This is a genomic window from Pseudomonas extremorientalis, from assembly GCF_001870465.1.
Lineage (GTDB): Bacteria > Pseudomonadota > Gammaproteobacteria > Pseudomonadales > Pseudomonadaceae > Aquipseudomonas > Aquipseudomonas extremorientalis.
Map to the genome: position 1 here is coordinate 282,044 of NZ_MDGK01000015.1, position 57,671 is coordinate 339,714.

General features: G+C 61.1%; 52 protein-coding genes and 1 pseudogene (2 of these 53 running past the window's edge). 32 read left to right on the top strand and 21 right to left on the bottom strand.

From position 1 onward, the window contains the following. The 4 genes and pseudogenes from BFN10_RS05045 to rimO form a co-directional block, all read right to left on the bottom strand. Positions 1-168 carry the beginning of a YehS family protein gene (locus tag BFN10_RS05045; RefSeq protein WP_010212675.1) on the bottom strand. It extends 294 nt beyond the left edge of the window, so 168 of the gene's 462 nt are visible here — the first part of the coding sequence; the start codon lies at positions 166-168; the stop codon falls past the left edge of the window. Positions 169-235: 67 nt separating this feature from the next. Further along, positions 236-946: an rRNA pseudouridine synthase gene (locus BFN10_RS05050; RefSeq protein ID WP_071488749.1), complete on the bottom strand. Its 711-nt coding sequence runs from the start codon at positions 944-946 to the stop codon at positions 236-238. Positions 947-1,168: 222 nt separating this feature from the next. After that, positions 1,169-1,609, bottom strand: a pseudogene (locus BFN10_RS05055) (GNAT family N-acetyltransferase); the annotation flags it as partial. 105 nt (positions 1,610-1,714) lie between these two features. Beyond that, on the bottom strand, positions 1,715-3,055 hold the full coding sequence (rimO, locus tag BFN10_RS05060; RefSeq protein ID WP_003231334.1) for a 30S ribosomal protein S12 methylthiotransferase RimO: 1,341 nt from the start codon (positions 3,053-3,055) through the stop codon (positions 1,715-1,717). 289 nt (positions 3,056-3,344) lie between these two features. Between rimO and BFN10_RS05065 the strand changes: the two genes are divergently transcribed. The 3 genes from BFN10_RS05065 (at position 3,345) to BFN10_RS05075 (ending at position 6,936) form a co-directional block, all read left to right on the top strand. Continuing rightward, positions 3,345-5,246 (top strand): potassium transporter Kup, encoded by a 1,902-nt coding sequence (locus tag BFN10_RS05065; RefSeq protein WP_071488750.1) that lies wholly within the window; start codon positions 3,345-3,347, stop codon positions 5,244-5,246. A gap of 127 nt (positions 5,247-5,373) precedes the next feature. Next, the gene (locus BFN10_RS05070) at positions 5,374-6,480 is read left to right on the top strand and encodes an NADH:flavin oxidoreductase/NADH oxidase (RefSeq protein ID WP_071488751.1); all 1,107 of its coding nucleotides are present in this window, start codon (positions 5,374-5,376) and stop codon (positions 6,478-6,480) included. A gap of 270 nt (positions 6,481-6,750) precedes the next feature. Next, a complete protein-coding gene (locus tag BFN10_RS05075; protein WP_058423750.1) occupies positions 6,751-6,936 on the top strand; it encodes a hypothetical protein in 186 nt (61 codons plus the stop codon). A gap of 44 nt (positions 6,937-6,980) precedes the next feature. Here the strand turns inward: BFN10_RS05075 and BFN10_RS05080 are convergent, their stop codons facing one another. The 9 genes from BFN10_RS05080 to BFN10_RS05120 form a co-directional block, all read right to left on the bottom strand. Beyond that, positions 6,981-8,606, bottom strand: coding sequence for a glucan biosynthesis protein D (locus BFN10_RS05080; protein WP_071488752.1), 1,626 nt, complete (start codon positions 8,604-8,606; stop codon positions 6,981-6,983). 338 nt (positions 8,607-8,944) lie between these two features. After that, positions 8,945-10,807 (bottom strand): NAD(P)-binding protein, encoded by a 1,863-nt coding sequence (locus BFN10_RS05085; RefSeq protein WP_071488753.1) that lies wholly within the window; start codon positions 10,805-10,807, stop codon positions 8,945-8,947. Positions 10,808-10,870: 63 nt separating this feature from the next. Continuing rightward, a complete protein-coding gene (locus tag BFN10_RS05090; protein WP_071488754.1) occupies positions 10,871-12,295 on the bottom strand; it encodes a gamma-aminobutyraldehyde dehydrogenase in 1,425 nt (474 codons plus the stop codon). 21 nt (positions 12,296-12,316) lie between these two features. Continuing rightward, positions 12,317-13,126, bottom strand: a complete 810-nt coding sequence (locus tag BFN10_RS05095) for an ABC transporter permease (protein ID WP_025856826.1) — start codon at positions 13,124-13,126, stop codon at positions 12,317-12,319. After that, positions 13,116-14,045: an ABC transporter permease gene (locus BFN10_RS05100; protein ID WP_071488755.1), complete on the bottom strand. Its 930-nt coding sequence runs from the start codon at positions 14,043-14,045 to the stop codon at positions 13,116-13,118. Before BFN10_RS05100 ends, BFN10_RS05095 begins: the two co-directional genes overlap by 11 nt. A gap of 1 nt (position 14,046) precedes the next feature. Next, positions 14,047-15,081, bottom strand: a complete 1,035-nt coding sequence (locus tag BFN10_RS05105) for an ABC transporter ATP-binding protein (protein ID WP_071488756.1) — start codon at positions 15,079-15,081, stop codon at positions 14,047-14,049. Positions 15,082-15,270: 189 nt separating this feature from the next. Continuing rightward, entirely contained in the window at positions 15,271-16,422 is a 1,152-nt protein-coding gene (ydcS, locus tag BFN10_RS05110) for a putative ABC transporter substrate-binding protein YdcS (protein WP_071488757.1), read from the bottom strand. Between the two features lie 72 nt (positions 16,423-16,494). After that, positions 16,495-17,952 carry a gamma-aminobutyraldehyde dehydrogenase gene (locus tag BFN10_RS05115; protein ID WP_173668601.1) on the bottom strand — a complete coding sequence of 486 codons (1,458 nt, stop codon included), beginning with the start codon at positions 17,950-17,952 and terminating at the stop codon, positions 16,495-16,497. Between the two features lie 133 nt (positions 17,953-18,085). After that, entirely contained in the window at positions 18,086-18,997 is a 912-nt protein-coding gene (locus tag BFN10_RS05120; RefSeq protein ID WP_071488759.1) for a LysR family transcriptional regulator, read from the bottom strand. Positions 18,998-19,165: 168 nt separating this feature from the next. Between BFN10_RS05120 and BFN10_RS05125 the strand changes: the two genes are divergently transcribed. From BFN10_RS05125 to BFN10_RS05210, 17 genes are all read left to right on the top strand, one after another. Further along, positions 19,166-19,873, top strand: coding sequence for a tellurite resistance TerB family protein (locus BFN10_RS05125; RefSeq protein WP_071488760.1), 708 nt, complete (start codon positions 19,166-19,168; stop codon positions 19,871-19,873). Between the two features lie 211 nt (positions 19,874-20,084). Further along, positions 20,085-21,707, top strand: coding sequence for a methyl-accepting chemotaxis protein (locus tag BFN10_RS05130; protein ID WP_071488761.1), 1,623 nt, complete (start codon positions 20,085-20,087; stop codon positions 21,705-21,707). Continuing rightward, positions 21,707-22,219: a chemotaxis protein CheW gene (locus BFN10_RS05135; RefSeq protein WP_071488762.1), complete on the top strand. Its 513-nt coding sequence runs from the start codon at positions 21,707-21,709 to the stop codon at positions 22,217-22,219. Before BFN10_RS05130 ends, BFN10_RS05135 begins: the two co-directional genes overlap by 1 nt. Continuing rightward, entirely contained in the window at positions 22,216-23,475 is a 1,260-nt protein-coding gene (locus BFN10_RS05140) for a CheR family methyltransferase (RefSeq protein ID WP_071488763.1), read from the top strand. The genes BFN10_RS05135 and BFN10_RS05140 overlap by 4 nt, the downstream gene beginning before the upstream one ends. Further along, entirely contained in the window at positions 23,472-24,173 is a 702-nt protein-coding gene (locus tag BFN10_RS05145) for a chemotaxis protein CheW (protein WP_071488764.1), read from the top strand. Before BFN10_RS05140 ends, BFN10_RS05145 begins: the two co-directional genes overlap by 4 nt. Further along, positions 24,170-26,434 (top strand): hybrid sensor histidine kinase/response regulator, encoded by a 2,265-nt coding sequence (locus BFN10_RS05150; protein ID WP_071488765.1) that lies wholly within the window; start codon positions 24,170-24,172, stop codon positions 26,432-26,434. Before BFN10_RS05145 ends, BFN10_RS05150 begins: the two co-directional genes overlap by 4 nt. After that, complete coding sequence (cheB, locus tag BFN10_RS05155) at positions 26,431-27,441, top strand: chemotaxis response regulator protein-glutamate methylesterase (protein WP_071488766.1); 1,011 nt, start codon at positions 26,431-26,433, stop codon at positions 27,439-27,441. The genes BFN10_RS05150 and cheB overlap by 4 nt, the downstream gene beginning before the upstream one ends. A 51-nt stretch (positions 27,442-27,492) precedes the next feature. Continuing rightward, positions 27,493-28,494: a diguanylate cyclase gene (locus tag BFN10_RS05160; RefSeq protein WP_012722554.1), complete on the top strand. Its 1,002-nt coding sequence runs from the start codon at positions 27,493-27,495 to the stop codon at positions 28,492-28,494. 175 nt (positions 28,495-28,669) lie between these two features. Then, a protein-coding gene (gene prfB, locus BFN10_RS05170) for a peptide chain release factor 2 (RefSeq protein WP_102591687.1) occupies positions 28,670-29,765 on the top strand; the annotation gives its coding sequence in 2 pieces (ribosomal slippage) (positions 28,670-28,741 and positions 28,743-29,765; 1,095 coding nt in all). Positions 29,766-29,846: 81 nt separating this feature from the next. Further along, positions 29,847-31,349, top strand: a complete 1,503-nt coding sequence (gene lysS, locus BFN10_RS05175) for a lysine--tRNA ligase (RefSeq protein WP_058425327.1) — start codon at positions 29,847-29,849, stop codon at positions 31,347-31,349. 106 nt (positions 31,350-31,455) lie between these two features. Then, on the top strand, positions 31,456-32,172 hold the full coding sequence (locus tag BFN10_RS05180) for a TetR/AcrR family transcriptional regulator (RefSeq protein ID WP_058425326.1): 717 nt from the start codon (positions 31,456-31,458) through the stop codon (positions 32,170-32,172). A 16-nt stretch (positions 32,173-32,188) separates the two neighbouring features. Continuing rightward, complete coding sequence (locus BFN10_RS05185) at positions 32,189-32,737, top strand: hypothetical protein (RefSeq protein ID WP_071488767.1); 549 nt, start codon at positions 32,189-32,191, stop codon at positions 32,735-32,737. Positions 32,738-32,758: 21 nt separating this feature from the next. Continuing rightward, positions 32,759-34,036, top strand: coding sequence for a flavohemoglobin expression-modulating QEGLA motif protein (locus tag BFN10_RS05190; protein WP_071488768.1), 1,278 nt, complete (start codon positions 32,759-32,761; stop codon positions 34,034-34,036). A gap of 27 nt (positions 34,037-34,063) precedes the next feature. Then, the gene (locus tag BFN10_RS05195) at positions 34,064-34,969 is read left to right on the top strand and encodes an alpha/beta hydrolase (protein WP_071488769.1); all 906 of its coding nucleotides are present in this window, start codon (positions 34,064-34,066) and stop codon (positions 34,967-34,969) included. Beyond that, on the top strand, positions 34,966-35,292 hold the full coding sequence (locus BFN10_RS05200) for a PA3694 family proteiin (RefSeq protein WP_064054946.1): 327 nt from the start codon (positions 34,966-34,968) through the stop codon (positions 35,290-35,292). The genes BFN10_RS05195 and BFN10_RS05200 overlap by 4 nt, the downstream gene beginning before the upstream one ends. A 724-nt stretch (positions 35,293-36,016) precedes the next feature. Further along, positions 36,017-36,283: a hypothetical protein gene (locus BFN10_RS29165; protein ID WP_130898094.1), complete on the top strand. Its 267-nt coding sequence runs from the start codon at positions 36,017-36,019 to the stop codon at positions 36,281-36,283. Between the two features lie 182 nt (positions 36,284-36,465). Next, positions 36,466-36,822 carry a hypothetical protein gene (locus tag BFN10_RS05210; RefSeq protein WP_130898095.1) on the top strand — a complete coding sequence of 119 codons (357 nt, stop codon included), beginning with the start codon at positions 36,466-36,468 and terminating at the stop codon, positions 36,820-36,822. A gap of 80 nt (positions 36,823-36,902) precedes the next feature. Here BFN10_RS05210 and lptF read toward each other — a convergent pair whose 3' ends face one another. From lptF to BFN10_RS05225, 3 genes are all read right to left on the bottom strand, one after another. Then, a complete protein-coding gene (gene lptF / locus BFN10_RS05215) occupies positions 36,903-37,688 on the bottom strand; it encodes a lipotoxin F family OmpA-related lipoprotein LptF (RefSeq protein ID WP_071488772.1) in 786 nt (261 codons plus the stop codon). 53 nt (positions 37,689-37,741) lie between these two features. Further along, positions 37,742-38,167, bottom strand: a complete 426-nt coding sequence (locus tag BFN10_RS05220; RefSeq protein WP_071488773.1) for a DUF4398 domain-containing protein — start codon at positions 38,165-38,167, stop codon at positions 37,742-37,744. Between the two features lie 271 nt (positions 38,168-38,438). Then, a complete protein-coding gene (locus BFN10_RS05225; protein ID WP_071488774.1) occupies positions 38,439-38,783 on the bottom strand; it encodes a pilin assembly protein in 345 nt (114 codons plus the stop codon). A 184-nt stretch (positions 38,784-38,967) separates the two neighbouring features. Here BFN10_RS05225 and ppc point away from each other — a divergent pair, with 184 nt between their 5' ends. The 7 genes from ppc to BFN10_RS05260 all read left to right on the top strand — a co-directional run bounded on the left by ppc (position 38,968) and on the right by BFN10_RS05260 (position 46,211). Further along, positions 38,968-41,595, top strand: coding sequence for a phosphoenolpyruvate carboxylase (gene ppc / locus BFN10_RS05230; RefSeq protein WP_071488775.1), 2,628 nt, complete (start codon positions 38,968-38,970; stop codon positions 41,593-41,595). 278 nt (positions 41,596-41,873) lie between these two features. Beyond that, on the top strand, positions 41,874-42,521 hold the full coding sequence (gene adk, locus BFN10_RS05235; protein ID WP_010212617.1) for an adenylate kinase: 648 nt from the start codon (positions 41,874-41,876) through the stop codon (positions 42,519-42,521). Between the two features lie 90 nt (positions 42,522-42,611). Then, positions 42,612-43,295, top strand: a complete 684-nt coding sequence (tsaB, locus tag BFN10_RS05240) for a tRNA (adenosine(37)-N6)-threonylcarbamoyltransferase complex dimerization subunit type 1 TsaB (protein ID WP_071488776.1) — start codon at positions 42,612-42,614, stop codon at positions 43,293-43,295. A 208-nt stretch (positions 43,296-43,503) separates the two neighbouring features. Then, a complete protein-coding gene (locus tag BFN10_RS05245) occupies positions 43,504-43,794 on the top strand; it encodes a hypothetical protein (protein WP_071488777.1) in 291 nt (96 codons plus the stop codon). Then, positions 43,794-44,654, top strand: a complete 861-nt coding sequence (locus tag BFN10_RS05250) for a DUF72 domain-containing protein (protein WP_071488778.1) — start codon at positions 43,794-43,796, stop codon at positions 44,652-44,654. Before BFN10_RS05245 ends, BFN10_RS05250 begins: the two co-directional genes overlap by 1 nt. 27 nt (positions 44,655-44,681) lie before the next feature. Beyond that, positions 44,682-45,509 carry an isocitrate lyase/PEP mutase family protein gene (locus tag BFN10_RS05255; protein WP_071488779.1) on the top strand — a complete coding sequence of 276 codons (828 nt, stop codon included), beginning with the start codon at positions 44,682-44,684 and terminating at the stop codon, positions 45,507-45,509. Positions 45,510-45,512: 3 nt separating this feature from the next. After that, positions 45,513-46,211 carry an extensin-like domain-containing protein gene (locus tag BFN10_RS05260; protein WP_071488780.1) on the top strand — a complete coding sequence of 233 codons (699 nt, stop codon included), beginning with the start codon at positions 45,513-45,515 and terminating at the stop codon, positions 46,209-46,211. A gap of 3 nt (positions 46,212-46,214) precedes the next feature. Here the strand turns inward: BFN10_RS05260 and BFN10_RS05265 are convergent, their stop codons facing one another. Beyond that, positions 46,215-46,835 (bottom strand): energy transducer TonB, encoded by a 621-nt coding sequence (locus BFN10_RS05265; protein WP_071488781.1) that lies wholly within the window; start codon positions 46,833-46,835, stop codon positions 46,215-46,217. 96 nt (positions 46,836-46,931) lie between these two features. On the opposite strand from BFN10_RS05265, the gene BFN10_RS05270 reads away from it, so the two are divergent. Continuing rightward, the gene (locus BFN10_RS05270; RefSeq protein WP_071488782.1) at positions 46,932-47,714 is read left to right on the top strand and encodes a class I SAM-dependent methyltransferase; all 783 of its coding nucleotides are present in this window, start codon (positions 46,932-46,934) and stop codon (positions 47,712-47,714) included. 44 nt (positions 47,715-47,758) lie between these two features. Here BFN10_RS05270 and BFN10_RS05275 read toward each other — a convergent pair whose 3' ends face one another. Further along, positions 47,759-48,412 (bottom strand): TetR/AcrR family transcriptional regulator, encoded by a 654-nt coding sequence (locus tag BFN10_RS05275; RefSeq protein ID WP_071488783.1) that lies wholly within the window; start codon positions 48,410-48,412, stop codon positions 47,759-47,761. A 93-nt stretch (positions 48,413-48,505) separates the two neighbouring features. Between BFN10_RS05275 and BFN10_RS05280 the strand changes: the two genes are divergently transcribed. The 4 genes from BFN10_RS05280 (at position 48,506) to BFN10_RS05295 (ending at position 54,732) form a co-directional block, all read left to right on the top strand. Next, on the top strand, positions 48,506-49,606 hold the full coding sequence (locus BFN10_RS05280) for an efflux RND transporter periplasmic adaptor subunit (RefSeq protein ID WP_071488784.1): 1,101 nt from the start codon (positions 48,506-48,508) through the stop codon (positions 49,604-49,606). Between the two features lie 6 nt (positions 49,607-49,612). Further along, positions 49,613-52,678 (top strand): efflux RND transporter permease subunit, encoded by a 3,066-nt coding sequence (locus BFN10_RS05285; RefSeq protein ID WP_071488785.1) that lies wholly within the window; start codon positions 49,613-49,615, stop codon positions 52,676-52,678. Positions 52,679-52,680: 2 nt separating this feature from the next. Then, positions 52,681-53,274: a LysE family translocator gene (locus BFN10_RS05290; RefSeq protein ID WP_071488786.1), complete on the top strand. Its 594-nt coding sequence runs from the start codon at positions 52,681-52,683 to the stop codon at positions 53,272-53,274. Positions 53,275-53,367: 93 nt separating this feature from the next. Next, positions 53,368-54,732: a Fic family protein gene (locus tag BFN10_RS05295; RefSeq protein WP_071489099.1), complete on the top strand. Its 1,365-nt coding sequence runs from the start codon at positions 53,368-53,370 to the stop codon at positions 54,730-54,732. A gap of 45 nt (positions 54,733-54,777) precedes the next feature. On the opposite strand, the gene BFN10_RS05300 is transcribed toward BFN10_RS05295, so the two are convergent. The 3 genes in view from BFN10_RS05300 to plsB are tightly spaced (at most 51 nt apart) and all read right to left on the bottom strand, a layout consistent with a single transcriptional unit that may run on beyond the window. After that, positions 54,778-55,467: a DUF4197 domain-containing protein gene (locus BFN10_RS05300; RefSeq protein WP_071488787.1), complete on the bottom strand. Its 690-nt coding sequence runs from the start codon at positions 55,465-55,467 to the stop codon at positions 54,778-54,780. A 22-nt stretch (positions 55,468-55,489) separates the two neighbouring features. After that, on the bottom strand, positions 55,490-55,891 hold the full coding sequence (locus tag BFN10_RS05305) for a YbaY family lipoprotein (protein WP_071488788.1): 402 nt from the start codon (positions 55,889-55,891) through the stop codon (positions 55,490-55,492). Between the two features lie 51 nt (positions 55,892-55,942). Continuing rightward, positions 55,943-57,671, bottom strand: partial view of a glycerol-3-phosphate 1-O-acyltransferase PlsB gene (gene plsB / locus BFN10_RS05310; protein WP_071488789.1) — the 3' portion only. Its footprint extends 776 nt past the window's final position; 1,729 of the gene's 2,505 nt are visible here — the last part of the coding sequence; its start codon lies off the right edge, out of view; its stop codon occupies positions 55,943-55,945.

A 57,671-nucleotide genomic window follows, 5' to 3' on the forward strand; every position in this document is an offset into this window, starting at 1 on the left:
GACTTCGTCCGGGCAGAACACGAAGCCTTCTTCCTCGTCCTTCTTGAGGTAGGTGAGCAGGTCGTCCTTGGTCACGTCCATGCCGCCGAGCTTGATGATCTCGACCATCTTGTTGTCGCTGATGTCGAGCATGTAGCGCACGCTGCGCAGTACGTCGTTGTGAATCATGGTGGGCAATCCTGGTATTCAACTGAGGACGCCGCCAGTCAGGCGGTGTCGGAAAAAGTGCGGCGGCTTAGAAGTTCTCTTTGCCGGACAAGTAACGCCATTGGCCGACTGGCACCTTGCCGATGGACACGCCACCGATGCGGATACGGCGAATGGCGATGACTTTCAGGCCAACCGCTTCGCAGAACAGTGCGATCACTCCCGGTTGCGGGTTTTTCATCGCAAAGCGCAGGCGGTTTTCGTTCTGCCAGCTGGCTTTGACGGCCGGCAGTTCCTTGCCTTTATAGGTCAGGCCGTGGTTCAGGCGGTTGAGGCCGTGGGCAACCATGTCGCCTTCAACCTCCACCACGTATTCCTGCTCGATCTTGGCGGCATCGGCGGTCAACTTGCGCAGGATCTTCCAGTCCTGGGTGAACACCAGCAGGCCGCTGGCCTTGGTCTGCAGGTCGGCACTGGCGGTCAGGCGCAGGAAGTGGCCCTTGAGCGGGCGCTTGCCGAAGCGGTGTTCTTCCGAGAGCGTTTCGGCGCTGATCGACGCCATGGCCGTTTCGGCATCCACGCCGACCGGGGCGTGCAGCAGGATGGTCACCGGCTCGGGCGCGGTGGCCTTGGCCTCGGGGTCGAGTTCGACCTTCTGGGTGGTGACCTTGAACTGCGGTTCGTCGATCACTTCACCGTCCACCGAGACCCAGCCGCCTTCGATGAACAGCTCAGCCTCCCGACGGGAGCAACCGACCAGCTCGATAAGGCGTTTGGAGAGGCGTATGGGGTCAGTCATGACAAGGGCCGTAACAAAAAGGGGTGGCTATTGTACCTGCCTGGCGCCGGTTAATCCCGGCTCCATTTCAGGGCGCGCGGTCTTATTTGGCTCAACCCGGTCTGAATGTAGGAGGGGGCTTGCCCCCGATGGCGGTGTATCAGCAAAGAATCCAGTGGCTGGTAATCGGCTATCGGGGGCAAGCCCCCTCCCACAGTTGTTCAGTGTCGTTTCAGGCGTTGCCAGACGCATATGCAGTAACGGATAAGGCTGGCCCAGGCCGTCATGCTCCGTGCGTCCGATCACCTCGAAGCCTTGTTTGAAGTAGAACCCCAGCGCCTGGGGATTCTGCTCGTTGACATCCAGTTCGTCGGCATTCAGGTGTTCGATGGCATAGCGCAGTAACTGCCGCCCGAGGCCCTGGCCCCGGTGCTGCGGGTCGATGAAGAGCATCTCCACCTTGCCGCTCGCGACCCCGGCAAACCCGGTGATGCGCTGACGGGCGTCCTTGGTGCAGATCAGCATCACGGCATCCAGATAGCGGGTCAGCACCAGGTTTTTCAGCAACTCGATGTAACTGTCCGGCAGGAAGTCATGGGTGGCGCGTACCGAGGCCTCCCAGATCCGCGCCAACTCGGTGTAGTCGCTGGTTTTAGGTGTGTGGATAACCGAATGCTGACGCATGCCCGCTGCCCCTTGCCGATGATCGGCGTTGATGGGCAAAACGATAGACCTAAAAAAGCCCCGCATCTTGTCCAGAAGCAGGGCTTTTTCAAATTTTTACACCGATCAGTCGCGCTTTTCAGCCCACAGGTCGTATTCATCGGCATCGGTCACGGTGCACCAGACCTTGTCGCCCGGCTTCAGGCCGCTGGCATCGTCGATAAACACGTTACCGTCGATCTCCGGCGCGTCGAAGAAGCAGCGGCCAACGGCGCCTTGCTCGTCGACTTCGTCGATCAGCACTTCGATTTCCTTGCCGATGCGCAGTTGCAGGCGCGCCGAGCTGATGGCCTGCTGGTGCGCCATGAAACGCTCCCAACGGTCCTGCTTGACGTCGTCCGGCACCACGGCCAGGTCCAGCAGGTTGGCCGGGGCGCCTTCCACCGGCGAATACTGGAAGCAGCCGACGCGGTCCAGTTGGGCTTCGGTCAGCCAGTCCAGCAGGTACTGGAAGTCTTCTTCGGTTTCGCCGGGGAAACCGACGATGAAGGTCGAACGGATGATCAATTCCGGGCAGATCTCGCGCCAGTTCTTGATGCGCGCCAGGGTCTTGTCTTCGAAGGCCGGGCGTTTCATGGCTTTGAGCACTTTCGGGCTGGCGTGCTGGAACGGGATGTCCAGGTACGGCAGGATCTTGCCGGCGGCCATCAGCGGGATCAGCTCGTCCACGTGCGGGTACGGGTAGACGTAGTGCAGGCGCACCCACACACCCAGGCTGCTCAAGGCTTCGCACAGTTCGGTCATGCGGGTTTTCACCGGCGCGCCGTTCCAGAAACCGGTGCGGTATTTCACGTCGACGCCGTAGGCGCTGGTGTCCTGGGAGATCACCAGCAGCTCTTTGACACCGGATTTGACCAGGCGCTGGGCCTCGTCGAGTACGTCACCGACCGGACGGCTGACCAGCTTGCCGCGCATCGACGGGATGATGCAGAAGCTGCAGCTATGGTTGCAGCCTTCGGAAATCTTCAGGTAAGCGTAGTGACGCGGCGTCAGCTTGATGCCTTGCGGCGGTACCAGGTCGATCAGCGGGTTGTGGTCCTGGCGCGGTGGCACCACCTCGTGCACGGCGTTGACTACTTGTTCGTACTGCTGCGGGCCGGTCACGGCCAGCACGCTCGGGTGCACGTTGCGGATATTGCCTTCTTCCACGCCCATGCAGCCGGTCACGATGACCTTGCCGTTTTCCTTGATGGCCTCGCCAATCACTTCCAGCGACTCTGCCTTGGCCGAGTCGATGAAGCCGCAGGTGTTGACCACCACCACGTCAGCGTCCTGGTAGGTGGACACAACGTCGTAGCCTTCCATACGCAGTTGCGTGAGGATGCGCTCGGAGTCGACCAGGGCCTTCGGGCAACCCAGGGAAACAAAGCCAACCTTGGGGTTGGCTTTTGCGATGGTGGTGGACATGTCTAACCTCGGTATTGAATGACGCCGCCCGTCGGGCACGACAGGGCTGCGGACGGGCGCTTGGCGCGCCTCTGATCAAAAAGTGCGCAATTCTAGCGACGGGCAGCGCACTTGACCAGCTTTATGCAGGGAAATGCGACGAGTGCTGCGCTATGCTTCGCGCCGTTGTGCGTAGGTAAAACCCTAAGGTCAACAAAACGTCTGTTACGAGAAGTAAAACGGCGCATGCTAGGGTCAGCTTAGACGCGTTGTTAATAAAAGACCGCAGGTCAAAGGGCAGGAGTGGTTGATGGGTCACGCGAGTAGTCAGGCAGCAGGTGCCGAGCAGTCAAACGCCAAGCCGATTGGCATGCTGGTGGCAGCAGTCGGGGTGGTTTACGGCGATATCGGGACCAGCCCGCTGTACACCCTCAAAGAGGTGTTCAACGGCGGTTATGGGGTTCAGGTCAACCATGATGGCGTGCTGGGGATCCTGGCGCTGATCTTCTGGTCGCTGATCTGGGTGGTCTCGATCAAGTACATGCTGTTCGTGCTGCGCGCCGACAACCAGGGCGAGGGCGGCATCATGGCCCTTACGGCTCTGGCACGGCGGGCGGCGGGGGAGCGCAAGAAGCTGCGCAGCTTCCTGGTGGTGTGCGGCCTGTGTGGCGCGGCGCTGTTCTATGGCGACAGCATGATTACCCCAGCCATTTCCGTATTGTCCGCCGTTGAAGGCCTGGAACTGGCGTTCGACGGCCTGGAGAAATGGGTCGTGCCCATCGCCCTGGTGGTGCTGGTGGCGCTGTTCCTGATCCAGAAGCACGGCACCGATCACATCGGCAAGTTGTTCGGGCCGGTGATGGTGACCTGGTTCCTGGTGCTGGGTGGCCTCGGTGTGTATGGCATCACCCTGCACCCTGAAGTGCTCAGTGCGCTGAACCCGATATGGGCCGTGCGCTTCTTCGAGGCTCACCCCGGCATTGGCGTGGCCATCCTTGGCGCGGTGGTGCTGGCACTGACCGGCGCCGAGGCGCTGTATGCCGACATGGGCCACTTCGGGCGCAAACCCATCGCCCGGGCCTGGTTCATGCTGGTGCTGCCGGCGCTGGTGCTCAATTACTTCGGCCAGGGTGCGATGCTGCTGGGCGATCCGGAAGCCGCGCGCAACCCGTTCTACCTGCTGGCCCCGAGCTGGGCACTGATCCCGCTGGTGGTGTTGTCCACCCTGGCCACGGTGATCGCGTCCCAGGCGGTGATTTCCGGTGCGTTCTCGTTGACGCGCCAGGCGATCCAGTTGGGTTACATCCCGCGTATGCATATCCAGCACACCTCCAGCGCCGAACAGGGCCAGATCTACATCGGCGCGGTGAACTGGTCGTTGATGGTCGGCGTGATCCTGCTGGTGCTCGGCTTCGAATCTTCCAACGCACTGGCATCGGCCTACGGCGTGGCGGTGACCGGCACCATGCTGATGACCACCATCCTGGTGTCGGCGGTGATGCTGCTGCTGTGGAAATGGCCACCGATCCTGGCCGTGCCGGTGTTGGTGTGCTGCCTGCTGGTCGACGGGCTGTACTTTGCCGCCAACGTGCCGAAGATCATCCAGGGCGGTGCCTTCCCGGTGCTGGCGGGGATTGTGCTGTTCGTGCTGATGACCACCTGGAAGCGCGGCAAGCAATTGCTGGTGGAGCGCCTAGACGAAGGCGGCCTGCCGCTGCCGATCTTTATCGGCAGTATCCGCGTGCAACCACCCCATCGCGTGCAGGGTACCGCCGTGTTCCTCACGGCGCGTCCGGACGCCGTGCCCCACGCGCTGTTGCACAACCTGCTGCATAACCAGGTGTTGCATGAGCAAGTGGTGCTGCTGACGGTGGTCTACGAGGATATTCCCCGCGTACCGGCCACACGGCGTTTCGAGGTGGATTCCTATGGCGAAGGCTTCTTCCGCGTGATCCTGCACTTTGGTTTCACCGATGAGCCGGACGTGCCCGAAGCGCTGAAGTTGTGTCACCTGGATGGCCTGGACTTCAGCCCGATGCGCACCACCTACTTCCTCAGCCGCGAAACGGTGATCGCTTCGCGAATCAAGGGCATGGCCCGCTGGCGCGAAGCGTTGTTCGCTTTTATGTTGAAGAACGCCAACGGCAACCTGCGCTTCTTCAAACTGCCGGTAAACCGCGTGATCGAGCTGGGCACCCAGGTCGAAATGTAAGCGGCAGCCAACCGGGGGCCGGCAATCGGCTCCCGCTTTTCCTTCTGAACCCTGTGCAATCCAGCGTTGTCGACTAGGCTCTAAGCACCGTTTGAATAGTGCCCACAGAACCCAGAAGAGGTGCGCCATGAGTCAGCTGCTCGAACCCTATACCCTCCGTCAATTGACCCTGCTCAACCGCATCGCGGTCTCACCGATGTGCCAATACTCAAGCGATGACGGCCTGGCCAATGACTGGCACCTGGTGCACCTTGGCAGCCGCGCCGTCGGTGGCGCCGGGCTGATTTTCACCGAAGCCACCGCCGTGACCGCCGATGGCCGCATCACCGCCCAGGACCTGGGTCTCTGGAACGATGCCCAGATCGAACCGCTGCAACGCATCACGCGCTTCATTGCCGCCCAGGGCGCGGTGGCCGGCATTCAACTGGCTCACGCCGGGCGCAAGGCCAGCACCCATCGGCCGTGGATCGGCAAGCATGGCAGCGTCAAGCCGGAGGACGGCGGCTGGGTGCCGGTGGGGCCGTCACCGATTGCCTTCGACCCTCAGCACACCCAACCCAGGCAGTTGGACGAAGGGCAGATCCAGCAAGTGATCGCCGATTTCGTCGCCGCTGCCAAACGCGCGCTGACCGCCGGTTTTGAAGTGGTGGAAATCCACGCCGCCCATGGTTACCTGCTGCATCAATTCCTGTCACCGATCAGCAACCAACGTCAGGACCAGTACGGTGGCTCGTTCGAAAACCGCATCCGCCTGGTGCTGCAAGTGACCAGGGCCGTGCGTGAGATCTGGCCCCAGGAGCTGCCGCTGTTTGTGCGGGTGTCGGCCACCGACTGGGTGGAAGACGGCTGGAACCCGGATGAAACCGTGGAACTGGCGCGTCGCCTGAAAGAGCTGGGCGTGGACCTGATCGACGTTTCGTCAGGCGGTACCGCCGCCAACGCCGAGATCCCCACTGGCCCTGGCTACCAGACCCGCTTCGCCGAACGCGTGCGCAAGGAGTCGGGCATCGCCACCGGCACCGTGGGCATGATCACCGAGCCGGCCCAGGCCGAGCACATTCTGCGCACCTGTCAGGCCGATATTATCTTCCTTGCCCGTGAGCTGTTGCGCGACCCGTACTGGCCGTTGCACGCCGATGATGACCTGGGTGGGCGCAAGGCGATCTGGCCGGCGCAGTACCAGCGTGCTACCCATCGTGACCAACCCATCCACGAGTCGGATTTGAGAGATTGAGCCCTGACACGCTCCGCCGAAACCCACCCTGACCCGGTGGGTTTTTTTACGGTCATAGCGTGGGATAGCGCTGTAGGTATTCGTTACCGATGTAATTATTTAAGTGATTACTCTAAAAAAATCGCACGCTTGGCGAGATCGTTTCTACGCTTAGGGTAAGCCTGATTTCTGGCCCAGGGAGTCAGTCGGTTTTCCCACGCAGGCATTGCGCTTCACGGGAAGGGGTTATGGGCACCAGGAGTATTTGTTGGATAACAGGAGAAGCAGTCCATGGCCAAGTCCTATGGTGTGGCGGGTGCGGTAGCGTCTTTTCTGACCCGCAGGGTGTCATTGCGGGGGCGAAGGTTGAGCTCGGATGAAATGGAGTTGCTGGCGCAGTATCGAGCGCTGACCGAGAACGATCAGGTGGCGATGCGCTATTTGATTGGGGCAATGAAGAGTGTGTCGCGGTTCTGAACCGAAGAGGGGGCGTTCCCACGCAAGCGTGGGAACGCGGTGCATCAGGTGTACTTGCGCTGGTCCGGCGCCGGCGGGAAGTACTGGTACAGCCAGGTTTCGCTCAAAGTGCGGTCCTGGGTGCGAATGAACAGGCGCAGCTCAACTGGCTCCACGCTGTCGCTGGTCGGGTACCAGTCGAACAGGATGCGGTAGCCCTTGATGTTATCCAGCACCAGCACGCTGAAGTCCTTCACCTGGCCATGGGAACAGGTCACCACCGGCTCGATCCCGGTGCCTGGCGGCAGGCGATCCAGGCCGCCGCCCTTGAAGTCCACGGCAAAACGACGCGCCCAGACTTGCGGGTAGTGCTCACCCGGTGCCCAGCCTTCGGTGAAGCCACCCATGCCCGAACGGGTTGCATCGACTTGCGCCAACGGTGTGCTCACCGGCGGCAGCGCGCTCCAGTACAGCTTGTAGCCGTAGTTGAGCGAGTCGCCGGCGGCCACGGGTGTTTTCGGCGTCCAGAAGGCCACGATGTTATCGAGGGTCTCGCCGGTGGTCGGGATTTCCAGCAGGTCGATCGAGCCTTCACCCCAGGCGGTGGTCGGTTCGACCCATAGGCTCGGGCGCTTGCTGTACCAGTCCACGGTGTCCTGGTAACTGGCGAACTCATGGTCGGTCTGCACCAGGCCGAACCCCTTCGGGTCTTTGTCGGCAAATGCGTTGAATTGCAGCTTGGCCGGGTTGTTCAGCGGTCGGCAGATCCACTCGCCGTTGCCGCGCCACATCGCCAGGCGGTCCGAATCGTGGATCTGCGGGTGGATGGTGTCGCACATGCGGCGTTCGTGGGTGCCGCAACTGAACATGCTGGTCATCGGCGCGATGCCCAATTGTTCGATGGTGGTACGCGCATTGATATGGGCGTCGATGGCCATCACCACCTGGTTGGCCTGGCAGTCGATGTCGAAGCGGTACGCGCCGGTGGCGCTCGGCGAGTCGAGCAGTGCGTAGACTACGAAGCGGGTGGCGTTCTTGTCCGGGGTTTCGAACCAGAACTGCGTGAAGTCGGGGAATTCCTCGCGTTTTTTCGCGTAGGTGTCGATGGCCAGGCCACGGGCAGAAAGGCCGTACTGGCCGGTGGAATCCACTGCGCGGAAGTAGCTGGCACCGAGAAACGACAGCACGTCATGGCGATCCAGTTCCGGCGCCTTGAACAGCTTGAAGCCGGAGAAGCCCAGGTCGCCGGTCAGTTGCTTAGTGTCGACCGTGGTTTTTTCATAGTTGAACAGGGAGGGGCGGAAATGCACCTCACGGGCTTCACGGGTCTTGGGGTCGACGCTGTGCATGCGCACCGGCGTCTTGAAGCCCATGCCAACGTGGAAGAATTGCACGTCCAGTTGGCCGTTCAATTCCTTCCACAGCGAATGGTTGCCGTCGTAGCCGATGGCATTGAAATTCTGCGGGGTCATGGTCGCCAGCGTGGGCGGCAGCACCTGTTTGGTGTCCTTGTAAGCGGTCTCGGCGAGTTGTTTGGCCTGGGCCTTGAGCGTGTCGAAGTCGAACGCCACGGCCTTGCCATCGGCAGCACGGTTCCCGGCCCAGGCCTGGGCGGCGAGCAGGCCGCTGGCCGACAAGCCGGTGTAAGCCGCAATGGCCATGGACGCTTTGAGCAAATTCCTGCGGTGCATAGAGACAACCTGTCGTGAGCAAATCCCGCGCCGTTCCTGGCACGTAGCGGATCAGAAATTACGGTTCGGACATGCCTTCGACCAAACGCAACGGACATTAAACAGACGCCGGATAGCTTAAGCGGTTCGATGACGTAGGAAAATTGATTGATAGCGTGGTGATGGCGTTGCAAATGCGACAAGACATTTCCGACTCTGTGGTCGAACACATTACTTAAGAAATATGAAGATCCAAATGTGGGAGGGGGCTTGCCCCCGATAGCGGTGTGCCAGTCACTGAATACTGCGCAGGTCCAAGTCAATCGGGGGCAAGCCCCCTCCCACATTCAGACTGCATTTCAGGTGACTTCACCCACCGCCCGGTAAGCCTCATCAATCGCCGCATGGGCATACGCACTCCACGCCGCATCCGAGTTGGCGATGCTCACATGCCCCACCGGCTTTTTCGCCAGCTGCATCCACGCTTCGGTTTCATCGGCTTGATCGAACAAGCTGTTGGAGAAGCTCGCATAACCGTGTGACCAGCGGTTGACAGTGATCGCCAGAATATCGGTCTCATGATTGAAACCGCCGGGCCCGAGCATGCGTTGCAACTGGTCACGCAACTGCGCTTCCAGTTGTTCGAACGTCTGCCCATACAACTTGCCACGCCCGGCGCGGGCCTGGTCGCGGGCGTTCATGCCGCTGTTGGGGCTGGTGGGCACGTAGACCATGTGCAAGCCGATCGGCTGCGTCGGGTCGCGCGGGTGGTCATAGCCGCCCATGCTCACCGGGTAGTCCAGTTTGATCCGGCTGTAGGGCTGGGTTGCCGCGTAAATCTCGTGAACGCCGAGCTTCTGGAAGGACTGCCAATTGCGGATAACCACCTTGGTGTACACCAGCGGGTACTTCACGTTCTGGCTCAAGGCGTGAGCCTGCGGTGCCGGCAAATCCTTCAACAAATACGGAATCATCATGTTGTAGCAGGCCAGGATGCAGCGTTTTCCACGCACCTGTGTGAGTTGGCCGCCACGGCTGTAGTCGATATGCACACCGTCGCCGACGTTACGCACACTGACCGCCGTACTGTTCAAGCGCAGCCGCACCGCCGCCTTGGGTTGGTCGAGCCTGGCGTAGTCGAATGCCGCCAGCACGATATCGTCCATGGTATGTCCCGGCGCCACGCCCGGGATCAGGCTGCGTACCAGCAACCGTGCCACCGACGCATTGCCGTCCGGGAAGTGATAGATGTAGGGCTCTTCCATTTCGGCTGCCGCTTCTTCGCTGATTGGCGCCAGGTTCATCCCTGCAAAACCTGGGAAACCCACGCTGTAGGCATCGGCCGACGCCACGGCATCAATGCTCAGCGCCATGAAGTCGTTGGTGCGGCTCTGGAAGTACTTCACCGCGCCTTCCGACAAACCGACGTTCTTGAGCAGGAAATCGCGGTAGCTGGTGGCTGCCAGGTAGTCGGCCTTTTCTTTGGCGGTCTTGCCCGGCAGGTAGTCCTTGGGTGCGGTGTGCAGCTCGATCAGGGCCTGACGGTCTGCCGCCGGCAACGGGAAGTCATTGATGAAATCGCGGATGGCCCGTGCGTTGAGTTGGTCGGGGGCGATGTCGTCGGCGACCATCGGCGTCGGGTCGCCGGTCACCAGTTTGTCTTCGCCGAAGTTCTCCTTGTCGAAAAACACCCCGCGCGACAGCCCGAGACCGGGGTAGAACCGGCGGTCGAAGGCGGTTTCGAAGCGCTTGATGTTCACGCCGAGCTTTTTCAGCAGCCCGTTCACTTCCTTGCTGTACAGGTGATTGGGCGACTGGAACGCCTCGCTGCCACCGTAGCCGATGATCATGCGGCCACCGGCCTGGAATTCATTGCGCTTGGCGTGGCCGCCGAAGTCGTCGTGGTTTTCCAGGATCAGGATCTTCGCCTTGGGGTGCTTCTCGCGATAGAACCACGCCGCCGACAGCCCACTCAAGCCACCGCCCACGACGACCAAGTCATAGTCTTCGGTGACCGGCAGCTTGTCGGTGTCGAACACCTTCTTTTCCCAGCCCATCTGGTGCGCCACTTCGAACGAGCCCGCATGGCTGCCGCGCAGGCCGGTAAGGGTGGGTGGGTAGTAACGGCCATCAGGGGCGGCTTGCAGGATTTGCAGTGGGGTCATGCCGGCGGCGAGGGTGACAGCGACGCCGTTGAGGAAGTCGCGGCGGGTGATATCCATGGGGGATCCTGAAAATTATTGTTATAGGTTCCCGGCATCCAGAGGGAATGCCGGGTTGAATCGTCAGTGCTTGAACATCACATGACGCACGGTGGTGTAGTCCTCCAGCCCGTACATGGACATGTCCTTGCCATAGCCAGACAGTTTCTGACCGCCGTGAGGCATTTCGCTGACCAGCATGAAGTGGGTGTTCACCCAGGTGCAGCCGTACTGCAGGCGTGCCGCCAGGCGGTGGGCACGTCCTACATCGGCGGTCCATACGGACGACGCCAGGCCGTAGTCCGAATCGTTGGCCCAGCCCAGCACCTGCGCTTCGTCGTTGAACTTGGTCACTGAGACCACCGGCCCGAATACTTCGCGGCGCACGATCTCGTCGTCCTGCTGTGCGTCGGCCAGCACGGTGGGTTCAAAGAAGAAACCATTGCCTTCCACCGCCTTGCCACCCGTGACCAGGCGAATGTGCGGTTGCGCCACGGCGCGTTCGACAAACCCGGCAACACGGTCGCGATGTTGCGCAGTAATCAATGGGCCCAACTCCGTGGCCGGGTCATCCTGCAATCCATACTTGATGCTGGCGACCGCCGCGCCGAGTTTTTCGACGAACTTGTCGTAGATCTGCGCCTGCGCGTAAATCCGGCAGGCCGCCGTGCAATCCTGGCCGGCGTTGTAGAAACCGAAGGTACGAATGCCTTCCACGGCGGCGTCGATGTCCGCATCGTTGAAGATGATCACTGGCGCCTTGCCACCCAACTCCATGTGCATGCGTTTCACGCTGTCGGCGGTGCTGGAGATGATGTTTGCGCCGGTGGCGATGGAGCCGGTCAGCGACACCATGCGCACTTTAGGGTGCGTCACCAGTGGGCTGCCCACGGTAGGCCCACGGCCGAACACCAGGTTGAGCACGCCGGCCGGGAAGATTTCAGCGGCCAGTTCGACCATGCGCAATGCGGTCAGCGGGGTTTGCTCCGACGGCTTGAGCACCACGGTATTACCGGCGGCGAGGGCCGGGGCGATTTTCCAGGCGACCATCATCAGCGGGTAGTTCCACGGCGCGATGGAGGCGATCACCCCCACCGGGTCGCGGCGGATCATCGACGTGTGGCCGGGCAGGTATTCACCGCCGGCCGAACCGCTCATGCAACGGCTGGCGCCGGCAAAGAAACGGAATACATCGGCAATCGCCGGGATTTCATCGTTGAGCGCGGCGCTGTAGGGCTTGCCGCAGTTGTCCGATTCCAGCTTGGCCAGCTCTTCGCCGTGGGCCTCGATCACGTCCGCCAGTTTCAGCAGCAGCAGCGAACGATCCTTGGGCGCGGTTTGCGACCAGCCTTCGAAGGCTGCATCGGCGGCGCGCACGGCGGCGTCGACCTGGGCTTCGCTGGCTTCCTTGATTTCTACCAGTACGCGGCCCAGAGCCGGGTTGAATACAGCCTGCGCCGGGCCTTCGCCTTCGACCAGTTGGCCGTTGATCAGCAGTTTGGTTTGCATAGCCATGTCCTCTTCAAACAATTATTTACCGCCACTCCCGGCCACGCTTTCACCGCCGCGGGTCAGGTAATAGGCACCGAGAATCGGGAACATCGTTACCAGCATCACTAGCATCGCCACCACGTTGGTCACCGGCACATCCCGCGGGCGGCTCAACTGGTTGAGCAGCCACAGCGGCAAGGTGCGCTCGTGGCCGGCGGTGAAGGTGGTGACGATGATTTCGTCGAACGACAATGCAAAGGCGAGCATGCCGCCGGCCAGCAGCGCCGAGCCCAGGTTGGGCATGATGATGTAGCGGAAGGTCTGCCAGCCGTCGGCGCCCAGGTCCATCGAGGCCTCGATCAGGCTGTGGGAGGTGCGGCGCAAGCGGGCGATGACGTTGTTGTAGACGATCACCACGCAAAAGGTCGCGTGGCCGACGATGATGGTGAACATCCCAGGCTCGATACCCAGCGTCTTGAACGTCGCCAGCAGTGCGATACCGGTGATGATCCCCGGCAGGGCAATCGGCAGGATCAACATCAGCGACACGCCTTGCTTGCCGAAGAACTCGCGGCGATACAGCGCCGCCGAGGCCAGCGTGCCGAGCACCATGGCGATCAGCGTGGCGATGGCGGCGATCTGCAGCGACAGCTTGATCGCCTCCAGTACGTCCGGCCGCGCGAACGCCACGCTGAACCACTTCAGGGTGAAGCCCTGGGGCGGAAAGCTGAACGCAGCTTCTTCGGTGTTGAAGGCATAAAGAAAGATGATCAGGATCGGGAAGTGCAGAAACACCAACCCGCCCCAGGCGGCGATCTTCAGGCCCAATGAGGATTTTTCAGAGTGCATCGAAGGCCCCCAGGCGTTTGACGATGGACAGGTAAACCGCGATCAGCACGATCGGCACCAGGGTGAACGCCGCTGCCATGGGCATGTTGCCGATGGCGCCTTGCTGCGCGTAGACCATGCCGCCGACGAAGTAGCCGGGCGGGCCGACCAGTTGCGGCACGATGAAATCGCCCAGGGTCAGCGAGAAGGTGAAGATGGAACCTGCGGCAATCCCTGGCACCGACAGCGGCAATATCACCTGCATGAAGGTCTGGCGCGGTTTGGCGCCCAGGTCGGCAGAGGCTTGCAGCAAGGACGGCGGCAAACGCTCCAGGGACGCCTGGATCGGCAGGATCATGAACGGCAGCCAGATATAGACAAACACCATGAACCGTCCCAGATGCGAGGTGCTCAAGGTACTGCCGCCCACGCCGGGAACGCCCAGCACGAACTGCAACACAGGCTCCAGGCCCAGGTGCTGCACGAACCACTGCGCCACGCCGCCCTTGGCCAGCAGCAAGGTCCAGGCATAAGCCTTGACGATATAGCTGGCCCACATCGGCATCATCACCGCGATGTAGAAGAACGCCTTGGTCTTGCCCGTGGTGTAGCGCGCCATGTAGTAAGCGATGGGGAAGGCCACGATGGCACTGGCGATCGATACCACGATCGCCATGCTCAAGGTGCGCACAATGATGTCGAAGTTCGACGGCTGGAACAGCGCGGCGAAGTTGGCCAGGGTCAGGTCTGGCGTGACCGCCATGGTGAAGTCGTCGAAGGTATAGAAACCTTGCCACAGCAGGGTCAGCAACGAACCGAGGTAGATCGCGCCGAACCAGATCAGCGGCGGCACTAGCAGCATTGCCAGGTAGAGGTCGGGCTTGCGGTAGAGCAGGTTGGAAAACCTGCGCATCGGCGGGTGGGAAATAGCCAGGCTCATGTCACACCTCGCCTGCGCTGTCGGTCAGCGGGGTCATGGCTTCCCGCGCCCAACGGGCGGTGATGGACTGGCCGACCTGGTGGCCGCTGCTGATGTCCAGCCACTGGTTGTTGGCCTGGCTGATGTTCAGCGCCTGGCCGTTTTCCAGTTTCAGTTCATAGCGGGTGGCGCTGCCCTGGTACTGGATGTCGTGGAGCAGGCCGCTGATTTCCACTTCGCCGGCGCCCAGCGGGCCCTCGGCGAAGCGCACGTGTTCCGGGCGGATCGAGAAGGGTTGCGTGCTGCCGCTGAGGCGCTGCGCCAGCTCGCCGCGAATCACGTTGGAGGTGCCGACGAACTCGGCGACGAAGGCGGTGGCCGGTTTCATGTACAGGTTGCGCGGGGTGTCGACCTGCTCGATGCGACCTTTGTTGAAGACTGCGACGCGGTCGGACATCGACAGCGCTTCGGTCTGGTCGTGGGTCACGAAGATAAAGGTGATGCCCAGCTGGCGTTGCAGCTTTTTCAGTTCGCTCTGCATCTGCTCGCGCAGCTTGAGGTCGAGGGCGCCCAGGGGTTCATCCAGCAACAACACACGCGGGCGATTGACCAGGGCGCGGGCCAGGGCCACCCGTTGGCGTTGACCGCCGGAGAGCTGCACCGGCTTGCGCTCGCCGTAGCCGCCGAGGGCGACCATGGCCAGGGCTTCTTCGGCGCGGTTGAGGCGCTCGGTCTTGCCCACGCCCTTGACCTTGAGGCCGTAGGCGACGTTGTCGCGCACATTCATATGGGGGAACAGCGCGTAATCCTGGAACACGGTGTTCACGTCGCGCTGGTAGGGCGGTAAGCCGGCGGCTTCCTCGCCGTGGATACGGATCGAGCCTGCGCTCGGCTGCTCGAACCCGGCGATCAGGCGCAGGCAGGTGGTCTTGCCCGAGCCGGAAGGCCCGAGCATGGAAAAGAACTCGCCGTCCTGGATATCGATGGAAACCCGGTCAACGGCTTTCACTTCGCCGAACTGACGGGAAACGTGAGTGAATTGGACTGCAAGTGTCATGGTGCGGTGCTCCGAAAAGGCACGGGTCGTCGCAGCGGCCCGGCCTGGACTTCTGAAAAAACAAAACATCTGTGAATGCGGTCAATGTGGGAGGGGGCTTGCCCCCGAAAGCAGTGGATCAGTTACAGATGTGCTGGCTGACACACTGCACTCGGGGGCAAGCCCCCTCCCACAGGAGACCGATGGTGTCTAGCGGCCACCCATGATCGCGATGTAATCCTGGGTCCAGCGGCTGTAGGGCACGAACTTGCCGCCTTCCGCCTGCGGGGTTTTCCAGAAGGCGATCTTGTCGAACTGGTCGAAGCCGTTGGTCTTGCAGCCTTCGGCGCCGAGCAATTCGCTTGCCTGGCACGCCGCCGGCACCGCCGGCAGGGAGCCGAACCAGGCGGCCACATCGCCCTGGACCTTCGGTTGCAGCGACCAGTCCATCCATTTGTAGGCACAGTTCGGGTGCTTGGCTTCGGCATGCAGCATGGTGGTGTCGGCCCAGCCGGTGGCGCCTTCCTTCGGAATGGTCGAGGCAATCGGCTGCTTCTCGTTCTGCAGGCCGTTGACCTGATACGGCCAGGCGCTGGAGGCCACCACGCCTTCGTTCTTGAAGTCACTCATTTGCACGGTGGTGTCGTGCCAGTAGCGGTGGATCAGCGGTTGCTGGGCGCGCAGCAATTCAAGCACGGCCTTGTACTGTGTTTCGGTGAGTTCGTACGGGTTCTGGATGCCCAGTTCCGGCTTGGCCGACTTGAGGTACAGCGCCGCGTCGGCGATGTAGATCGGGCCGTCATACGCCTGCACGCGGCCTTTGTTCGGCTTGCCGTCCGGCAGGTTCTGCGCGTCGAACAGCACATTCCAGCTGGTGGGCGCGGTCTTGAATACGTTGGTGTTGTACATCAACACGTTTGGCCCCCACTGGTACGGGGTGCCGTAGGTTTGCTGGCCAACCACGTACCACGGCGCGTCTTTCAGGCGGGGGTCGATGTTCTTCCAGTTGGGGATCAGTGCGGTATTGATTGGCTGCACCCGTTTGCCGACGATCAGCCGCAGCGACGCATCGCCCGACGCGGTCACCAGGTCATAGCCACCCTTGGCCATCAGGCTGACCATTTCGTCAGAGGTAGCGGCGGTTTTCACGTTGACCTTGCAGCCGGTTTCCTTCTCGAAACCGCTGACCCAGTCGTAGGCCTTGTCGCTTTCGCCGCGTTCGATATAGCCGGGCCAGGCGACGATATCCAGTTGGCCTTCACCGGCACCCACCGCTTTGAGCGGTTCGGCGGCCTGCAGGCTGGCGCTGGCCAGCAGCGCGGTAGTCAAAGCACTGAGCAGTGCGGTCTTGTGCGCAGACATTGGGGTTCCCTCTTCTTTAATTATGGTCGGGGCAGTTGTTTGAACCGGTAACGCAAGAGCTTAGTTGTTGTTTTAAAGATGCTGGCCGTGGCGCGCCATGATGTGTCGCACCACGCTGTAGTCCTGCAGCGAGTCGCTGGACAGATCCTTCCCATACCCCGAGCGCTTCAAGCCGCCATGGGGCATTTCGCTGACCAGCATGAAATGGCTGTTGATCCAGGTGCAGCCGTATTGCAGACGCGCCGCCACTTGCATGGCCTTGTCCAGGTTCTGGGTCCACACGGACGAGGCCAGGCCGTACTCGGAGTCGTTGGCCCAGTCCACCGCCTGTTCCAGTTCGTCGAAGCGCGTCACGGTGACCACCGGGCCGAACACTTCGCGCTGCACGATTTCATCGTTCTGTTTACAGCCGGCCAGCAGCGTCGGCTGGTAATAGAAGCCGGCACCGGAATGCACGGCGGCGCCGGTGACGCGTTCGATATGTGGCTGGCCGAGGGCGCGTTCGACAAAACTGGCCACGCGGTCGCGCTGGCGTGTGCTGATCAGCGGCCCCAGCTCATTGTCGGTGTCGCGCTTGCCGGCAAAGCGCAGGCTACTGACAGCGGCGCCGAGCTCGGCTACCAGTTTGTCGTGGATACCCGCCTGGGCGTAGATGCGGCATGCGGCGGTGCAGTCCTGGCCGGCGTTGTAGTAACCGTAGGCGCGCACACCCTCGACCACGGCTTGCAGGTCGGCGTCGTTGCATACGATCACCGGCGCCTTGCCGCCCAGTTCCAGGTGCGTGCGTTTCAGGGTCTTGGAGGCAGCCTGCAGAATCTTCTGCCCGGTGACGATGTCGCCGGTCAGCGAAACCATGCGCACCTTGGGGTGGCTGACCAGATGGCTGCCAACGCCTTCGCCGCCGCCACACAGAATGTTGATCACGCCACGCGGCAACAGGTCTTTGAGCACCGGGGCGAGGGCGAGGATCGACAGCGGCGTGTGTTCCGATGGCTTGAACACCAGCGTATTACCGGCCGCCAGGGCCGGAGCGATTTTCCACGCGGCCATCATCAGCGGGTAGTTCCATGGCGCAATCGAGGCCACTACGCCAATCGGATCGCGACGCACCATGCTGGTGTAGCCCGGCAGGTATTCACCGCTGAGTTGCCCGGTCTGGCAACGCACGGCCCCGGCGAAGAAGCGGAACACATCCACGGTGGCGCTCAAGTCATCCTGGCGCGCGAGGTGCAACGGCTTGCCGCAGTTCAGGGACTCCAGGCGGGCCAGGTAATCGGCGTGTTTTTCGATGGCGTCGGCAATGCCCAGCAGGATGTTCGAACGTTGCTGCGGCGTGGTCCGCGACCAACCGGCAAAGGCACGGTGGGCGGCAAGGATCGCGGTCTCGACCTGCTCGGCGCTGGCTTCGGCGATTTGGGTGAGGACTTCACCGGTGGCCGGGTTGAGGATCGGCTCGGCAAAACCCTGGCCCGGGACCAGTTCGCCGTCGATCAGCAACGCAGTGAGCAGCGGGGTGGGCGCGCCGGACATTTTTCGTGATCTCTTTTCTTGTGCGGCCATGGGCGTTCTCTTACGAAGGCCTGACCTTTCTCTTAGGGGATAAGCAGAGACTAGAGGTCAGGCGCGAGGTCAACAAATACTAAATACTGAATACAGCATTCGATTAAATAGATGGCTTGCGCGGGTGCGGCTGTTCGCGGGCAACGGTCAGGAACGGGTCCACCAGCGCCGGGCGCGCCGTGCCACGGCGCCAGGCCAGGCCCACGTCGAGGGTCTGGCTGAGGTCGGCAATCGGCCGCGCTTCAATAATGTCGCCCTCCAGCGACCAGGGGCGGTAGGTCATGTCGGGTTGGATCGACACGCCCAGGCCTGCCGCCACCAGGCTTCGCACCGCTTCGGTGGAGGCGGTGCGCAGGGTCACGCGCGGTTGCAGGCCGGCGCTGGTCCACAGGCGTTGGGCGTTGTGGCCCATTTCATCGACGTTCAGCTGGATCAAGGGCTCGCGCGCCACGTCGGCCAGGTTGATGCTGTCGTGCTCCAGCAGCGGATGCTGTGCGGGCAGCCAAAGCCGGTGCGGGGAGTGGGTGAGCACTTCGGTCTGCAGGGCGTGGCGGTCTTCGAGGTTGGAGAGGATCAACACGCCCACGTCGATTTCGCCGCTGACCAGCAAATGCTCGATATACGGGCGTTCGTCCTCCATCACGCGGATTTCCACATTGGGGTAGGCGCGTTGGAAGCGAGTCAGCAAATCGGCCAGGTAATAACCGGCCACCAGGCTGGTCACGCCGATGATCAACTGCCCGGCGACCTGGTCGGTGCTCTGTTGCAGGCTGCGCTTGGCGTTGTCGACGGTGGCGAGGATCAGGTGCGCCTGGCGCAGGAACTGATGGCCCTGGTGGGTGAGGGTCATGCCCTTGGCGTGACGGTTGAACAGGTTGACGCCGATTTCCTGTTCCAGTTGCTGGATCGCCAGGGTCAGGGTCGACTGGGAAATAAACGCCGTCTGCGCGGCGGCGGAGATCGAACCGGTCTCGGCCACGGCAATAAAGTGCCGGATTTGACGCAAGGTCATCATGCTGGAATTACCAGTGGGGTGTTTTTATAGATTTGTTCGAGTGTATATCGATTTAAGTGAAGGGCGGTCGCGTTACATCTGGAAGCACTCTAGATCAGGGCTTTTTGGCACTTAGTTTTACGCTGGGGGCCTATTGGTCCTATGAACCCAAGTGTCTGGAGGCTGCGAATGAATACCCGTGGATTGCTCGATCAGTTGCTCAAGTCTGGCCAGGACATGCTGCAAAACAAGGCTGGCGGCCAGCGTAGACAGGACGACAAAGGTGCTCTGGGCGGTCTGCTCGGCGGTGGCGGCCTGGGCAGCCTGCTCGGTGGTGCTGGCGGCGGCGCGCTGGCGGCGGGGGCCATGGGCCTGCTGCTGGGCAACAAGAAGGCGCGTAAATTCGGCGGCAAGGCGCTGACCTACGGCGGTTTGGCGGCGTTGGGCGTTATCGCCTACAAGGCCTACGGCAACTGGCAGGCCAATCAGGCCAGCGCGCCCCAGGGCGAACCACAGACTATCGATCGCCTGCCACCGGCCCAGGTCGAGCAACACAGTCAGGGCATCCTCAAGGCGCTGGTTGCGGCGGCCAAAGCCGATGGCCATGTGGACGAGCGCGAGCGTGCGCTGATCGAAGGCGAATTCACCAAACTGGACAACGACCGCGAGCTGCAAAGCTGGCTGCACGCCGAACTCAACAAACCCCTGGACCCGGCCGATGTGGCGCGGGCTGCCGGCACTCCGGAAATGGCGGCCGAGATGTACATCGCCAGCGTGATGCTGGTGGACGAGGAGAACTTCATGGAGAAAGCCTACCTTGACGAGCTGGCCCGCCAACTGAAGCTCGAGCCCGGCTTGAAGCTGGAACTGGAAAAACAGGTGCGGCTGAACGCGTAAAGACGGGGCGTGCAGCGATCAAAATGTGCGAGGGGGCTTGCCCCCGGTAGCGGTGTTTCAGCCTATTTACAGTTGGTTGGCACATCGCCATCGGGGGCAAGCCTCCTCGCACATTTGCATTCTGTGGACGCTACAGCAAAACCCGTTGATAAATGAGGGCTTCTGCTCAGCTATACTCCCCTCCATTTGAATGGCCCTCCGAGGAATTACTGTGAAGAACTGGACCTTGCGCCAACGCATCCTGGCAAGTTTTGCGGTCATTATCGCCATCATGCTGTTAATGGTCGTGGTCTCCTATTCACGGTTGCTGAAGATCGAAACCAGTGAAGTCGCGGTGCGCGACGACGCGGTGCCCGGGGTCTACCTCAGCTCCATGATCCGTAGCGCGTGGGTCGACAGTTACCTGCAGACCCTGGAGTTGATCGGCCTGCGTGAAGACAAGGGTCTCACCGACACCGACAAAGCCGACTTCAAGTCCTATGAAGCACGCATCCTGCAGCAGATGGCCAACTACCAGGCGACCATCAGTGGAGGCGAGGACCAGGCCGAGTTCGATAAATTCGAAATCCAGCACCAGGCCTACAACAAGGCGCTGGCTGCCGTCGTAGAGCGCCTGCAGAACAAGGACATAGCTGGCGCACGCAAGCTGTTCGACACGCAGATGACGCCAAGCTGGGTCGCAGGCCGCATGAAGCTCAACGACATCATCACCGAGAACAAGAACGTCGCCGACCGTGCGACCAACGCGATTGATGATGCAGTATCCGCCGCGAAAATCAGCATGTTTGTATCGCTGGCCCTGGCAATCCTCGCTGCCGGCCTGTGCGGCCTGCTGCTGATGCGCGCGATCATGGCGCCGATGCAGCGCATCGTCGATATCCTCGAAACCATGCGCGACGGTGACCTGAGCAAACGCTTGAACCTGGAGCGCAAGGACGAGTTCGGCGCGGTCGAAACCGGCTTCAACGACATGATGACCGAGCTCACGGCCCTGGTGTCCCAGGCCCAGCGCTCGTCGGTGCAGGTGACCACCTCGGTGACCGAGATTGCCGCCACCTCCAAGCAGCAACAGGCCACCGCCACCGAAACTGCCGCCACCACCACCGAGATCGGCGCTACCTCCCGCGAGATCGCGGCCACCTCCAAGGACCTGGTGCGCACCATGACCGAAGTGTCCACCGCCGCCGACCAGGCCTCGGTTGCCGCCGGTTCCGGCCAGCAAGGCCTGGCGCGCATGGAAGAAACCATGCACTCGGTGATGGGCGCCGCCGACCTGGTCAACGCCAAGCTGGCGATCCTCAATGAGAAGGCCGGCAACATCAACCAGGTGGTGGTGACCATCGTCAAGGTCGCCGACCAGACCAACCTGCTGTCGTTGAATGCCGCCATTGAAGCCGAGAAAGCCGGTGAATACGGGCGTGGTTTTGCCGTGGTTGCCACCGAAGTGCGGCGTCTGGCCGACCAGACTGCCGTGGCCACCTACGACATCGAGCAGATGGTGCGCGAGATCCAGTCGGCGGTGTCGGCGGGCGTGATGGGCATGGACAAGTTCTCCGAAGAAGTACGCCGCGGCATGTTCGAAGTGCAGCAAGTGGGCGAGCAACTGTCGCAGATCATCCACCAGGTACAGGCGCTGGCGCCGCGGGTGTTGATGGTCAATGAAGGCATGCAGGCCCAGGCCACCGGTGCCGAGCAGATCAACCACGCCCTGGTGCAACTGGGCGATGCCAGCAGCCAGACCGTCGAGTCCCTGCGCCAGGCCAGCTTTGCCATCGATGAGCTGAGCCAGGTGGCGGTCGGTCTGCGCAGCGGCGTGTCGCGTTTCAAAGTCTGATGAGCGACCTCGCGGCTAAACGCGGCGCCGTCCCGGCAGCGAAAAAGGCGTTGTTCCTGGTGTTCCACATCGGCAACGAACGTTATGCCCTCAAGGCCACGGAAGTGGCCGAGGTGCTGCCGCGCCTGCCATTGAAACCGATTGCCCATGCGCCGCTCTGGGTGGCGGGCATCTTTGCCCATCGCGGCGCGCTGGTGCCGGTGATCGACCTCAGCGCCCTGACTTTCGGCACCGCTGCCCAGGCGCGTACCAGCACGCGGCTGGTGCTGGTCAATTACCAGCCAGAGCCCTGGCGCGAGCCGCGTTGGCTGGGGTTGATCCTGGAGCAGGCCACCGACACCCTGCGCTGCGACCCGGCCCAGTTCCAGCCCTATGGCCTGGACAACCGCCAGGCGCCGTACCTGGGACCGGTGCGCGACGATGCGCAGGGCCTGATGCAATGGATCGGCGTGAATGACCTGCTGACCGACGACGTGCGCGCCGTGCTGTTTTGCCCCGGGTTGAGCCTATGAGCCACGATCCGCGGTTCGTTGCCTTCCTGAAAGAACGCATCGGCCTGGACGTTGCCTCGGTCGGCGAAGCCATCATCGAGCGGGCGGTGCGCCAACGCACTCAGGCGGTCAACGCGCAGACCCCCGGTGAATACTGGCAGCACCTGCAAAGCTCCCAGGATGAACAGCAAGCGCTGATCGAAGCGGTGATCGTCCCGGAAACCTGGTTTTTCCGTTACCCCGAATCCTTTGCGACCCTGGCCCGCCTGGCCAAGGCGCGCCTGGCCGAAATCAAGCAGATGCGCGCACTGCGCATCCTCAGCCTGCCGTGCTCCACCGGTGAAGAACCTTACTCGATCGCCATGGCGTTGCTGGACGCCGGGCTGGCGCCGCATCAGTTCAAGGTGCAGGGCGTGGATGTCAGCCCGTTGTCGGTGGAGCGCGCACGGCGTGGGGTGTATGGCAAAAACTCCTTTCGCGGCGGCGATATCGCCTTCCGTGACCGCCATTTCACCGAGTACGGTGACGGTTATCACATTGCCGACCGCGTGCGCGAACAGGTGCGCCTGCAAGTCGGCAACCTGCTCGACCCGACACTGCTGGCCAATGAGGCGAGCTACGACTTCGTGTTCTGCCGCAACCTGCTGATCTACTTCGACCAGCCGACCCAGAAACAAGTGTTCGAGGTGCTCAAGGGCCTGACCCACGTGGACGGCGTGCTGTTTATCGGTCCGGCCGAGGGCAGCCTGCTGGGGCGCCACGGCATGCGTTCGATTGGTGTGCCGCAGTCCTTTGCGTTCAGTCGGCATGCCGAGCCGGTCAAGCCCGAGCCGGTATTTGTGCCGAGCGCCGCGCCCGTCCCGCAACGCAGTGCGGCACCGATCCCGAGCAAGCCACGGCCTTTCAGCAAGGCCAGCGCCCAGGTGGTGCCGATCAAGACGGTGCAAACCGATGCGGGCGACTTGCTCAGCCGCATCGCTACCCTGGCCAACGAAGGCAAAAGCGCCGAAGCCCGCGCTGCATGCGAACAGTATTTGAGTAACCATCCGCCGGCCGCCCAGGTGTTCTACTGGCTGGGGCTGCTCAGCGATGTGGCCGGCAGCGCCCTGGAAGCCCAGGGTTATTATCGAAAAGCCTTGTACCTGGAACCCCAGCACCCGCAGGCCTTGATGCACCTGGCGGCGTTGCTCGAGTCCCAGGGCGACAGTGCGGGGGCGCGCCGCTTGCAGGCGCGTGCCGCGCGGAGTGAGCGAGCTGACAGTGAGTCCAAACGATGAGTAACACCGACGCACTCGATACCGCAGGGCTGGACCTGACCCTGGCCGATACCCAAGCCATCGACGACTGCTGGAACCGCATCGGCATCCATGGCGACAAGTCCTGCCCGCTGCTGGCGGACCATATTCACTGCCGCAACTGCTCGGTGTACTCGGCAGCGGCCACACGTTTGCTGGACCGCTATGCCTTGCAGCAGGATGATCATCGTCCGGTTGCCGCTGCTGACGTCGGCGAAGACGTGGTCACCCGCTCCCTGCTGATGTTCCGCCTCGGTGAGGAATGGCTGGGCATTGCCACCCGCTGCCTGGTGGAAGTTGCGCCGCTGCAACCGATTCATTCGCTGCCCCACCAGCGTTCCCGCGCCTTGCTCGGCGTGGCCAATGTCCGTGGTGCGCTGGTGGCGTGCCTGTCGCTGGTGGAACTGCTGGGCCTGGATGCCACCGGCAACGGCGCCAGCGGTGGGCGCATCATGCCGCGCATGTTGATCATCGCCGCGCAGGATGGTCCGGTGGTGGTGCCGGTGGATGAAGTCGACGGCATCCATGCCATCGATGAGCGCACCTTGAAGGCCGCCTCGGTCTCGGGCACCCAGGCCAGTGCGCGCTACACCCAAGGGGTGTTGCAGTGGAAAGGCCGCAGCCTGCGTTGGCTGGACGAGGCGCAATTGTTGTCTGCCGTGACCCGGAGCCTCACATGACCCCCGACCAGATGCGCGATGCCTCGCTGCTGGAACTGTTCAGCCTGGAAGCCGATGCGCAGACTCAGGTATTGAGCGCGGGCCTGCTGGCCCTGGAACGCAACCCGACCCAGGCCGATCAGCTTGAAGCATGCATGCGCGCGGCGCACTCGCTCAAAGGCGCCGCGCGGATCGTTGGGGTGGACGCCGGGGTCAGCGTATCCCACGTCATGGAAGATTGCCTGGTCAGTGCCCAGGAAGGTCGCCTGTACCTGCAACCCGAGCATATCGATGCGCTGCTGCAAGGCACCGACCTGCTGATGCGCATCGCCACGCCGGGCAATGACGTGGGGCCGGCTGACATCGACGCCTATGTGGCGTTGATGGAGCGCTTGCTGGACCCGTCCCAGGCGCCTGTGCCAGAGCCGGCGCCCATCGTCGAAACACTGCTGCCGGAGCCCGAACCCGAACCGGAGCCCGCGCCGCCGGTGGTCGCCGAGCCGCCACGCCAGAACAAACGCATGACCGAAGGCGGCGAGCGCGTGCTGCGGGTGACCGCCGAGCGTTTGAACAGCCTGCTCGACCTGTCGAGTAAATCCCTGGTGGAGACCCAACGGCTCAAGCCGTATCTGGCCAGCCTGCAGCGTCTCAAGCGCCTTCAGAGCCAGAGCGTGCGAGCGCTGGATACGCTGGACGGGCAACTCAAGACTCAACAATTGCCGCTCGAAGCCCAGGAAGCCCTGGCCGACACCCGCCGCCTGCTCAGCGAAGCCCAGGCCCTGCTGGCGGAAAAAACCGCTGAACTGGACGAGTTTGGCTGGCAAGCCGGCCAGCGCGCCCAAGTGCTGTATGACACCGCGCTGGCCTGTCGCATGCGCCCGTTTGCCGATGTGCTGGCCGGGCAAGTGCGCATGGTGCGCGACCTCGGTCGCAGCCTGGGCAAACAGGTACGCCTGGAGATCGAAGGCGAAAAGACCCAGGTCGACCGCGACGTGCTGGAAAAGCTCGAAGCGCCACTCACTCATTTATTGCGCAATGCCGTCGACCACGGCATCGAAATGCCTGAACAACGTCTGCTGGCGGGCAAGCCGGCGGAAGGTTTGATCCGCCTGCGCGCCTCCCATCAGGCCGGGTTGCTGGTGCTGGAATTGAGCGATGACGGCAATGGCGTCGACCTGGAGCGCCTGCGCGGCACCATCGTCGACCGGCACCTGTCACCGGTGGAAACCGCCCTGCGCCTGAGCGAAGAAGAACTGCTGACGTTCCTGTTCCTGCCGGGTTTCAGCCTGCGCGACAAGGTCACCGAAGTGTCCGGGCGCGGGGTCGGCCTGGATGCGGTGCAGCATATGGTCCGCCAACTGCGTGGTGCGGTGGTGCTGGAGCAAACGGCAGGGCAGGGCAGTCGTTTCCACCTGGAGGTGCCGCTGACCCTGTCGGTGGTGCGCAGCCTGGTGGTGGAGGTCGGCGAAGAAGCCTACGCGTTCCCGCTGGCCCATATCGAACGCATGTGCGACCTGGCGCCCGACGACATCGTGCAACTGGAGGGTCGCCAGCATTTCTGGCACGAGGGCCGGCATGTCGGGCTGGTCGCCGCCAGCCAGTTGTTGCAACGCCCGGCGGGGCAGAGTCAGTCGGACACCCTCAAAGTGGTGGTGATCCGCGAGCGTGATGCGGTGTATGGGATTGCCGTGGAGCGCTTTGTCGGCGAGCGTACGCTGGTGGTGTTGCCGCTGGATGATCGCCTGGGCAAGGTCCAGGATATTTCCGCCGGTGCCTTGCTGGACGACGGCTCGGTGGTGTTGATCGTCGACGTCGAAGACATGCTGCGCTCGGTGGACAAACTGCTCAACACCGGCCGCTTGGAGCGCATTGCCCGGCGCAGCCAGCAAACCACCGAGGCACCGCGCAAGCGGGTGCTGGTGGTGGACGACTCGCTGACAGTGCGCGAACTGCAACGCAAATTGCTGCTTAATCGTGGTTATGAAGTGGCCGTGGCGGTCGATGGGATGGACGGCTGGAACGCCTTGCGTTCCGAAGACTTTGACCTGTTGATCACTGATATTGATATGCCTCGTATGGACGGTATTGAATTGGTCACACTCTTGCGCCGTGACAGTCGCCTGCAATCGTTGCCGGTGATGGTGGTGTCCTACAAAGACCGTGAAGAAGACCGACGTCGTGGACTGGACGCCGGCGCCGACTATTATTTAGCCAAAGCCAGTTTCCACGATGACGCCCTGCTGGACGCCGTAGTGGAACTGATCGGAGGCGCACGGGCATGAGGATTGCGATCGTCAATGACATGCCCCTGGCGGTAGAGGCCCTGCGCCGCGCCTTGAGTTTCGAGCCCGCGCACGAAGTGGTGTGGGTGGCCAGCAACGGCCTGGAAGCGGTGCAGCGCTGCGCCGAGCTGACCCCGGACCTGATCCTGATGGACCTGATCATGCCGGTGATGGACGGCGTGGAGGCTACCCGCCAGATCATGGCCGAGACCCCGTGCGCCATCGTCATCGTGACCGTCGACCGCCAGGCCAACGTCAGCCGGGTGTTCGAAGCCATGGGCCATGGCGCCCTGGACGTGGTGGACACGCCGACGCTGGGCGTGGGCAATCCCAAGGATGCGGCGGCGCCGCTGCTGCGCAAGATCCTCAATATCGGCTGGCTGATCGGCCAGCGCGGCAGCCGTGTACGCGCCGAAACCGTCACGCCGCGGACTACCGGAAAACGCCAGAGCCTGGTGGCCATCGGGTCTTCGGCAGGTGGCCCGGCTGCCCTGGAAATCCTGCTCAAGGGCTTGCCCCAGGACTTTCCCGCCGCCATCGTGCTGGTGCAGCATGTGGACCAGGTGTTCGCCGCCGGCATGGCCGAGTGGCTGAGCAGCGCCTCCGGCCTGCCGGTACGCCTGGCCCGCGAGGGTGAGCCACCGCAAAGCGGGGTGGTGCTGCTGGCCGGTACCAACCACCACATTCGTTTATTGAAGAATGGCACGCTAGCCTATACGGCAGAGCCGGTGAACGAGATTTACCGGCCGTCGATCGACGTGTTTTTCGAAAGCGTGGCCAGCCACTGGAATGGCGATGCCGTCGGCGTACTGCTGACCGGCATGGGGCGCGACGGGGCCCAGGGCCTGAAATTGCTGCGTGAACAAGGTTATTTGACCATCGCCCAGGATCAGCAGAGCTCGGCGGTGTACGGCATGCCCAAAGCGGCGGCGGCGATAGATGCTGCTGTTGAAATTCGCCCACTGGATAGAATTGCGCCCCGATTGCTGGAGGTCTTTGCCAAATGAACAAGGCCTCTCGCGGTGCTGGCTTGCAGGCAGTAATTCAGGTGACTGCACATGAATGATTTACAGATCGACGACATCAAGACCGACGAAAATGCCGCCATGGTGTTATTGGTCGACGACCAGGCCATGATCGGCGAAGCCGTGCGGCGTGGCCTGGCCCATGAAGAAAATATCGACTTCCACTTCTGCGCCGATCCGCACCAGGCGATTGCCCAGGCGATCCGCATCAAGCCGACCGTTATCCTGCAAGACCTGGTAATGCCCGGCCTCGATGGCCTGACCCTGGTGCGCGAATACCGCAACCACCCGGCCACGCAGAATATCCCGATCATCGTGCTTTCCACCAAGGAAGACCCGCTGATCAAGAGCGCGGCGTTTTCGGCCGGGGCCAATGATTACCTGGTGAAGTTGCCGGATAATATCGAATTGGTGGCGCGCATTCGCTATCACTCGCGCTCCTATATGACCCTGTTGCAGCGGGATGCGGCGTACCGTGCGTTGCGGGTCAGCCAGCAACAACTGCTGGACACCAACCTGGTGCTGCAACGGCTGATGAACTCCGATGGCCTCACCGGGCTGTCCAACCGTCGCCATTTCGACGAGTACCTGGAACTGGAATGGCGGCGTGCCATGCGTGACCAGACTCAGTTGTCGTTGTTGATGATTGATGTGGATTTCTTCAAGACTTACAACGACAGCTTCGGGCATGTCGAAGGTGACGAGGCTTTGCGCAAGGTTGCGGCGACCATCCGAGAGGCCAGCAGTCGGCCTTCGGATTTGCCGGCGCGCTATGGCGGTGAGGAGTTTGCCCTGGTGCTGCCTAACACCTCGCCGGGCGGAGCGCGGTTGGTGGCGGAAAAACTGCGCATGGCCGTTGCCGCGCTGAAAATTCCGCACATCGCGCCGACCGAGGGTTCCAGCCTGACTATCAGTATTGGTTTGTCCACGATGACGCCGCAGCAGGGCACGGATTGTCGGCAGGTGATTGTGGCGGCGGACAAGGGGTTGTATACGGCCAAGCATAATGGGCGCAATCAGGTCGGTATCGAGTGACCTGAAGTCTTACCCCATTCAATGTGGGAGGGGGCAAGCCCCCTCCCACATTGGGATCTTGATGGGTCTTGGGTTGTGTACAAATCCTGCCTTTTCGCCCAGCGGACTGCCGTTCCCCCCCATTTGCCGTTATACTCGCCGGCTTTCAAAAGTTCGCCAACGAGTGCTGCCCGCCATGGAAATCAACCCGATCCTTAACACCATCAAGGACCTGTCCGAGCGCTCCGAAACTATTCGGGGGTATCTTTGACTACGATCAAAAGCATGAGCGTCTGACCGAAGTCAATCGCGAGCTTGAAGATCCTGCTGTCTGGAACAAACCTGAATACGCCCAGGAACTGGGGCGCGAGCGCGCTGCGCTGGCGCAGATCGTCGATACCCTCGACGAGCTGAACACCGGTCTGGCCGATTGCCGTGACCTGCTGGACATGGCCGTCGAAGAAAACGACGAAGGCGCAGTGGGCGATGTCGTCGCCGAGCTGGCCCGTCTCGAGGAAAACCTCGCCAAACTCGAATTCCGCCGCATGTTCAGCCATGAAATGGACCCGAACAACGCCTACCTGGACATCCAGGCCGGTTCCGGCGGCACCGAGGCCCAGGACTGGGCCAACATCCTGTTGCGCATGTACCTGCGCTGGGCGGACAAGCGCGGTTTCGAAGCGACCATCATGGAGCTGTCCGCCGGTGAAGTTGCCGGAATCAAGGGCGCGACCGTGCACATCAAGGGTGAGTACGCCTTTGGCTGGCTGCGTACCGAAATCGGCGTGCACCGCCTGGTGCGCAAGAGCCCGTTCGACTCCGGCAACCGTCGCCACACCTCGTTCTGCGCGGTGTTCGTCTCGCCGGAGATCGACGACAAGGTCGAGATCGAGATCAACCCGGCCGACCTGCGCATCGACACCTACCGCTCCTCCGGTGCCGGTGGCCAGCACGTAAACACCACCGACTCGGCCGTACGTATCACCCACGTACCGACCAACACCGTGGTCAGCTGCCAGAACGAACGTTCCCAGCACGCCAACAAGGACACCGCCATGAAAATGCTGCGGGCCAAGTTGTACGAGCAGGAAATGCAGAAACGCAACGCCGCATCCCAGGCGCTGGAAGACACCAAGTCGGACATCGGCTGGGGTCACCAGATCCGCTCTTATGTGCTGGATGCGTCGCGGATCAAGGATCTGCGCACTAACATCGAACGCAGCGACTGTGACAAGGTGCTCGACGGCGATATCGACGAATACCTGGAAGCCAGCCTGAAATCCGGCCTCTAAAGAACCTTGTAGGAGCGGGCTTGCCCGCGATCCCCAGCCGAAGGCTGGGGAAAACGTATCTGTGATGGAATTTCAAAAGACATGAGCGACCAACAACTCGACCCGCAAGCCCTGCAACAGGAAGAAAACTCCCTGATCGCCCTGCGCAAGGAAAAGCTTGCTGCCGAGCGCGCCAAGGGCAATGCCTTTCCCAACGACTTCCGCCGCGAAAACTACTGCGATGCCTTGCAGAAACAGTACGCGGACAAGACCAAGGAAGAACTGGCAGAGGCTGCGATCCCGGTCAAGGTGGCAGGTCGCATCATGCTCAACCGTGGCTCGTTCATGGTGATCCAGGACATGACCGGGCGTATCCAGGTCTACGTCAACCGCAAGACCTTGTCGGAAGAAACCCTGGCCTCGGTGAAAACCTGGGACATGGGCGACATCATCGCCGCCGAAGGCACCCTGGCCCGTTCCGGCAAGGGCGACCTGTACGTGGAAATGACCAACGTGCGCCTGCTGACCAAGTCGCTGCGCCCACTGCCGGACAAGCACCACGGCCTGACCGACACCGAACAGCGCTACCGCCAGCGCTACGTGGACCTGATCGTCAACGAAGAAGTACGCCAGACCTTCCGCGTGCGTTCGCAAGTGATCGCGCACATCCGCAGCTTCCTGATGAAGCGCGACTTCCTGGAAGTCGAAACGCCGATGCTGCAGACCATTCCTGGCGGCGCCGCAGCCAAGCCGTTCGAAACCCACCACAATGCCCTGGACATGGAAATGTTCCTGCGTATCGCGCCGGAGCTGTACCTCAAGCGCCTGGTGGTTGGCGGCTTCGAAAAAGTCTTCGAGATCAACCGCAACTTCCGTAACGAAGGCGTTTCGACCCGTCACAACCCAGAATTCACCATGTTGGAGTTCTACCAGGCCTACGCCGACTACGAAGACAACATGGACCTGACCGAAGAACTGTTCCGCGAACTGGCGCAGCTGGTCCTGGGCAGCACCGACGTGCCGTACGGCGACAAGGTGTTCCACTTCGGCGAGCCGTTCGTGCGCCTGTCGGTGTTCGACTCGATCCTCAAGTACAACCCTGAACTGACCGCCGACGACCTGAACGACATCGACAAGGCCCGCGCCATCGCCAAGAAAGCCGGCGCCAAGGTGCTGGGCTTCGAAGGCCTGGGCAAATTGCAGGTGATGATTTTCGAAGAGTTGGTGGAGCACAAGCTGGAACAGCCGCACTTCATTACCCAGTACCCGTTCGAAGTGTCGCCGCTGGCCCGTCGCAACGACGACAACCCGAACGTCACTGACCGTTTCGAGCTGTTCATCGGCGGCCGTGAGATCGCCAACGCCTACTCCGAGTTGAACGACGCGGAAGACCAGGCCGAGCGCTTCATGGCCCAGGTGGCCGACAAGGACGCCGGCGACGACGAAGCCATGCATTACGATGCCGACTTCGTCCGCGCCCTGGAATACGGCATGCCGCCGACCGCCGGTGAAGGGATCGGCATCGACCGCCTGGTGATGCTGCTGACCAACTCGCCATCGATCCGCGACGTGATCTTGTTCCCGCACATGCGGCCACAAGCGTAACCGTAGCGAAATCCGAAGCCGCCTTTTATAAGGCGGCTTTTTTATGTGGCGTTAATAAGCGTCAAGCAAACAGCGCCAGGTTTTGATCTATTCAAGGATGTGTGTCGTGAACCGCGTAACCGCTCAAGAAGGCGCCGCCGGCATTGCCGCTGCCGTGGCTGAAAGCGTCCAGTACCAGGGCCGCAAGGCCAGTCGTCGGGGCAGCGAGCAACGCAGGCAAGACATTCTCGATGCGGCCATGCGCATCGTGGTACGTGACGGCGTACGGGCCGTGCGCCATCGAGCGGTGGCGGCGGAGGCGGGCGTGCCCCTGTCCGCCACCACCTATTACTTCAAGGATATCGATGACCTGCTCACCGATACCTTCGCCCAATACGTCGAGCGCAGCGCCGCATTCATGGGCAAGCTGTGGGTGCGTAACGAAGGCCTGCTGCGCGAAATGGTCGCCTATGGCGATGGCAGCCCCGAATCGCGTTCACAACTGGCCGATGACATTGCACGGCTGACCGCTGATTACGTCCTGCGCCAATTGACCAACCGCCGTGAACACCTGATGGCCGAGCAGGCGTTTCGCCAGGAAGCCCTGCTCAACCCGCGCCTGGCGGAGTTGGTGCGTTCCCACCAGCAGATTCTGTTGCAGGGGACCGGGCAGTTCTTCCAGGTGTTGGGCTCGCGCGAGCCGCAACAGGATGCCAAAGTGTTGACGGCGATAATCAGTCGGATGGAATATCAGGGCCTGCTGGGCAGCGCAGAGCCTCTGACCGGTGAAGAGATGCTTGAGATCCTCAAGCGCTATATGCATTTGGTGTTGGCTTCGGTCTGACACCGGGGGATGTCCAATGAAAGCCTGGCGTGTGGTTGCAATCGCCTTGTCGTTCCTGCTGCTCAGCGGTTGCCTGGTGACCTTCAAGGACCCGCTGCCAGCCCATGAGGCCGCGCCGCCGGCCCTGCTCGGCCAGTGGTCGAGCAAAAATGCCTGGGGCGAGCCGCTCAATCTGCATATCAGTGCCGTTGGTGAACACCGCTATAAAGCCGTGAGCTACCCTACAGCCAAGCCCGGCCAGCGTGACGAATACCTGTTTAGCGTTTCGCGCCATGGCAGCCGCTGGTATTTGTCGGCGCCGCTGCCGGCCAAGCTGGGTGGGCATTTCATCCTGGCGGGGTTTGAGATCAACGAAAAGCACGAATTGGTGGTCTACAACCTCGACCTTGAGCAGATCCACCAAGCGATAGGCCAGCAGGCGTTGCACGGCAGCACCGTGGACACGGTCGAGGGCGCCGGGGTGCTGGTCGACAGTCCCTTGGACCAGGTGTTTGCCTACCTGGATGACCCGGCCAATGCCGATGTATTCGTGGAAGCCGTGCGCTACCAGCGCGCGGGCAAATAACGTTTAAAGAGGAAGCACCGGGTGGACGATTACCAGCAGACGATACGCACCTTGTCTGATCGCATTGTGCTGGCGCAAACACCGATTCGCGTCCTCGACGCCGTGAAGTGGGACGAAAACATTCGCCAGGGATTCCTAAAGGCCAAGGGCAAGGAAATGCCGGCGGTGAGCCGCGACTACTACCTCAATCGGCCACTGTCGTTCGACTCCAGCGCGGTGAAGCTGGAGTTCCAGAACATCGAGCGCGACATCACCCGCTGCCTCGGCCAGTTCAGCCCGGTGGGGCAGATCATGCGCCGCATGTGCAAGGAATACCGCATGGTGGTGCGCATGCTCGAAGCGCGTGGTACCGAGGATTTCGGCCTGATTTCCCAGGAACTGTATGGCGCTGCCTCCGATGCGTTTCACGCCGGCGACCCGACTCTGGCTGACTTGGGCCTGATGCTGTCCGATTACCTTAACAATATCGACGGCCGTGGTGACCTGAAGGATGAGGCCAAGAACCTCACCGCCAAGGACGCCGTCGCCTTGTTGCAAACCCGCCTGAACAAGGTATTCGGTGAGGCCGAAGAGACCATCCGCGTGTTCGAGTCCGACGGTATTGTCGCTGACGCCGCAGCGGGCGCCGACTACATCAAGATCCGCGCCGACGCGATGTTCAACGACCGCGATGTGCGCGCCCTGGAAGTGCATGAAGGCCTGGTGCATGTCGGCACTACCCTCAATGGCCAGAACCAGCCGATCTGCACCTTCCTGTCCAAGGGCCCGCCCTCGTCCACCGTGACCCAGGAAGGTTTGGCGATTTTGATGGAGATCATCACCTTCGCCTCCTACCCGAGCCGCCTGCGCAAGTTGACCAACCGCACCCGCGCCATCCATATGGTGGAAGAGGGCGCCGACTTCCTGCAGGTGTTCGAGTTCTTCCGCGAGCAAGGCTTTGAGATGGCTGAAAGCTACGGCAACGCCAGTCGTGTTTTCCGTGGTTCGGTGCCGACCGGTCTGCCGTTCACCAAGGACCTGTCCTACCTCAAGGGCTTTATCATGGTCTACAACTACATCCAGCTGGCCGTGCGCAAAGGCAAGCTGGAACAAGTGCCGCTGCTGTTCTGCGGCAAGACCACCCTGGAAGACATGCGTACTCTGCGCCAACTGGTCGACGAAGGCCTGGTGGTGCCACCCAAGTACCTGCCCGAGCAGTTCCGCGACATGAACGCGCTGGCGGCGTGGATGTGCTTCTCCAACTTCCTCAACCACCTGAGCCTGGATCGGATCGAGGCGGATTACTCCAATATCCTTTAAACCGTGCTATTCGCGAGGCTTCAACGGATGAGAATCCTCGGCATTCTGTGCCTGCTACTCACATTGAACGGCTGCAGTTCCCTGCTGTTCTACCCCGAGCCCGGCCTGCCGTTCACGCCGGAAAAAGCTCACCTTCACTACCGTGACGTCACCCTCACCACAGCCGACGGCGTAAAGCTCCACGCCTGGTGGCTACCGGCCAAACCCGGAGTGCCGCTCAAGGGAACGGTGCTGCACCTGCATGGCAACGGCGGCAATCTGGCCTGGCATCTGGGCGGCAGTTGGTGGTTGCCCGAGCAGGGCTACCAAGTGCTGTTGGTGGACTATCGCGGTTATGGCTTGTCGGAGGGGAAGCCGTCGTTGCCGGCGATCTACCAGGATGTGGACGCGGCGTTCCAATGGATCGACAAGGCTCCTGAAACCCAGGGCCAGCCGTTAATAGTACTGGGCCAGAGCCTGGGCGGCGCATTGGCGGTGCACTACCTGGCCGCCCACCCTGAGCGCCAATCGCGGCTCAAGGCGCTGGTGTTGGACGGCGTGCCCGCCAGTTATCGTGACGTAGGACAATTCGCCCTGAGTACCTCCTGGTTAACATGGCCGTTTCAGGTGCCGTTGTCCTGGCTGGTCCCGGACGCCGACAGCGCCATCCATGCCATGCCCCAGCTGACAGGTGTACCCAAACTGCTGTTCCACAGCCTGGATGACCCGATCGTGCCGGTAGCCAACGGGATCCGCCTGTACCAGGCCGCACCGCCACCCAGGGTGTTGCAACTGACCCGAGGCGGCCATGTGCAGACCTTTGCCGACAAGACCTGGCAAACCGTGATGCTGCGTTACCTGGATGATCCTCAGCATTTCAACGGTCTGCGTCGCCTGGGCGAAATCCCGAATTATCCGATTCCTAAAGTTGACTCATCAGAGAGCCCGCAATGAGTGAAGAACGCAACATGATCCCGCTGATCCTCACCGGTATCGGCACCATCATCGGTACGGTAGGTTGCCTGTGGTACTACGGCTACCTGCACTTCGCCAAGCCGGAAGATGCGTTGTTGCTCAGCGACTTCACCCTGCTCAAGACCGTGCCTGGCGAGGACTACAAGATCTCCCTGACGCCAGCTGCCCAGGTGGCGCAGTGCGTGGATGGTGTACTGGTGATGTTCGACACTGAGCAGAAAGGCTTGAGCGGTGTGCTGGTGAATAACAAGAAACAGGCTGTGCGCTGCCTGGGACAGGAAACACCACAACTCCAGCAGTAAGCCGGACGCATCGCGCCTGAAATATCTGGAACCGTTTCGCGTAGGCGGCCACTCAATGGCTTGTCAGCGTTCGTGATGGAAATTTGCGAACGGCCAGCCGGGGGAGAATCATGGTCAAGTTAGGCGAGATAAGTGCGATAGACAGGTGGTTGGAGATGTCCAGGATGCAGGAGCTCGTTGAAGCGCTTGGAGGGGGCGCCGATGACATCGCGCAAAAGGATCGGGGGGAGCAGTGCCAAGAGAAACCTGGGTATGCAGGCTTCGAAAGCGACAAAAGTCAGATCAAATTCTAAGTGTGAGAAAACCCATCATTTTTGATGGGTTTTTTGTTTCTCTCCAATCGACTCATCAGCGGTAGGGAGGAAGTGACTGAACGCGCTGCTCCATAATTTATTACCAGGAGATACGGTTGGGAACCGATAGTTATCGACGACCACTGCTATATCGGTCAGGAAATCATACCCGGACTCATGGAAAATACATTTGGAGTAGCACGATGAGATTGGACTCGTTGATGAGTACGGTATTCACGAATACCCTCGCGACTATTAACACCGCATGGAATGTTGTCATGGGGCAGGGTACAGGTGGGCGGTGTGGAAGTAATACATATCATTATCCCGGGTATCAACCAAGCCAGCGACCCCGTTACGCTGGCGTTCAACCTGCGAATCACCGGATAGTCCAGCATAGGGGGCGGACGCCTGGGGCTCAGCCGTCGGTTTTGAAGCAGCCGCATACGGTCAACTATATCAAGTATGTATTCAACACCAATTATGTGCGTGTCGGGGATGTTAAATCGGCGCAGGTGGGTGTGCATGTCAATAGCGGCAACGGCAGTATGAATAACGGCAATTTCGGAAATTATGGAAATAACGGTAACAGCGGAAGTGACAGTCGTTATGCCAATCATGGCAGTAATGGCAATCTTCGAAACTCTGCAAGCGCCAGATTCAACCAGCATCGCCTGGCCCACGGTATTCAAGCCTGACGCGTCAAGGCCTTGACCGTATTAGTAACGCACTCACGTACATAGGGTGTTTTGTTTTTAAGGACGCCCGAAACGAACTGTGCTGCGATGCACCACTACAGGTGACGGCGTAGTTCGGACTGTACAGTGCAGCTTATTATGTCGTGATTTTATAAATTATTTAGTTTGTATAGGGTGTCAAGATGACTCAACTATTAATGTCGCGATATCAACATTACAATCACTTCAACACCTTCTCTCCCGATGAATACACTTGGAAGCCCTTCGGAGGGCAACGGGTATGGAGGGGCTCCCAGGTGAGTCGCGATAGCGGAAATTATGGCAACTACGGCAATAACGGAAATGGCGGCGCGCGCAGTCGCTATGAAAATCATGGGCAGAACGGCAACGAGATGATTGGGCGCTGGATGGAATCGCCGGGGTATTACGGGGGTTCCAGCAACTACGGAAACTACGGGAACAACGGTAACTCCGGGGGCTTCAGCAGCTATATTAACTCTGGTCAGAACGGCAATCGCCACATCGGTGTTAATTACTGAAATCTCAAGGCCTTTCAAATACACAAGAAATGAAAAAGCCCCGTCTATATATAGATGGGGCTTTTTAGTGCATCCAGCGATCAGTTAGCGACGGAAGACCGTGGCTTGACCGGCTGGTTGTCGTTGGAGATGGTCACTTCAACGCGGCGGTTCATGGCGCGGCCCGATACGCTGCCGTTATCGGCAACCGGGTATTCCTTGCCATAGCCCTGGGTCACGATGCGCGAGATATCCACGCCCTGTTGCGCCAGTGCGCGTTGTACGGAGGCCGCACGACGCTCCGACAGGCTCTGGTTGTACGCATCGGAACCGGTGCTGTCGGTGTAGCCTTCGACGATCACTTTACGGTCCGGGTTATCGCGCAGGAACTGCGCCAGCTTGGTGATGTTCACCAGGCCGCTGGATTTCAGGTCGGACTTGTTGGTGGCGAACAGCACGTCACCGAAGGTCACCAGGGTGCCACGATCGGTCTGCTTGGCGTTCAAGCTGTCTTGCAGTTGTTTGATCTGTGCGTCACGGGCTTCCAGCAGGGCGCGGGCGCGTTCGTCACCGGCATTTTTCAGCTTGGCTTCGGATTCGCGCAGCACGATGGTGTCTTTGGCCACTTCAACGCGCTGGTTGGTCAGGTAGGCGAGTTGGTCAACTTTCTTCTCGTCTTCCTTGTCGCGGTAGGCCTTGTCTGCCTTGTCCAGCCATTCGCTGGCGTCTTTGGTCTCCAGCGCCGCGAGCTTGGTGGCCTGCGGGTTGGTCTGCAGGGAAGAGAAGTTGGTCCGTGCGTTTTCCAGGTTCGCGTTAGGCGGGGTGGAGCAGGCCGCCAGGGCAACGCTCATCGCCAGCAGGGCAGGGATCATCAATTGTTTACGCATAGTCGTGTCGTCCTTTCAATTCGATATCAAGTGCGAAGCAGTCAAGGGGCGTCTTACTTCTGCTGGATAGCAGCCGGACGCATGCCTTCCCTACGCAGTTCGTCAACAGCCTTCTGGGAATCCTTCACAGCCTGTTGAGCCTTGGCAGCCTGGGCCTTGCGCTCTGCGACGCGAGCGTCCCACTCGGCTTGTTCAGCCAACTGGCGAGCTTTGTCGTAGTTCTTGTCGTGCATGGCGATTTCAGCTTCTTTGAGCTTGTCCTGGGCCGACTTCATTTCCACAGCCGCAAACTCAGTGCCGCCAGCGCTGACTGCGCTGTTGACTGCGGACTGGGTCACCGCGTACTGCTCGGTCGGAGGGTTGCCGGCGCAGCCCGCCAGAACGAAGCTGGTGCCGATTGCCAGCGCGGCCAATTTGAGCCCGCGCAGGTGGTTAAACGAGGATTTGGCAGTGCTGGTCTTCATCGTCTTCAACTCCATTGGATAACTCCTGAAAAACATCAAAATCCATGTCACTGGTACTCGGCTGGGGCTTCAGGGTGATGTACAAAAAGCCCTTTAAAACGGCCGTTCCAAGTGATGGCTTACTGGCTGTGACCGGAGGCTTTTTTCAAAAGTTCAGAGAAGATGGCGATTTGCCTAAAAAAATATCTGACTGTCTGGTCAGCGAAAAAACTTGGAACTTCTGCGTTGCGCGGCGGTACGTCGGGCTCGTAAAGAGCCCGGAATACAAGGGGGATGCGCTAGGATTTCAGTGTTTCGGTTTGTCGCCGCTCGTTGATAAGTCATGCAGATAGCGACGCGACAGCGTCAGAAAGCGCGGAGTAGGGCCGACATCTTCGTACAGCGGGTCGCCCTCTTCATCAGTCGCGATCACCTGCTGCCCCTTGATGTACGGAAAGCTGGCTTCCAGCTCTTCCAGTGCGGCGCCGATCAGTTCGCCGAGCAGTTCTTCGGTGCTGCGCTTGGGGTACATCTCGGCGATCGCTGCCAGGCGTGCCGCAGCTTCCACATCCAGATGGATGGCGTACTCGGTCTTGGTCAGGCGACCCTTGGCGTTCTCTTCCCAATGCTGGGCCAGTTCTCGGATTTTCATGGCAACCTCAGTAAAGCCCGCGATAGCAGGCGGTGATGAGTGACCCGCCGCTCGCGCGGATAAACGCGGCGACTTAGTGTTGAGACTAGCTGCAACTCGCAAGGTTTAAAGTCTTGTCATAAATGAGCGCTGGCGGCACTCTGGCAAACCTGCGCGTCCCGGATTTCTGGCTGGAGATTGGCTGATGAGTGATATCGATGCACGCTTGCGTGAGGATGTTCACCTGCTGGGTGAGCTGTTGGGCAACACCATTCGAGAGCAATACGGCGATGATTTCCTCGACAAGATCGAGCAGATCCGTAAGGGCGCCAAGGCCGACCGCCGTGGCGCAGGCGATGAACTGAGCACCAGCCTCAACCAGTTGCAGGAAGATGAGCTGCTACCGGTCGCCCGTGCCTTCAACCAGTTCCTCAACCTGGCCAACATTGCCGAGCAGTATCAGCTGATTCATCGACGCGATGAGTCGCAGCCGGCACCCTTCGAATCCCGCGTATTGCCTGAGTTGCTGGCGCGCCTGCAAGCCGAAGGCCACAGCAACGAATCCCTGGCCCGCCAGTTGGGGCGCCTGGAGATCGAACTGGTCCTCACCGCCCACCCCACTGAAGTGGCACGCCGCACCCTGATCCAGAAATACGATGCCATCGCCGCCCAATTGGCACTGCAGGATCACCGCGACCTCACCACGGCCGAGCGTGAGCAGATCCGCCAACGCCTGCAACGCTTGATCGCCGAGGCCTGGCATACCGAAGAAATCCGCCGCACCCGGCCCACGCCGGTAGACGAAGCCAAGTGGGGGTTCGCGGTGATCGAGCATTCGCTGTGGCACGCTATTCCCAATTACCTGCGCAAGGCCGACCAGGCCCTGCACGCCGCCACAGGCCTGCGCTTGCCGCTGGAAGCGGCGCCGATCCGCTTTGCGTCGTGGATGGGCGGCGATCGTGACGGCAACCCGAATGTCACTGCACCGGTCACCCGCGAAGTGTTGCTGCTGGCGCGCTGGATGGCGGCCGACTTGTACTTGCGCGATATCGATCACCTGGCCTCCGAGCTGTCGATGCAGCGCGCCAGCCCGGCGTTGCAGGCCAGGGTCGGCGACAGCGTCGAACCCTATCGTGCCTTGCTCAAGCAACTGCGTGAACGCCTGCGTGCCACGCGCCAATGGGCGCATACGGCGTTGAGCAGCAGCACGCCAGCGCCTGCCGAGGTATTGCAGAACAACCGCGACCTGCTGGAGCCGCTGGAGCTGTGCTACCAGTCGCTGCACGAATGCGGCATGGGCGTGATCGCTGATGGGCCGTTGCTCGATTGCCTGCGGCGGGCGGTGACTTTCGGCCTGTTCCTGGTGCGGTTGGATGTGCGCCAGGATTCCAGTCGCCATTGCGCGGCCATGACCGAAATCACCGATTATCTTGGTCTCGGTCGCTACGAGGACTGGAACGAAGAGATGCGCATCAGCTTCCTGATGAAGGAGCTGGCCAACCGTCGACCGTTGCTGCCGGGTTATTTCAAACCGTCGGCGGATACCGCCGAGGTGCTCAACACCTGCAAGGAAATCGCCGCGGCCCCGGCGGCGTCCCTGGGCTCGTATGTCATCTCCATGGCCGGCGCTGCGTCGGACGTGCTGGCGGTGCAGTTGCTGCTTAAAGAGTCAGGCGTGCAACGGCCGATGCGCGTGGTGCCGCTGTTCGAAACCCTGGCCGACCTGGATAACGCCGGCCCGGTGATCGAGCAACTGTTGCTGCTGCCGGGCTACCGCGCGCGGCTGCAAGGCCCGCAGGAAGTGATGATCGGCTACTCGGATTCGGCCAAGGACGCCGGCACCACTGCCGCTGCCTGGGCGCAGTACCGGGCGCAGGAACGCCTGGTGGATATCTGCCGTGAACAGCAAGTGGAACTGCTGTTGTTCCACGGTCGTGGTGGCACCGTGGGGCGTGGCGGCGGCCCGGCCCACGCGGCGATCCTGTCGCAGCCGCCTGGGTCGGTGGCGGGGCGCTTCCGTACCACCGAACAGGGCGAGATGATCCGCTTCAAGTTCGGCTTGCCGGATATTGCCGAGCAGAATCTCAATCTTTACCTGGCCGCCGTGTTGGAGGCGACCCTGTTGCCACCGCCGCCGCCCGAATCGGCCTGGCGCCATTTGATGGACGAATTGGCGGCAGACGGTGTCAGCGCTTACCGCGCCGTGGTGCGCGAGAATCCGCAGTTCGTCGAGTATTTCCGCCAGTCCACGCCGGAACAAGAGCTGGGCCGTTTGCCGTTGGGCAGCCGCCCGGCCAAGCGCCGTGCGGGCGGGATTGAAAGCCTGCGTGCGATTCCGTGGATCTTCGGCTGGACCCAGACCCGTCTTATGCTGCCCGCCTGGCTGGGCTGGGAAGCGGCGCTGAGCAAGGCCCTGGAACGTGGTGAAGGCGACTTGCTGGGGCAGATGCGTGAGCAGTGGCCGTTCTTCCGCACCCGCATCGACATGCTGGAAATGGTGCTGGCCAAGGCCGATGCCGACATCGCCCGCCTGTATGACGAGCGTCTGGTGCAGCCGAACCTGTTGCCACTGGGTGCGCATTTGCGCGACCTATTGTCGCAGGCCTGCAAGGTGGTGCTTGGCCTGACTGGCCAGTCGCAGCTGCTGGCCCATAGCCCGGACACCCTGGAGTTCATCCGCCTGCGCAACACCTACCTCGACCCGCTGCACCTGTTGCAGGCCGAGTTGCTGGCGCGTTCGCGCCAGCAGGAAGCGGCACAGGACAGCCCTCTGGAACAGGCGCTGCTGGTCTCCGTGGCCGGTATTGCCGCCGGTTTGCGTAATACCGGCTAAGGTTTTTTGCGTGTTCTCAACGGCTTGCAGGTAAACCACGGCGGCCGCCCTGAAAAGGGCGGTCGGCGTTTATGGCGCCGGTTGCACCCAGGCACACCCTACCTATGACGTAAGCGCTGCACGGGTTCCTGCGACTTTTGGCGGCTTGTGTGCTTAAGGCCTGCTGTGTATCTTGATCAGCCTTTGGCCGTTTGGGCGGCCCGAATTCTATTTTTACGCGATTGGCCCGCCGCGGCGAATCCGAGCGTCATCTCTATAAAAAATTGAGGAGCACATCAATGCGCGTCATTCTGCTGGGAGCTCCCGGGGCCGGTAAAGGTACTCAGGCAAAGTTCATCACTGAAAAATTCGGCATTCCACAAATCTCCACCGGCGACATGCTGCGCGCGGCCGTCAAGGCCGGCACCGAGCTGGGCCTGATCGCCAAGAGCGTGATGGACAGCGGTGGCCTGGTTTCCGATGACTTGATCATCAACCTGGTCAAGGAACGCATCAGCCAGGAAGACTGCAAGAACGGTTTCCTGTTTGACGGCTTCCCGCGCACCATTCCCCAGGCTGAAGCCCTGGTGAAGGCCGGCGTCGAGCTGGATGCCGTGGTCGAAATCGCGGTTGAAGACGAAGAAATCGTCCAGCGTATCGCCGGTCGTCGCGTCCACGAAGCCTCGGGCCGCGTGTATCACACCGTCTACAATCCGCCAAAGGTGGAAGGCAAGGACGACGTCACCGGCGAAGACCTGGTGCAGCGCAAAGACGACACCGAAGAAACCGTGCGTCATCGCCTGTCGGTCTACCATTCCCAGACCAAGCCGCTGGTGGACTTCTACCAGAAGCTGTCCGCCGCCCAAGGCAAGCCGAAGTACAGCCACATTCCTGGCGTCGGCTCGGTTGAGGCGATCACCGCCAAAGTGCTGCAAGCACTGAGCTGATCCCTCGACCGGCTTCATGGATAACGGCCCGCTTGCGGGCCGTTGTTGTTTATACTGGCGCACTTTTTTTCGACTTGGACACCTACACCAATGAGCACCCTGCTGGCCCTGGACACCGCGACTGAAGCTTGCTCCGTTGCCTTGCTGCACGATGGCAAGGTAACGAGCCACTACGAGGTGATCCCGCGCCTGCACGCGCAGAAGCTGTTGCCGATGATCAAGCAACTGCTGGAAGATGCCGGCACCACTCTGGCTGCGGTCGATGCCATCGCCTTCGGTCGCGGACCGGGTGCATTCACGGGTGTCCGTATCGCCATTGGCGTGGTGCAGGGCCTGGCGTTTGCGCTGGAGCGTCCGGTGTTGCCGGTGTCCAACCTGGCCGTGCTGGCTCAGCGCGCCTTGCGTGAACATGGCGCGCGTCAGGTGGCGGCGGCTATCGATGCGCGCATGGATGAAGTCTATTGGGGCTGCTACCGCGAAACGGCGGGCGAGATGCGTCTGGTCGGCGTGGAAGCCGTGCAACCGCCGGAGTCATCGCAATTGCCAGCCGACGCCAGCGGCGATTGGTTCGGGGCTGGTACTGGTTGGGGGTATGGCGAGCGCCTCGCTGTGCCGTTGGTGGGCCAGGACGCGGCGATGTTGCCTCACGCCGAGGACTTGCTGACATTGGCACGTTTTGCCTTTGAGCGTGGCGAGGCGATTCCGGCCGACCAGGCGGCGCCGGTCTATCTGCGCGATAAAGTGGCGCAGACCAAGGCAGAGCGCGGCCTTTAATTGTGGCGAGCGGGCTGGTTGTGGCGAGCGGGCTTGCCCCGCATTGGGCTGCGAAGCAGCGCTAAAATCCCCCAAACTTGCACCAATCGTCAGAATTCCCCCTGGGTTTTAAACCTTTTTCAAATTATGTGTTCTAGTTATCACCAGAGCATTTGCGCACTACGGACGGTGCTGCCAAAATGCCATTACTGATAGCGAGTTCGCGCCCATGCGTATTGATGGCTTTTCCTCACAGTCTTACCCAATCAAGCGCAAGCCGCGTAAGGCGAACGTCACGGTGGATGAGTCGGTCGAGGACTCGCCGGACTTCATCGAAGTCCAGGCCGATGCGCAAGCCAACGCCCAAGCCCGTATCAGCGGTCTTCCCGCCCGTCAGCAAGACATGGTCTTCCCGCGCTCCATGAGCAAAAGCGTCGCCACCGCCCTGGCCAGCTACCTGACCACCGCCGGCTTTGTCGAATGGGATATGGAAGTGCTGGGCCTCGACGTCCATATCTGATGCGTCTGCCTTACTACCTCGGTTGCCCGTCCTGGAGTGAAAATGCCTGGCGCGAGTACCTGTACCCCGCCGATGCCCGTTCCAGCGATTACCTCGCGCTGTACTCCCAGGTCTTCAACGCCGTTGAAGGCAATACCACGTTTTACGCCCGCCCCTCCGCCGCCACCGTGCAGCGCTGGGCCGAAATCATGCCTGAGGACTTTCGCTTCACCGCCAAATTTCCCGGTGATATCAGCCACAGTGGCAACCTGATCGAGCAGCTACCGGCAGCGGAAAGCTTCGTGGGCCTGATGAGTCCGTTGGGGGAGCGGGTATCGCCGCTGTGGTTGCAACTGCCCGCGTCTTTCACCCCGCAGCGCCTGGGGGAGTTGGCAGGCTTCATCGATGGCCTGGAGCGGCCGATGGCGGTGGAAGTGCGCCACCTGGAATTCTTCGCCAAGGGGGAGGCCGAGCGCATGCTTAACCGTTTGTTGCGTGACCGCGGCGTGGAGCGCATCTGCCTGGATCCGCGTGCGTTGTTCAGTTGCACGTCCACCTCGGCCGCCGTGCTGCACGCCCAATCCAAAAAGCCCAAGGTGCCACCCCGCCCGGCGGCGCTGACGCAGTTTCCCCAGGTACGCTTTATTGGCCATCCCGAATTGGAGGCCAACGATTCGTTCCTGATGCCATGGGTGGAAAAAGTCGCGGGCTGGATCGAAGAAGGGCGCACCCCCTACGTGTTCCTGCACACCTCGGATAACCGCCTGGCCGCGCAACTGGCCCTGCGTTTCCACGATCAACTGATGGCGCGCCTACCAGGCCTGCAGCCCCTGCCCGTGCTGGATCGTGCCCCCGCCGTGGAGCAACTGGGGTTACTCTAGGGCTCCTTTTTCCGCCAGGAGCCCGACATGGATGCCCAAACCCTTCGCGCCGAAACCTTCAAGGCCTTGCATGAGCGTGACCGCGCATTCGTGATGCCCAACCCGTGGGATGCGGGCTCCGCTGTAATGTTGGCCAGCCTGGGTTTCGAAGCGCTGGCCACCACCAGTGCAGGCTACGCGTTCAGCCTGGGGCGACCGGATGCGGAAGGCGCGTTGTCCCTGGAGGAGACGTTGGTCAATGCCGGTATGATCGCCAACGCCACCAAGTTGCCGGTGGCCGCCGACCTGGAAAACGGCTTCAGCGACACCCCTGAAGGCTGCGCCCAGACCATCCTGCGCGCAGCGGGAGTCGGCATTGTCGGCGGCTCCATCGAGGACGCCACCGGCATTGCCGCCGACCCGATCTATCCCTTCGATCTTTCGGTCGAGCGTGTGGAAGCCGCCGTCGCCGCCGCCCGCAGCCTGCCTTTTGCCTTCACCCTGACGGCCCGTGCGGAAAACCTCCTGCATGGCCGCCTGGATTTGCCCGACACCATCCGCCGTCTGCAAGCCTACGCCGAAGCCGGTGCCGACGTGCTGTATGCGCCGGCCCTGCGCAGTGCCGAGGAAGTGCTGGCGGTGGTCAAGGCCGTGGCGCCCAAGCCGGTGAATGTGTTGATGTCCGGCGGCTTGAACCTGAGCGTTGCGCAGTTGAGCGAGATGGGCGTGCGGCGGATCAGCGTCGGCTCGGCGCTGGCGTTGGCCGCCTATGGTGAGTTCTATCGCGCAGCCCAGGAAATGTATGAACGGGGCACGTTCACCTTTACCGAGCGCAAGATGCCGTTCAGTCAGGCCAACCAGTTCTTCAAGGGCTAGGCGGTGCGTTTTTTCAAAGTCATGGGCACGCTGCTGATCCTGGCGGGTGCCGTTGCCGTGGGTGTCTGGCGTGGATGGGGCCCACTGCCGGCCGATTGGAACCCGTGGGCGCCGCTGGACGTGCGGGCCACCCCCAACGTGTTGACCCGCTACAAATTGGGTCGTCTGCAGGATGACCCGGCATTGTGCGACCAGGTGCTGGGAACCTCGGGCCTGCGCGTCAGTCATCAGGCGGACTCGCCGGCAGATGCCGCTTGCCCCCTGCGCAATACCTTGCGCGTACAGGGTTCGGCGGTGGGGCTGAGCAGCAGTTTTCTCGCCAGTTGCCCACTGGCGGTGGCGTTCGCCCTGTTTGAGCGTCACAGCTTGCAACCGGCGGCCCAGTCGGTATTCGGCCAGGCAGTGACGCGGGTCGATCACCTGGGCAGCTTTGCCTGTCGCAATATGTATAACCGTGCCGAAGGGCGACTCAGCCAGCATGCGTCGGCCAATGCGCTGGATATTGCCGGCTTTCGCCTGGCGGATGGGCGCAGCATCAGCGTGCTCAAGGACTGGCCGGGGGAGGGCGATAAGGCGCGGTTCCTGCGTCAGGTCCGCGACAGTGCCTGTGATGATTTCAATGTCGTGCTGGGCCCGGACTACAACGCCGCGCACCGCAACCACTTCCACCTGGATATGGGCCGTTGGTGGGTGTGTCGCTGAGACTCAGGCAGCCAGGCGCAGGTTCTGGGTGACCAGTGGGCGAGCCCAGTAGTAATCGAAATCCAGGGCCTTTTGTTGCGCGACCAGCTCTTCTTCCGGGAATGGCGTGGCAGGTGGAGGCAGCAGGTCCAGTTCGAATTCTGCGATGGGCAGGTGCAGAGGGCGCGGCTCCGGGGCTGGGCCCGGTTCCCGCAGCGGCTGGCCGGCCGTCAGCACGATGGGGCGGACCCAGCCGCTTTCGAAATTCTGCTGGCGTTGCTGCGCGACGATTTCTTCTTCCGGATACGGTGTGGCGGCCGGTGGCAGCAAGTCAGTTTCGAACTCGGCAATCGGCAGGAACAGCGGCTCTGGCGGGGCAATCTCGGTGTCTTTCACGTCGCACTCACGCTGGGTGAGGATCTGCGACAGCAGGTCGGCGCCTTCGCTGGGTTCTACCGCCGGATCCGCCGGTGCTGGCGCCTGCACGGCGAGCGTGTCCGGCGTATCGCCGAGCTGCTCGGCCAGTGCCCGGGCGAAGAAGTCCTGCCACACATGACTCACCCCGGCCAGCGCTTGAGTATTGCGCAGGCCGTAGTGGTTGTGGGTCGGCAGTACACCGATGGTTAGGGGAAGAATGTCTGACATTTTTCTCGGTCGACGCTCAGCTCTGGCAAAATACCTGACTGTTGTTTTTATCGGCCGCTGTTTGCCGATCCTTAATATTTTTGAGCGTAGCGATTGATGAGCGAACAACCAGCGGCCAGCCGCATCCGGGTCGAGGCCTTGGGCGAGTTTTTCCAGGCCCGCGCTGAGCAATGGGCGCAGCGGCTTGGCTTGCCGTTGCAGCAGGCGGATGCGGACTTTTCCCTGCAAGTGGGGGAGCATGGCCTGCAATTGCAACAGCTCGGGCCTGATGCGCCGGGGCCGGTGCGCGTGGATTTTGTCGAGGGTGGCGCGGCGCATCGGCGCCTCTATGGGGGCGGTAGCGGGCAGATGATCGCCAAGGCCGTGGGCATCGCCCAAGGCGTGCGCCCACGGGTACTCGACGCTACGGCTGGCCTTGGCAAGGACGCCTTCGTACTGGCCAGCCTGGGTTGCGAGATGAGCCTGATCGAGCGCCAGCCGCTGATCGGCGCCTTACTCGAAGACGGTCTGGCGCGCGGCGCGGAGGATTTTGAAGTGGCGCCGATTGTGGCGCGCATGAAGCTGCTCGAGGGCAATTCCATCGACGTGATGCGCAACTGGGAAGGCGAGCCGCCCCAGGTGATCTACCTCGACCCGATGTTCCCGCACCGTGAGAAAACTGCCCTGGTGAAGAAGGAAATGCGCCTGTTCCGGCCGCTGGTTGGCGATGATCCTGACGCACCCGCGCTACTGGCCGCCGCCCTGGCCCTGGCCAGCCACCGGGTGGTGGTCAAGCGCCCGCGCAAGGCGCCGTGCATTGACGGGCCAAAGCCGAGCCATGCGCTGGATGGCAAATCCAGTCGCTATGACATCTACCCTAAAAAAGCACTCAAGCCTTAAGCCACAAGCTGCAAGCTAAAGTGCTTTCAACTTGCAGCTTGCAGCTAACAACTTACCGCTGCCTCTCTCCTATAAGCCCGCATAAACAGCCCCACCACCTCCTGTACATGGGCTTCGGCGGCTTCTTCGCTCAGTGGCCCGCCGCAGCCATACAGCAAGCAGAAATTCGCCGTGCCCTTGAGCAGACAGAAGAAATGCTCGGCCGCCGTAAATGGCTTGTCGATGCTCAGCGCGCCGCTCTGGTCGATCTTGCCGAGCAGGCGTTCCATGCCCTGCAGCATGCGCATGGGGCCGGCCTCGAAGAAGATCTGCGAGAGTTTCACGTCCTGGTTGCCGGTGGTCATCATCAGGCGATGCAGGTTGACCGACTCTTCACTGTTGATCAGCCGATGGAACCCCCGCGCGATATTCAACAGCACAGTTTGTACGGGTATGCCCTCGGGCAACTCGAAGTACATCACCGGCAGTTGTTCTTCGCACTTGGCCACCACCGCGGCGGTGAACAAGGTCTCTTTATCGTTGAAGTGGCTATAGACGGTCAGTTTCGACACGCCGGCTTCCAGTGCCACCGCGTCCATGCTGGTACTGGCGTAGCCATTGCTCAAAAACAGGATTTTCGCTGCTTCGAGGATTGCCTGGCGTTTTGCCATGTCCTTGGGGCGCCCGGGGCTATTGGTGTTCAGAGGATTGTCGGACATTTTCACCTTTAATACTGGACTGGCGAGTTTGGTATTAATACCATACCCGCCAGTATAATTATTCCTAGCTCTACTTGCGAAAGGTCCTACAGCATGCGCAGCACCTTCCTGCCCTTTGCTTTGCCTGTCAGTTTGGTCGTGCTGTTAGCCGCCTGCGGCCATGAAGAAGCGGCCCAGATTACCATCCGCCCAGCCATGGTGGTGCAGCCTCAGCCTTCTTCGCAGGCGATGGACAGCTACCCCGGCGAAGTGCGCGCCCGCTATGAACCGGACCTGGCTTTTCGCATCGGTGGCAAAGTCAGCAAGCGTTTAGTGGAGGAGGGCGAACGGGTCAAGGCCAACCAGCCGCTGGCGGAGCTGGACCCTCAGGACGTGCGCCTGCAGCTGGAAGCGACCCGAGCCCAGGTTGCCGCCGCCGAGGCCAACCTGAGCCTGGTGCGGGCCGAGCGCGACCGCTACAAGACCCTGATGGACCGTCAGATGGTCAGCCGTTCCCAGTACGATAATTCCGAAAACCTCTACCGATCCGGTGAAGCACGCCTCAAGCAGATCAAGGCCGAGTTCGACGTGGCCAGCAACCAGGCCGGCTATGCCGTTCTGCGTGCACCTCAGGACGGGGTGGTGGCCAAGCGTGCGGTGGAAGTCGGCCAAGTGGTGTCCGCCGGGCAAACTGTGTTTACCCTGGCGACCGATGGTGAGCGCGAAGTGCTGATCAGCCTGCCGGAACAAGGTTTCGGCCGCTTCAAGATCGGCCAGCCGGTCTCTGTGGAGTTGTGGAGCCAGCCGGATCAGCGTTTTACCGGGCGTATTCGCGAGCTGTCACCGGCGGCCGATCCCAAGTCGCGCACGTTTGCGGCGCGTGTGGCGTTCACCGGCGGCAAGGTCCCGGCCGAACTGGGCCAGAGCGCACGGGTATTCATACAGGTCGACGGCGATGTTCCGTTGTCGGTGCCGCTGTCTGCCCTCAGTGCGGAGAACGGTGCGTCCTACGTATGGCGCGTCCAGCCCGACAACACGCTCAAGCGCACGCCGGTGCGCATCGGTGCCTTCGGTGAGAAAACCGTCCCGGTCCTGGAAGGCCTGGCCCCGACGGATTGGGTGATCGCCGCCGGTGTGCACGTGCTTCACGAGGGCCAGCAAGTGCGCCCGGTGGACCGCTCCAACCGTGTGGTGAATCTGGCGGCCAAGGAGTAGTCCCCGATGGGTTTCAATCTTTCCGAATGGGCGTTGCGCAATCGCCAGATCGTACTGTTCCTGATGATCCTGCTGGCAGTGGTCGGCACCCTGTCCTACTCCAAGCTGGGGCAAAGTGAAGACCCGCCGTTCACCTTCAAGGCCATGGTGATCAAGACCAACTGGCCTGGCGCAACGGCGCAGGAAGTCTCGCGGCAGGTCACCGAACGCATCGAGAAAAAACTCATGGAGACCGGGGAGTACGAACGTATCGTCTCCTTCTCGCGCCCCGGCGAATCCCAGGTCACCTTCATGGCCCGCGACTCCATGCATTCGGCGCAGATCCCCGAGCTGTGGTACCAGGTGCGCAAGAAGATCAGCGACATCCGCCAGACCTTGCCGCCGGATATCCAGGGGCCGTTTTTCAACGATGAATTCGGCACCACCTTCGGCAATATCTACGCCCTGACCGGCGACGGTTTCGACTACGCGGTGCTCAAGGACTACGCCGACCGCATCCAGATCCAACTGCAGCGCGTGGCGGATGTGGGCAAGGTCGAGTTGCTCGGCCTGCAGGATGAAAAAATCTGGATCGAGCTGTCCAACCTCAAGCTCGCCACCCTCGGCTTGCCTTTGGCGGCGGTGCAACAGGCGTTGCAGGAACAGAATGCGGTGTCCACTGCGGGTTTCTTTGAAACCCCGAGTGAACGTGTGCAACTGCGTGTATCGGGCAACTTCAAGAGCGTGGAAGAGATCCGCAATTTCCCGATCCGCGTGGGTGACCGCACCTTCCGCATCGGTGATGTGGCCGACATCCACCGCGGGTTCAACGATCCACCGGCACCCCGCATGCGCTACATGGGCGCAGACGCCATCGGCCTGGCCGTGGCGATGCGCGATGGCGGCGACATCCTGGTATTGGGTAAGGCCCTGGAAGGTGAATTCGCACGCCTGCAGAAGAACCTTCCGGCGGGTATGGAGCTGCGCAAGGTGTCGGACCAACCGGCAGCGGTGAAGACCAGCGTCGGCGAATTCGTGCAGGTACTGGCCGAAGCGCTGGCCATCGTGTTGCTGGTGAGTTTCTTCTCTCTCGGCGTGCGCACCGGCATGGTAGTGGCCCTGGCGATTCCGCTGGTGCTGGCGATGACGTTTGCCACCATGTATTACCTCGGCATCGGCCTGCACAAGATTTCCCTGGGCGCACTGGTGTTGGCGTTGGGCTTGCTGGTGGATGACGCGATCATCGCCGTGGAGATGATGGCGATCAAAATGGAGCAGGGCTACGACCGGCTCAAGGCCGCCAGCTTTGCCTGGACCAGTACCGCGTTCCCGATGCTCACCGGTACGTTGATCACCGCCGCCGGCTTCCTGCCGATTGCCACTGCGCAGTCGAGCACCGGCGAATACACCCGCTCGATTTTCCAGGTGGTGACCATTGCGTTGCTCGCCTCGTGGGTGGCTGCCGTAGTCTTTGTGCCCTACCTGGGGGAAAAACTCCTGCCGGACCTGGCGAAAATTCACGCAGCCAAACATGGCACCGATGGTCCTGACCCCTACGGCACACCGTTCTACCAGCGCGTAAGAGGTTTGGTGGAGTGGTGCGTGCGTCGCCGCAAAACCGTGATCGTCCTGACCCTGTTGCTATTTATCGGCTCGGTGGCGCTATTCCGTTTTGTGCCGCAGCAGTTCTTCCCGGCTTCCGGTCGCCTGGAACTGATGGTCGACCTGAAGCTGGCCGAAGGCGCCTCCCTGAGCAACACCGCCGAGCAGGTCAAGCGCCTGGAAACCCTGCTCAAGGATCACGCCGGCATCGACAACTACGTGGCGTATGTCGGTACTGGATCGCCGCGTTTCTACCTGCCGCTGGATCAACAACTGCCGGCCGCCAGTTTTGCCCAGTTCGTGGTACTGGCCAAAACCATCGAAGAGCGCGAAAGCCTGCGTACCTGGTTGATCGAAACCCTCAACGAACAATTCCCCGACCTGCGCTCACGGGTCACCCGCCTGGAAAACGGCCCGCCCGTGGGTTACCCGGTGCAGTTCCGTGTGACCGGCGAACATATCGAAGAGGTCCGCGCGCTCGCCCGCAAAGTGGCGGCCAAGGTTCGCGAAAACCCTCACGTGGTCAACGTGCACCTGGACTGGGAAGAACCGAGCAAGATCGTCTACCTCAATATCGACCAGGACCGCGCACGTGCCCTGGGCGTGAGCACGGCCAACCTGTCGAAATTCCTGCAGAGTTCATTGACCGGTTCCAGCGTCAGCCAGTACCGGGAGGACAACGAGTTGATCGAAATCCTGCTGCGCGGCACCGTGCACGAACGCACCGAACTCTCGTTGCTGCCAAGCCTGGCAGTGCCGACGGACAACGGCAAAAGCGTGGCGCTGTCGCAGATCGCCACCCTCGAATACGGTTTCGAAGAAGGCATCATCTGGCACCGCAACCGCTTGCCGACGGTGACCGTACGCGCCGATATCTACGGCAAGGAACAGCCCGCGACGTTGGTCCAGCAGATCCTGCCGACCTTGGAAGGCGTGCGTGCCGAACTGCCGGATGGCTACCTGCTCGACGTGGGCGGGACCGTGGAGGATTCCGCCCGTGGACAGAATTCGGTGAAAGCCGGGGTGCCGCTGTTTATCGTGGTCGTGCTGACCTTGTTGATGCTGCAGTTGCGCAGTTTCTCGCGGACCGCGATGGTGTTTCTGACGGCACCGCTGGGCTTGATCGGGGTGACCTTGTTCCTGCTGGTATTCCGCCAACCCTTCGGTTTCGTCGCCATGCTCGGGACCATTGCGCTGTCGGGGATGATCATGCGCAACTCGGTGATCCTGGTGGACCAGATCGAGCAGGACATCAAGGCGGGGCTGGCGCCGTGGCAAGCGATCATCGAAGCCACCGTCCGCCGCTTCCGCCCGATTGTGCTGACCGCCCTCGCGGCGGTATTGGCGATGATCCCGCTATCGCGCAGTGTGTTCTTCGGGCCGATGGCCGTGGCGATCATGGGCGGGTTGATAGTGGCGACGGCGTTGACACTATTGTTCTTGCCGGCCCTGTATGCTGCGTGGTTCCGAGTGAGGAAGGACATCGCGTAATCATGCTGGCCACCGTTTCAGCCCTGATGTTGTTGTTGCTTGCCCCAGGCCCTACCAACACCCTGTTATTTCGTGCAGGTGTGTTGTGTGGCTTGCGGGCTTCGTGGAGGCTGGCATTTGTCGAGTGCCTGGCGTACCTGCTGCAAGTTTCGGTATGGGGCGTGGCATTGCTGTACCTGTCGGCGTACTCGCCATGGGCGCTGAAGGCAACGCAATTGGCGGCGGCCTGCTACTTGCTCTATGTCTCCTACAAGCTTTGGCAGCGTAAGAACAGTGTCATCCACCCCGGTTCCGACCGTTTCTCCGGGCTGTACTTCTTCTGGCTGACGGTGATGAATCCCAAGGGATTGCTGATCGTGTCATTCATTGCACCGTTCGGCACCTTTGCCACGCTACCCGGCTATGCCGGGTTCATGGCCACGCTGGTGCTGGTGGTGATTCCAGTGGGGGCGGGGTGGATCATGCTGGGCAGCCGCTTTGAAGGAATTCAAAAGGCCTGGCTCACGCCATTGAAGATCAACCGTGCGACCTCTATTGCGATTGGCTGCTTTGCCACGCTGATGGTGGGGCGGTTGGCGGAATCGATGGTGAATTGAGGGAGCGCGCGTCTCAGATTTGATGTTTATTGAGATAGTTGCAGTTTTCTGCTGTACTCAAGTCTCAGAAATCGAAAAATTGAGATTTTGATGATCAAGTTGCCACCGAGCGTGCCGGAAGGGGTTTTCGTTTTAATTGGCCAGGAACCCCATCTTCAGCATCTTTCTGACTATATGAAGCTGACTCAGCCAACCGATAGCCAGGGGCGTTACTTACACTTTGATCAACTACGTCACCGCTTCCCAAAGCATTTGGATCAGGCGATATGCTGGGGCATCGTAAAATACGAGCGCTCTCGTCTGTACCAGCAAATATTGCCTGTCGGTACGCCTGAGGCCTGGTGCAAGTTTTTACTGACACCGACCGCACAGCGCGTGGTATCCACGGTCGACAGGTACGCCTCAACTGCAGCACTTGAGTACATGAGCAGCAAGATTGGGAAGGCCGCTCACATCAAGTATCTGCTCAATGATTTGATTGAAGATGAAGCCATCAGCAGCAGTCAGCTGGAAGGGGCAGCAACCACGACGCTCGTAGCAAAAGATATGTTGAAAAGAGAGCGGCTACCCAGAACACCCGATGAAAAAATGATCATTGGTAATTACCGGATGATGCGTTTCGCTTGGGATAAGAGAAACGCTCCTCTCAGTGCCGAACTGATCGCTGAAATGCATGAGGTGGGTGTTCAAGGCATTGACGATGACAAATATTCTCCCGGCAGCTTTCGTCTAAATGATGACGTAGTTGTCCAAGATGGTGATAGCAATGTGGTCCATACGCCCCCTCCTGCAGAAGGCATCGCCAAAAGATTGGGGCGATTAGCTGACTGGATCAACACCTGCCACGACGACGCTACGACAAGCCGCTACCTCCATCCGTTGATCAAAGGTATTTCTCTGCATTTTGCGCTGGGTTACGAGCACCCTTTTCGGGATGGCAATGGTCGCGTGGCGCGTGCGTTGTTTTATTGGTTTATGTTTAAAAGCGATTACGCGGCATTCAGGTATATCTCCATCAGTGTTCTGCTTAAGAATGCCGCCGTTCAGTACGGTACGTCTTACCTCTATACCGAGACAGATGAACTGGATCTGACTTACTTTATTGACTACCAGTGCTCTGTGGTCCAGCGGGCGGTTGATAGCTTCAAGGCGTCTTACGAAAAAAGTGTTAAGGAGGCTGAGTCGTTCGAGCAATGGCTCTGGGAGTCAGGGCTTTACAAAGAGTTGAACGAGAAACAGAAGACTGTATTTCAGGTCGCCAAGAGTGGCACCGCGAAGCAGTTCACTGCGGTCAATGTGAAGGAAAATCTGGGCTGTTCCTACAACACGGCGTCAGCCGTCCTGAACGGTCTTGTTGAATTGAACATCTTCGTCAAGAAGAAGCAGGGTCGTGAATGGGTTTTTTCAATGCGTGATCAAGCAGAAATACAAAAAAACTGGTTGAAGACTTCTCGTTAATTTAACGAATGCCCACGTCTTCTTGAACCGTGGGCATTACGGGTATTACAGCGCCCCAAACACCTTCTTCGCCAAACTGGTAGCCGCCGCCGCCGGGTTCTCGCGAATGGTTTCTTCCTGCTTGGCAATCATCTTGAACAAACCGTCCAGTGCCTGCTCGGTCACGTAGCTCTCCACATTGGCGCTCTTGGCGTCCACCGCACCGAAAGCCGCAGCCTTGCCGGCGAGGGCATTGTACTGCTGGGCTACGCCGACCTTGTCGGTAGCCGCCTTGACGATGGGCAGGAACTTGGCGCGGATCTGTTCACGACTGCTTTTGTTCAGGTACTGGGTAGCGGAATCCTGGCCACCGCTGAGGATGCCCTTGGCGTCCGTCACGCTCATGTTTTTCACGGCATTCACCAGGATCGGCTGGGCCTGGGTCACGGCGGTTTCAGCGGCCTTGTTCATGCTGGTTTCCAGCTGCGTGACCTGGTCACCCATGCCGAACATCTTCAGCTTGTCGGCGACTTTGCCCAGCTTGCCAGGCAGGCCGATCTTCACTTCCGGGTTGTTGCTGAAACCACCGGGTACACCCAGTTGTTTCACGGCGATTTGCGCGCCTTGGGTCAGGGCGTCCTTGAGGCCGCCGCTGGCGTCGCCCTGGGACAGGCTGCTGAGGTCCAGGGCCATGGCGTTGGCACCGAGCAGCAGGCCGGCACACAGGGCAGTCAGGCGAAGGGAGTTACGGAGCATGGGCGCTTCCTTTTTATCGAATTCAGTGGGCCGCCGCGTCAACGCGCAGACGCAGTGGTTGAGGATCCTGGCCGTTGAGCTGTACAGCGTGTCGCTCGGTGGTAATAAACAGTAGCTTGCCATCCACTTCGATGCGAGCGCTGACCGAGTAGCTGTGGCCGGGTTTGACTTGGGCCGGGTCGTAGCTCAGGTGAAACGGCAGCGGCACCTGGCCTTTGACCGGGCCTTTCTGCTCGGCGAGGGTCACAGCCGGTGCATCTGCCAGCGAAACGTCTTGCAGGCTGACACTCAAGGTCGCGGTTGGCGGCAGGGCGATGCGTTGCAGGTAGAACACTTCGCCATCGAGGCTGGCCTTGGGGGTGGGGCTCATGGACTGGCAGGCTCCGAGCAGGGCGGTAAGGCCCAGGAGGATGATCTTTTTCATGGTGTCGCTCCTTTTCAACAGCGCCGGCATCCAACCGGCGCCTTTTCAAATCTAGTGGTTTTCTTCAGGTTCGATGGGTATTTCGGCCGCGCCATCCACACGATGCAATGCCACCTGGCGGATCGACAGGCGAATCTCCGCCGGCAACACGCGCTTGGCCGCGCCTTCGGCCAGTTCGCCGAGCAGGTCGTGATAGCTCAGCTTGCCGGCGTCATCGCGGCGCAGCACATCTTGTTCCAGCAAGGTCTGGATGAAATGTCGGAAAAGGCTCTTGTCGAAGAACTCCGGAGCATTGAGGCCATGCAGGATCGACAGGCGCTGGGCCATGATCGTGCACAGGTCTTCCAGCTCTTCGGCGCTGATGCTGTTCTGGCCGCTGTTGAGCAGCAGCGAAATCGCCATGTAGAAGCGTTGCAGGGTCTGGGCGATGCTCTTGGACAGCAGCGTCAGCAACACGAAGTGCCGTGAACTCGGCGCCGGGCGCAGGTATACGTTGTTTTCGAAACGCAGCAAACCTTGTTCGACAAAGGCTTCCAGCCACTGGTCGATCACGGTATCGAGCTCTTCCAGCGACCAGCGGATAAACAGCTCCGATTGCAGGTACGGGTACAGCGCGTGGGTGTAGCGCTGGATCTGCTCGCGGCTCATCCGCGAGCTGCTCTGGAAGAAACTCGCCAGCAGTGCCGGCAGGGCAAAGATGTGCAGCACGTTGTTGCGGTAGTAGGTCATCAGGACGGCGTTCTGCTCGCCCAGGTAAAGAATCTTGCCCAAGGCATCGCTCTGTTCCGACAGCAAATCCATGTCCTTCACATGCTTGATCAGCGCCAGGCCATCACCTTCGGGCAAGGTGGTATGGGGCGAGTAGGGCACACGGCGCAACAGCGCCAGGTACAGGTCCAACTGGCGCGCCATGGCTTGTTCGTCCAGGGCCAGGCGGGTGGTGGACAGCAGCGCCAGGGCGACCAGGTTCACCGGGTTCACGGCGGCGGCTTCGTTCAAGTGGCGTGCCACCTGTTCGCCGAGGCGGTTGGTGGTTTCGTTGAGCCAGGCCGGCTTGTAGTTCGGCCCCAACTCCTGGGCACGCCAGTCCGGTTGTTCGCTGTCGAGGAATTCGGCCAGCTTGATCGGTTCGCCGAAGTTGACCGCGACCTGGCCGAAGCGCTGCTTGAGGGCGCCGACCACTTTGAAAATATCGAAGATCGACTCTTTCTTCTTGCTCGCGCCGCGCAATTCACCGAGGTAGGTACGGCCTTCAAGTACGCGTTCATAACCGATGTACACCGGCACGAACACGATCGGCATGCGCGATGAGCGCAGGAAGCTGCGCAGGGTGATCGCCAGCATCCCGGTCTTCGGCTGCAGCATGCGCCCGGTACGCGAGCGTCCGCCTTCGACGAAGTACTCCACCGGGAAACCCTTGGTGAACAAGGTATGCAGGTATTCGTTGAACACCGAGGTGTACAGCGGGTTGCCCTTGAAGGTGCGGCGCATGAAAAACGCACCGCCACGGCGCAGCAGGCTGCCGATCACCGGCATGTTCAGGTTGATCCCGGCGGCGATGTGCGGTGGGGTCAGGCCATTCTTGAACAGCAGGTAGGACAGCAGCAGGTAATCGATATGGCTGCGGTGGCAAGGGACGTAGATCACCTCGTAGCCCTGGGCAACCTTTTGCACGCCTTCGATGTTGTTGACCTTGATGCCGTCGTAGATCTTGTTCCAGAACCAGCTCAGCACCACTTCGAGAAAGCGGATCGCGGTGTAGGTGTAGTCCGAGGCGATT

Coding starts and splice junctions, on each gene's coding strand:
- BFN10_RS05270 (WP_071488782.1), top strand. CDS start 46,932: ATGAGCGAACAACCAGCGGCCAGCCGCATCCGGGTCGAGGCCTTGGGC.
- BFN10_RS05300 (WP_071488787.1), bottom strand. CDS start 55,467: ATGCTCCGTAACTCCCTTCGCCTGACTGCCCTGTGTGCCGGCCTGCTG.
- tsaB (WP_071488776.1), top strand. CDS start 42,612: ATGAGCACCCTGCTGGCCCTGGACACCGCGACTGAAGCTTGCTCCGTT.
- BFN10_RS05200 (WP_064054946.1), top strand. CDS start 34,966: ATGAGTGAAGAACGCAACATGATCCCGCTGATCCTCACCGGTATCGGC.
- BFN10_RS05275 (WP_071488783.1), bottom strand. CDS start 48,412: ATGTCCGACAATCCTCTGAACACCAATAGCCCCGGGCGCCCCAAGGAC.
- BFN10_RS05265 (WP_071488781.1), bottom strand. CDS start 46,835: ATGTCAGACATTCTTCCCCTAACCATCGGTGTACTGCCGACCCACAAC.
- BFN10_RS05095 (WP_025856826.1), bottom strand. CDS start 13,126: ATGCACTCTGAAAAATCCTCATTGGGCCTGAAGATCGCCGCCTGGGGC.
- BFN10_RS05225 (WP_071488774.1), bottom strand. CDS start 38,783: ATGAAAATCCGAGAACTGGCCCAGCATTGGGAAGAGAACGCCAAGGGT.
- BFN10_RS05195 (WP_071488769.1), top strand. CDS start 34,064: ATGAGAATCCTCGGCATTCTGTGCCTGCTACTCACATTGAACGGCTGC.
- rimO (WP_003231334.1), bottom strand. CDS start 3,055: ATGTCCACCACCATCGCAAAAGCCAACCCCAAGGTTGGCTTTGTTTCC.
- BFN10_RS05305 (WP_071488788.1), bottom strand. CDS start 55,891: ATGAAAAAGATCATCCTCCTGGGCCTTACCGCCCTGCTCGGAGCCTGC.
- BFN10_RS05285 (WP_071488785.1), top strand. CDS start 49,613: ATGGGTTTCAATCTTTCCGAATGGGCGTTGCGCAATCGCCAGATCGTA.
- BFN10_RS05100 (WP_071488755.1), bottom strand. CDS start 14,045: ATGAGCCTGGCTATTTCCCACCCGCCGATGCGCAGGTTTTCCAACCTG.
- BFN10_RS05145 (WP_071488764.1), top strand. CDS start 23,472: ATGAGTAACACCGACGCACTCGATACCGCAGGGCTGGACCTGACCCTG.
- adk (WP_010212617.1), top strand. CDS start 41,874: ATGCGCGTCATTCTGCTGGGAGCTCCCGGGGCCGGTAAAGGTACTCAG.
- lysS (WP_058425327.1), top strand. CDS start 29,847: ATGAGCGACCAACAACTCGACCCGCAAGCCCTGCAACAGGAAGAAAAC.
- BFN10_RS05280 (WP_071488784.1), top strand. CDS start 48,506: ATGCGCAGCACCTTCCTGCCCTTTGCTTTGCCTGTCAGTTTGGTCGTG.
- BFN10_RS05140 (WP_071488763.1), top strand. CDS start 22,216: ATGAGCCACGATCCGCGGTTCGTTGCCTTCCTGAAAGAACGCATCGGC.
- BFN10_RS05125 (WP_071488760.1), top strand. CDS start 19,166: ATGAATACCCGTGGATTGCTCGATCAGTTGCTCAAGTCTGGCCAGGAC.
- BFN10_RS05290 (WP_071488786.1), top strand. CDS start 52,681: ATGCTGGCCACCGTTTCAGCCCTGATGTTGTTGTTGCTTGCCCCAGGC.
- BFN10_RS05160 (WP_012722554.1), top strand. CDS start 27,493: ATGAATGATTTACAGATCGACGACATCAAGACCGACGAAAATGCCGCC.
- BFN10_RS05050 (WP_071488749.1), bottom strand. CDS start 946: ATGACTGACCCCATACGCCTCTCCAAACGCCTTATCGAGCTGGTCGGT.
- BFN10_RS05220 (WP_071488773.1), bottom strand. CDS start 38,167: ATGGAGTTGAAGACGATGAAGACCAGCACTGCCAAATCCTCGTTTAAC.
- BFN10_RS05120 (WP_071488759.1), bottom strand. CDS start 18,997: ATGATGACCTTGCGTCAAATCCGGCACTTTATTGCCGTGGCCGAGACC.
- BFN10_RS05150 (WP_071488765.1), top strand. CDS start 24,170: ATGACCCCCGACCAGATGCGCGATGCCTCGCTGCTGGAACTGTTCAGC.
- BFN10_RS05090 (WP_071488754.1), bottom strand. CDS start 12,295: ATGCAAACCAAACTGCTGATCAACGGCCAACTGGTCGAAGGCGAAGGC.
- ppc (WP_071488775.1), top strand. CDS start 38,968: ATGAGTGATATCGATGCACGCTTGCGTGAGGATGTTCACCTGCTGGGT.
- BFN10_RS05245 (WP_071488777.1), top strand. CDS start 43,504: ATGCGTATTGATGGCTTTTCCTCACAGTCTTACCCAATCAAGCGCAAG.
- BFN10_RS05135 (WP_071488762.1), top strand. CDS start 21,707: ATGAGCGACCTCGCGGCTAAACGCGGCGCCGTCCCGGCAGCGAAAAAG.
- ydcS (WP_071488757.1), bottom strand. CDS start 16,422: ATGTCTGCGCACAAGACCGCACTGCTCAGTGCTTTGACTACCGCGCTG.
- BFN10_RS05250 (WP_071488778.1), top strand. CDS start 43,794: ATGCGTCTGCCTTACTACCTCGGTTGCCCGTCCTGGAGTGAAAATGCC.
- BFN10_RS05255 (WP_071488779.1), top strand. CDS start 44,682: ATGGATGCCCAAACCCTTCGCGCCGAAACCTTCAAGGCCTTGCATGAG.
- BFN10_RS05210 (WP_130898095.1), top strand. CDS start 36,466: ATGACTCAACTATTAATGTCGCGATATCAACATTACAATCACTTCAAC.
- BFN10_RS05185 (WP_071488767.1), top strand. CDS start 32,189: ATGAAAGCCTGGCGTGTGGTTGCAATCGCCTTGTCGTTCCTGCTGCTC.
- BFN10_RS05115 (WP_173668601.1), bottom strand. CDS start 17,952: ATGTCCGGCGCGCCCACCCCGCTGCTCACTGCGTTGCTGATCGACGGC.
- BFN10_RS05105 (WP_071488756.1), bottom strand. CDS start 15,081: ATGACACTTGCAGTCCAATTCACTCACGTTTCCCGTCAGTTCGGCGAA.
- lptF (WP_071488772.1), bottom strand. CDS start 37,688: ATGCGTAAACAATTGATGATCCCTGCCCTGCTGGCGATGAGCGTTGCC.
- BFN10_RS05065 (WP_071488750.1), top strand. CDS start 3,345: ATGGGTCACGCGAGTAGTCAGGCAGCAGGTGCCGAGCAGTCAAACGCC.
- cheB (WP_071488766.1), top strand. CDS start 26,431: ATGAGGATTGCGATCGTCAATGACATGCCCCTGGCGGTAGAGGCCCTG.
- BFN10_RS05075 (WP_058423750.1), top strand. CDS start 6,751: ATGGCCAAGTCCTATGGTGTGGCGGGTGCGGTAGCGTCTTTTCTGACC.
- BFN10_RS05085 (WP_071488753.1), bottom strand. CDS start 10,807: ATGGATATCACCCGCCGCGACTTCCTCAACGGCGTCGCTGTCACCCTC.
- BFN10_RS05070 (WP_071488751.1), top strand. CDS start 5,374: ATGAGTCAGCTGCTCGAACCCTATACCCTCCGTCAATTGACCCTGCTC.
- BFN10_RS05080 (WP_071488752.1), bottom strand. CDS start 8,606: ATGCACCGCAGGAATTTGCTCAAAGCGTCCATGGCCATTGCGGCTTAC.